The 57671-nt window shown below is 70.0% G+C and carries 43 protein-coding genes and 2 tRNA genes (2 of these 45 running past the window's edge); 22 read left to right on the forward strand and 23 right to left on the reverse strand.

All coding sequences use genetic code 11. The features are described 5' to 3' along the window. Window positions 1–3881 carry the 3' portion of a metallophosphoesterase gene (locus QHF85_RS14600; RefSeq protein ID WP_281327777.1) on the forward strand. It extends 1123 nt beyond the left edge of the window, so 3881 of the gene's 5004 nt are visible here — the last part of the coding sequence; the start codon falls outside the window, past its left edge; the stop codon is at window positions 3879–3881. Here QHF85_RS14600 and QHF85_RS14605 read toward each other — a convergent pair whose 3' ends face one another. Continuing rightward, window positions 3882–5456, reverse strand: coding sequence for a DUF1565 domain-containing protein (locus tag QHF85_RS14605; RefSeq protein WP_281327778.1), 1575 nt, complete (start codon window positions 5454–5456; stop codon window positions 3882–3884). Window positions 5457–5611: 155 nt separating this feature from the next. Between QHF85_RS14605 and QHF85_RS14610 the strand changes: the two genes are divergently transcribed. Continuing rightward, window positions 5612–6877: a cytochrome P450 gene (locus QHF85_RS14610; RefSeq protein WP_281327779.1), complete on the forward strand. Its 1266-nt coding sequence runs from the start codon at window positions 5612–5614 to the stop codon at window positions 6875–6877. Between the two features lie 9 nt (window positions 6878–6886). On the opposite strand, the gene QHF85_RS14615 is transcribed toward QHF85_RS14610, so the two are convergent. Further along, window positions 6887–7786, reverse strand: coding sequence for a penicillin-binding transpeptidase domain-containing protein (locus tag QHF85_RS14615; RefSeq protein WP_281327780.1), 900 nt, complete (start codon window positions 7784–7786; stop codon window positions 6887–6889). Between the two features lie 105 nt (window positions 7787–7891). Between QHF85_RS14615 and QHF85_RS14620 the strand changes: the two genes are divergently transcribed. The 6 genes from QHF85_RS14620 to QHF85_RS14645 all read left to right on the forward strand — a co-directional run bounded on the left by QHF85_RS14620 (window position 7892) and on the right by QHF85_RS14645 (window position 13739). Beyond that, window positions 7892–8923, forward strand: a complete 1032-nt coding sequence (locus QHF85_RS14620) for an FAD-dependent oxidoreductase (protein ID WP_281327781.1) — start codon at window positions 7892–7894, stop codon at window positions 8921–8923. Further along, window positions 8901–9098: a sulfur carrier protein ThiS gene (gene thiS, locus QHF85_RS14625; protein ID WP_281327782.1), complete on the forward strand. Its 198-nt coding sequence runs from the start codon at window positions 8901–8903 to the stop codon at window positions 9096–9098. Before QHF85_RS14620 ends, thiS begins: the two co-directional genes overlap by 23 nt. Window positions 9099–9100: 2 nt before the next feature. Further along, a complete protein-coding gene (locus QHF85_RS14630; RefSeq protein WP_281327783.1) occupies window positions 9101–9886 on the forward strand; it encodes a thiazole synthase in 786 nt (261 codons plus the stop codon). A gap of 15 nt (window positions 9887–9901) precedes the next feature. Beyond that, window positions 9902–10519: a thiamine phosphate synthase gene (locus tag QHF85_RS14635; RefSeq protein ID WP_281327784.1), complete on the forward strand. Its 618-nt coding sequence runs from the start codon at window positions 9902–9904 to the stop codon at window positions 10517–10519. Window positions 10520–10573: 54 nt separating this feature from the next. Continuing rightward, complete coding sequence (locus tag QHF85_RS14640) at window positions 10574–11017, forward strand: AtaL-like protein (protein ID WP_281327785.1); 444 nt, start codon at window positions 10574–10576, stop codon at window positions 11015–11017. A 181-nt stretch (window positions 11018–11198) separates the two neighbouring features. Further along, complete coding sequence (locus QHF85_RS14645; RefSeq protein WP_281327786.1) at window positions 11199–13739, forward strand: ATP-binding protein; 2541 nt, start codon at window positions 11199–11201, stop codon at window positions 13737–13739. A gap of 33 nt (window positions 13740–13772) precedes the next feature. Here QHF85_RS14645 and QHF85_RS14650 read toward each other — a convergent pair whose 3' ends face one another. Then, the gene (locus QHF85_RS14650; RefSeq protein WP_281327787.1) at window positions 13773–14702 is read right to left on the reverse strand and encodes an MBL fold metallo-hydrolase; all 930 of its coding nucleotides are present in this window, start codon (window positions 14700–14702) and stop codon (window positions 13773–13775) included. 224 nt (window positions 14703–14926) lie between these two features. On the opposite strand from QHF85_RS14650, the gene QHF85_RS14655 reads away from it, so the two are divergent. Then, window positions 14927–15718: a VOC family protein gene (locus QHF85_RS14655; protein ID WP_281327788.1), complete on the forward strand. Its 792-nt coding sequence runs from the start codon at window positions 14927–14929 to the stop codon at window positions 15716–15718. A gap of 59 nt (window positions 15719–15777) precedes the next feature. On the opposite strand, the gene QHF85_RS14660 is transcribed toward QHF85_RS14655, so the two are convergent. Next, window positions 15778–17223: a serine/threonine-protein kinase gene (locus tag QHF85_RS14660; RefSeq protein ID WP_281327789.1), complete on the reverse strand. Its 1446-nt coding sequence runs from the start codon at window positions 17221–17223 to the stop codon at window positions 15778–15780. A 138-nt stretch (window positions 17224–17361) separates the two neighbouring features. Here QHF85_RS14660 and QHF85_RS14665 point away from each other — a divergent pair, with 138 nt between their 5' ends. Further along, on the forward strand, window positions 17362–18219 hold the full coding sequence (locus QHF85_RS14665) for a hypothetical protein (protein ID WP_281327790.1): 858 nt from the start codon (window positions 17362–17364) through the stop codon (window positions 18217–18219). 329 nt (window positions 18220–18548) lie between these two features. Here the strand turns inward: QHF85_RS14665 and QHF85_RS14670 are convergent, their stop codons facing one another. From QHF85_RS14670 to QHF85_RS14690, 5 genes are all read right to left on the reverse strand, one after another. Continuing rightward, entirely contained in the window at window positions 18549–19394 is an 846-nt protein-coding gene (locus QHF85_RS14670; RefSeq protein WP_281327791.1) for an alpha/beta hydrolase, read from the reverse strand. Window positions 19395–19627: 233 nt separating this feature from the next. Then, on the reverse strand, window positions 19628–21799 hold the full coding sequence (locus QHF85_RS14675) for a molybdopterin-dependent oxidoreductase (RefSeq protein WP_281327792.1): 2172 nt from the start codon (window positions 21797–21799) through the stop codon (window positions 19628–19630). 735 nt (window positions 21800–22534) lie between these two features. Further along, window positions 22535–24535 (reverse strand): transketolase, encoded by a 2001-nt coding sequence (gene tkt, locus QHF85_RS14680; protein ID WP_281327793.1) that lies wholly within the window; start codon window positions 24533–24535, stop codon window positions 22535–22537. A gap of 439 nt (window positions 24536–24974) precedes the next feature. Next, window positions 24975–25922, reverse strand: coding sequence for a hypothetical protein (locus QHF85_RS14685; RefSeq protein ID WP_281327794.1), 948 nt, complete (start codon window positions 25920–25922; stop codon window positions 24975–24977). Between the two features lie 123 nt (window positions 25923–26045). Beyond that, window positions 26046–27800, reverse strand: a complete 1755-nt coding sequence (locus tag QHF85_RS14690) for a hypothetical protein (protein WP_281327795.1) — start codon at window positions 27798–27800, stop codon at window positions 26046–26048. Between the two features lie 42 nt (window positions 27801–27842). Between QHF85_RS14690 and murJ the strand changes: the two genes are divergently transcribed. The 4 genes from murJ to QHF85_RS14710 all read left to right on the forward strand — a co-directional run bounded on the left by murJ (window position 27843) and on the right by QHF85_RS14710 (window position 32371). Next, entirely contained in the window at window positions 27843–29447 is a 1605-nt protein-coding gene (gene murJ, locus QHF85_RS14695; RefSeq protein WP_281327796.1) for a murein biosynthesis integral membrane protein MurJ, read from the forward strand. Window positions 29448–29570: 123 nt separating this feature from the next. Further along, complete coding sequence (locus QHF85_RS14700; RefSeq protein WP_281327797.1) at window positions 29571–30173, forward strand: dual specificity protein phosphatase family protein; 603 nt, start codon at window positions 29571–29573, stop codon at window positions 30171–30173. 125 nt (window positions 30174–30298) lie between these two features. Further along, complete coding sequence (locus QHF85_RS14705) at window positions 30299–30721, forward strand: DUF2231 domain-containing protein (protein ID WP_281327798.1); 423 nt, start codon at window positions 30299–30301, stop codon at window positions 30719–30721. Between the two features lie 60 nt (window positions 30722–30781). Next, on the forward strand, window positions 30782–32371 hold the full coding sequence (locus QHF85_RS14710) for a L,D-transpeptidase (RefSeq protein WP_281327799.1): 1590 nt from the start codon (window positions 30782–30784) through the stop codon (window positions 32369–32371). An 881-nt stretch (window positions 32372–33252) separates the two neighbouring features. On the opposite strand, the gene QHF85_RS14715 is transcribed toward QHF85_RS14710, so the two are convergent. From QHF85_RS14715 to QHF85_RS14760, 10 genes are all read right to left on the reverse strand, one after another. Beyond that, window positions 33253–33329: transfer RNA gene (locus tag QHF85_RS14715), tRNA-Met, on the reverse strand. A gap of 188 nt (window positions 33330–33517) precedes the next feature. Then, complete coding sequence (locus QHF85_RS14720; RefSeq protein ID WP_281327800.1) at window positions 33518–34840, reverse strand: energy transducer TonB; 1323 nt, start codon at window positions 34838–34840, stop codon at window positions 33518–33520. A 37-nt stretch (window positions 34841–34877) separates the two neighbouring features. After that, window positions 34878–35651: a TatD family hydrolase gene (locus tag QHF85_RS14725; RefSeq protein WP_281327801.1), complete on the reverse strand. Its 774-nt coding sequence runs from the start codon at window positions 35649–35651 to the stop codon at window positions 34878–34880. A 26-nt stretch (window positions 35652–35677) separates the two neighbouring features. Continuing rightward, a complete protein-coding gene (locus QHF85_RS14730) occupies window positions 35678–38032 on the reverse strand; it encodes a serine protein kinase PrkA (protein WP_281327802.1) in 2355 nt (784 codons plus the stop codon). Window positions 38033–38053: 21 nt separating this feature from the next. Further along, a complete protein-coding gene (locus QHF85_RS14735; RefSeq protein ID WP_281327803.1) occupies window positions 38054–38569 on the reverse strand; it encodes a hypothetical protein in 516 nt (171 codons plus the stop codon). 115 nt (window positions 38570–38684) lie between these two features. After that, window positions 38685–39929 carry a serine/threonine-protein kinase gene (locus QHF85_RS14740; RefSeq protein WP_281327804.1) on the reverse strand — a complete coding sequence of 415 codons (1245 nt, stop codon included), beginning with the start codon at window positions 39927–39929 and terminating at the stop codon, window positions 38685–38687. A gap of 34 nt (window positions 39930–39963) precedes the next feature. Beyond that, window positions 39964–40731, reverse strand: a complete 768-nt coding sequence (locus QHF85_RS14745) for a C4-type zinc ribbon domain-containing protein (RefSeq protein ID WP_281327805.1) — start codon at window positions 40729–40731, stop codon at window positions 39964–39966. Between the two features lie 29 nt (window positions 40732–40760). After that, a tRNA-Ile gene (locus QHF85_RS14750) sits at window positions 40761–40834 on the reverse strand. Between the two features lie 165 nt (window positions 40835–40999). Continuing rightward, entirely contained in the window at window positions 41000–42010 is a 1011-nt protein-coding gene (locus tag QHF85_RS14755; protein ID WP_281327806.1) for an SUMF1/EgtB/PvdO family nonheme iron enzyme, read from the reverse strand. Beyond that, window positions 42007–43011 (reverse strand): SUMF1/EgtB/PvdO family nonheme iron enzyme, encoded by a 1005-nt coding sequence (locus QHF85_RS14760; protein WP_281327807.1) that lies wholly within the window; start codon window positions 43009–43011, stop codon window positions 42007–42009. Before QHF85_RS14760 ends, QHF85_RS14755 begins: the two co-directional genes overlap by 4 nt. 224 nt (window positions 43012–43235) lie before the next feature. On the opposite strand from QHF85_RS14760, the gene uvrA reads away from it, so the two are divergent. Next, complete coding sequence (uvrA, locus tag QHF85_RS14765; protein ID WP_281327808.1) at window positions 43236–46124, forward strand: excinuclease ABC subunit UvrA; 2889 nt, start codon at window positions 43236–43238, stop codon at window positions 46122–46124. 137 nt (window positions 46125–46261) lie between these two features. On the opposite strand, the gene QHF85_RS14770 is transcribed toward uvrA, so the two are convergent. Continuing rightward, on the reverse strand, window positions 46262–46624 hold the full coding sequence (locus QHF85_RS14770; RefSeq protein WP_136929978.1) for a TraR/DksA C4-type zinc finger protein: 363 nt from the start codon (window positions 46622–46624) through the stop codon (window positions 46262–46264). Window positions 46625–46950: 326 nt separating this feature from the next. Here QHF85_RS14770 and QHF85_RS14775 point away from each other — a divergent pair, with 326 nt between their 5' ends. Both QHF85_RS14775 and QHF85_RS14780 read left to right on the forward strand, forming a co-directional pair. Continuing rightward, complete coding sequence (locus QHF85_RS14775) at window positions 46951–47802, forward strand: hypothetical protein (RefSeq protein WP_281327809.1); 852 nt, start codon at window positions 46951–46953, stop codon at window positions 47800–47802. 61 nt (window positions 47803–47863) lie between these two features. Further along, window positions 47864–48472, forward strand: a complete 609-nt coding sequence (locus tag QHF85_RS14780; RefSeq protein WP_272427004.1) for a response regulator — start codon at window positions 47864–47866, stop codon at window positions 48470–48472. 10 nt (window positions 48473–48482) lie between these two features. Here QHF85_RS14780 and QHF85_RS14785 read toward each other — a convergent pair whose 3' ends face one another. Then, window positions 48483–50423: an N-acetylmuramoyl-L-alanine amidase gene (locus QHF85_RS14785; RefSeq protein ID WP_281327810.1), complete on the reverse strand. Its 1941-nt coding sequence runs from the start codon at window positions 50421–50423 to the stop codon at window positions 48483–48485. On the opposite strand from QHF85_RS14785, the gene QHF85_RS14790 reads away from it, so the two are divergent. From QHF85_RS14790 to QHF85_RS14800, 3 genes are all read left to right on the forward strand, one after another. Beyond that, window positions 50410–50925, forward strand: coding sequence for a YbjN domain-containing protein (locus QHF85_RS14790; protein ID WP_281327811.1), 516 nt, complete (start codon window positions 50410–50412; stop codon window positions 50923–50925). The two genes, QHF85_RS14785 and QHF85_RS14790, sit on opposite strands and share 14 nt — an antisense overlap. 78 nt (window positions 50926–51003) lie before the next feature. Continuing rightward, window positions 51004–52203, forward strand: coding sequence for a hypothetical protein (locus QHF85_RS14795; RefSeq protein WP_281327812.1), 1200 nt, complete (start codon window positions 51004–51006; stop codon window positions 52201–52203). A gap of 95 nt (window positions 52204–52298) precedes the next feature. Further along, a complete protein-coding gene (locus tag QHF85_RS14800) occupies window positions 52299–53630 on the forward strand; it encodes a PEGA domain-containing protein (RefSeq protein WP_281327813.1) in 1332 nt (443 codons plus the stop codon). On the opposite strand, the gene QHF85_RS14805 is transcribed toward QHF85_RS14800, so the two are convergent. Next, window positions 53600–54904 (reverse strand): sigma 54-interacting transcriptional regulator, encoded by a 1305-nt coding sequence (locus QHF85_RS14805; RefSeq protein ID WP_281327814.1) that lies wholly within the window; start codon window positions 54902–54904, stop codon window positions 53600–53602. The genes QHF85_RS14800 and QHF85_RS14805 overlap by 31 nt on opposite strands. A gap of 54 nt (window positions 54905–54958) precedes the next feature. Then, the gene (locus QHF85_RS14810; RefSeq protein WP_281327815.1) at window positions 54959–55711 is read right to left on the reverse strand and encodes a hypothetical protein; all 753 of its coding nucleotides are present in this window, start codon (window positions 55709–55711) and stop codon (window positions 54959–54961) included. Window positions 55712–55906: 195 nt separating this feature from the next. Here QHF85_RS14810 and QHF85_RS14815 point away from each other — a divergent pair, with 195 nt between their 5' ends. Together QHF85_RS14815 and QHF85_RS14820 are read left to right on the forward strand one after the other, a co-directional pair. Beyond that, window positions 55907–57070 (forward strand): Stp1/IreP family PP2C-type Ser/Thr phosphatase, encoded by a 1164-nt coding sequence (locus QHF85_RS14815; protein ID WP_281327816.1) that lies wholly within the window; start codon window positions 55907–55909, stop codon window positions 57068–57070. Beyond that, on the forward strand, window positions 57070–57671 hold the 5' portion of the coding sequence (locus tag QHF85_RS14820; protein WP_281327841.1) for a S8 family serine peptidase. 538 nt of this gene lie beyond the right edge of the window; the window shows 602 of its 1140 coding nt (coding positions 1–602); it begins with the start codon at window positions 57070–57072; the stop codon falls past the right edge of the window. The genes QHF85_RS14815 and QHF85_RS14820 overlap by 1 nt, the downstream gene beginning before the upstream one ends.

The following is a 57671-nucleotide window of genomic DNA, read 5'->3' on the forward strand; positions in this document are numbered from 1 at the left end:
CAAAGCCGATCGCGCAGCCCCCGGCCAAGCCACTCCCTTCCCGAAAGGAAGCTGGTCCCCCGGCCCCGCCTCCCCCGCCGTCGATCGCCCCCTCCGTCGCCGCATTCGCCCCCTCCCCCGTCCCCGCACGCGCCCCCGGAGCCACACGCGGTCTCGCTCTCGGTCCCGCCTCCGCGCCTGGCTCCGCTCCCTCGCGCGTTGCCGCTCCCGCTCCCGCCTCCGCCGACGTCCCCTCCGAATTCAGCCTCCTGCGTTCCCTGCCCATCGAGCGCGGCCCCCTCGCCCGGGTCCGGTTCTCGCCCGCCGGCGGCACCTTCGCCGCCCTTTCATTCTGGGGCAAGATCCACGTCTGGGACGCCGACACGCAATCGAACCGCTGGGTCGCGCGCGCCGGCTCCGACGCGATGGACCTCTGCTACGCCCCCGACGGGCGCCGCATGGCCACGCGTGCCGGGACGAACCTATCCATCTGGGACATCTCGAACGGCGAATGCCTCCGCACGTTGCACGAGGTCTCCGGCACGAGCCTCGCGTGGTCCCCCGAAAACATCCTCGCCGTGGGCCAGCCCGACGGAAAGGTCCTCTTCCTCGACGCCGACGAGCTCTCCGCCCTCGGCCACCTCGATCACGGCTTTTGCCCCGAAGGCATCTTCGCCCTCGCTTTCTCGCCCGACGGCGAATTCCTCGTCTCCGGCGGCAAGGGCGACGGATTCGTCGCCATCTCCACGATCCCGGCCGGCACCTTGCCGCAAAATGGCTTTACCCGCGCCGCCCATTTCCACCGCGGCTCCGTCCTCGATTTCGCGTTCCGGCCCGGCGCGCCGCACGTCGCCTCCGCCGCCGACGACGGCACCATCGCGGTCTGGAGCCTTCATGACGGCGCCTTCCTCGCCAAGCTCGAAGGCCATACCACCGCCGTCACGACCCTCTCTTTCTCGCACGACGGCCGCCTCCTCGCCTCCCGCTCCCGCGACGGCCTCGTCCTGCTCTGGCGCACGGACACCTGGGAGCCCGCCGCTCGATTGCGATCCGCCACGAATTACCTCGCGGGCGCCGCCTTCTCCCCCGCCGGGCCTGTCCTCGCCATTCCCTCGCCAACCGGCAACCTCGCGCTCTTCTCCGTCGACATCGACGCCCTCCGCGGACGCGGCCCCTCCTCCACCACGCTCCACACCACGACGGCCAAGGTCGTCCTCCTCGGCGAGGGCCGCGCCGGAAAGAGCTGCCTCGCCCTCCGCCTCGCCGAGGATCGTTACGAGGAGCAACCTTCCACCCACGGAATGCGCTTCTGGCCCATTGCCGAGGCGCGCCTGCCGCGCGGCGCGCCCGTCCCGAGGACCCACCGCCGCGAGCTCGTCGTCTGGGATCTCGGCGGCCAGGACGAATATCGCCTCGTCCATCCCCTCTTCTTGCGGGACACCTCCATCGCCCTGCTCGTCTTCGAGCCCGGCCGCGGCAAGGCCGCCGAACACGAAATCGTCTCCTGGAACGATCACCTCGGCGACGGAGGCGAGCACGAGGGCGCCCCCCGCCGATTGCTCGTCGGAACCAAGCTCGACGATCCCGAGCGCGCCCCCGAGGATCGCGCCGCGAGCGATCGCCTCCGCGCGCGCACCGGCGCCCTCGCGTACGTGCCCACGAGCGCCCGCACGGGCCGCGGTGTCTCCGAATTGAAGAATGCGATCCTCGGCGCGATCGATTGGTCCTCGCTCGGCCCGACGAGCCGCCCCGTCCTCTTCGAGCGCATTCGCACGCACGTCGAGCGCGCCCGCAAGGCCGGCCGCGCCGTGCTCACGCTCCTCGAGCTCGAGGCCAGCGTCGCCCAGGACGAGACCGACGCCGAGCTCCAGGTGGCGATCCCCGCCGTCGCCTCCCAGCTCGCCCGCCAGGGCCTCGTCGCCGACATTCGTTTGTCCGATGGAACGCGCGCGCTCGTCCTCGAAGTCGAGCAAATTTCCCGATATGCCGGCTCCTTGATCCTCCTCGCCCGCGACAATCCGCACGGCGTCCCCGCGCTCGACATCGCCACGCTGCTCGGCCCCGCCGCGCGATTCCCGCGTATCCCGCCCGGCGAGCGCCTGCGCAAGGACCAGGAGCTCGGCGTCCTCGACGGCGTCATTGCGCTCCTCCTCGAACAGGGCACGTGTTTCCTCCACGAGGGATTGCTCGTCTTCCCCGCCCTCTTCCCGGCCCCTGCGCCCGCCGCGGATCCGGCCGATCCCGCCGCCCTGCCGCTGTTCGACGATGGGGGCTCCGCCCGGACGAGCCGAGCTGCGCCCCCAAACCCCCCGGCCGCCATTCGGTACGAAATGAGCCGCCCCGCCTCGGAGGTCTACGCCTCCGCCGTCACGGCGCTCGCCCTCGGCCGCCGCTTCGGCCCCGCGCGCCTCGGCCCCGGCCGCGCCGATTTCGGCCTCCCGGGCGAGGGTCTGTCCCGGCTATCCATCGCGCAGGCCGGCGGAAAGGCGCGTGGGGGCCTCGACGTCGCGTTCTCCCCGGACACACCCGACGAAGTCCGCCGCCTCTTCGCGGGCTTCCTGGAGGACCACCTGAAGCAGCGCGGCGTCCATTTCATCGAGCGCGCCTCCGTCCGCTGCGCGTGCGGGTACGTCCTGCCCGAGGACACCGTCAAGAGCCGCCTCGTCGGCGGTCATTCCGACATCGGCTGCCCCGAATGCGACGCCCGCACCCCGCTCGTCCCGCGGGCCGAAGGAAAGGACGCGCTCGCCGCGCCGATCTTCGCCCTCCGGCGCGAGGCCGAGCGCCGCCGCGAGGAGAGCGTCGAGGCCGCGCGAATGGCCATGGCCGTCGCGCGCGTCACCTCGGACAAACCTCCCGCGCCCATTCGAATCCTGCACCTCAGCGACCTGCACGTCCACGAGGGCGACGATCCCGAGGCCCTGCTCCAGCCCTTGCTCACGGATCTGCGCGACCGCGTGGAGGGGCTCGCCCTGGAAAAGCTCGATTTCGTGGTTATTTCCGGCGACCTCTCGAACCGCGCGAGCCCCGGCGAGCTCGAAGGCGCGCGCCATTTCCTCTCGCGCCTGGCCGAGGCCATGGGCCTCACCGCCGAGCGCTGCGTCGTCGTGCCCGGCAACCACGATCTCGACTGGGACACCGAGGTCTACGATTTCAAGAAGCGGCGCGCCGTCGATCCCAGGCGCCTTTCGCCCGGCAGCTTCGTCGAGCAGGCGAGCGGCTACCTCGTGCGGGACGACGCGCGTTACCCCGAGCGATTCCGCCATTTCTCGCGCCACCTCTACCACCCGCTCTGCCTGCGCGAGTACCCGATGGGCGCCGAGGATCAAGGGCTCGCGCTGCTCTTCCCCGCTGAGCGGATCCAGTTCCTCGCCCTGAACTCCGCTTTCGAGATCGACGAATACCACCGCGACCGCTCGGCCATTCACCCCGGCGCGCTCTCCCGCGCCCTCGCCGAGGCGGAGCGGCAGGTCGAGGAGGCGCGGCGGCGCGGGGATCTCGACGAACATGCCCACGTGCTGCGGCTCGCCGTCTTCCACCACCCAGTGACGGGCAATGAGAAGATGGAGGACGACGCCTTCCTCGAACGATTGCGCCGCGCCGACGTCCGTGCCGTCTTGCATGGGCACGTCCACGAGGATCGCGCCGATCTCGTGGGATACTTGCACCCGGCGCGACGCATCCACGTCGTCGGCGCGGGCAGCTTCGGCGCGCCCGCGGACCACCGCCCCGCGTCGGTGCCGCGGCTCTACAATTTGATCACGATCCCCCGGGATCTCGGGCGGATGCGCGTGGATACGCGCTCGTTACGCAAGGACAGCGGCATCTGGGAGCCCTGGTGCACCTGGCCCGGGGAGAGACCCGGCGAGAGGCGGGCCCATTACGAGGTGCGGTGGGGTTGATCAGAGCTCGTCCGCGCCGATGTCGACCGGACCGTTTTTCCTGCCATCCCCGTCGATGTCCACCTCGCCCACGTCGAGCGCGCCGCTCCCCTTGTCCTTCGCGGGTGATCCCGGCAAAAGGTGCAGATCGCCGTTCTCGGGATCCACGAGCTTCGGGTCCGCGGTGAGCGAATTCGCGCCGCCCGAGGCCCCGTCGAGGTCCCCGCCGAAGTAGACGTTGAAATCGAACACGTTTCCCGTGTTACCGCTCCCCGCGACGACCACCACGCTCGTGCCCATCGTCGCCACCACGACGTTGTTCTGGTACACGTTGCCCACATTGCGGTTCTGCAAGAGGATCGCCGCGTCGGCCCAGCCGTCGCGCGAGCAATTGAACAGCGTGTTGTTGACGATCACGTTGTTCTTCGCGGCCCCGCCCCCGCCGCCGTTGCCGCTGCTGTACCCGCCGGTCGCGATGCACGTGACGTCGTTCGCGTGGAGGAAATTGTTCCGCACGACGATCCCCTGCGTCGACTTGCCGAACCACTCGCTCGCGAGCTCCACGCCGAGATCACAATCGTGCGCGGTGTTCCGTTCGAGGACCAGATCCGCCCCGCCGTCCACGTAAAAGCATCCCGCGGCCTTCTCGTTGCCATAGGCGGGATTGCCGAAGCTCGTGACGTCGTGCGCGAGGTTGCCCACGATGCGCCCTTTGCGGACGCGGTTCACGTCGTCCGCGTCGATCACGTCGTCCTGGGAGCAGGCGCCGCAGACGTCGCTCTCGAAGCCGATGAAATCGAACGCGATGTTGTTCACGTGGTGCACGTGGTTGTCGCGCACCTCGAAATCGCGCACGTTCCCGTTCACCACGAGCGCCTCGCTCCAGCCGAGGACGAGGTCGCGGAGCTCATTGCCGACGATCGAGATTCGCTCGGCCGGCGTGGTCTTCGTCCCGTACACCCCGATTCCGTGCGCGCCCGCGCCGTCGCCGCCGTTCTCGGCCTTGATGTCGTGAATGACGTTGTCGCGGATCAGGACGTCGTGCGAGGCGCCGCGCACCCAGATGCCCGCGGGGAAGCCGCCCTTTCCCGTGAGATTGCGCAGCTCGAACCCCTCGACCACGATGTGCCCCTGATCGACGATCGAAACAAGCGCCGGCTCGCCCGCGCCCCCGAGGCCCGTCCCGTCGAGGATCGGCCGCTCGCCGCAGGCCGCGCGTACCGTGATCGGAGCGCCGGGCGCGCCCGAGCGCGGGAACACGACGAGCTCGTCGTACGTGCCTTGACGGACGACCACGGTGTCCCCCGGCTGGGCGACGTCCACGGCGTGGCGGATGTGCTGGAAGGGTTTGTCCGATGTGCCGGCGTCCGCGTCGTTGCCCGTATTCGACACGAAATACGTCCCCGCCGCCGGATCACAGGCGCCGCCGCCGCCCCCACCTCCGCCGCCGCTTCCACCTCCGCCGCCGCTTCCGCCTCCGCCTCCGCTCCCGCCACCGCTTCCGCCTCCGCTTCCGCTTCCGCCTCCGCTTCCGCTCCCGCTCGCGCCCGTCTCATTCGACGAGCACGCCAGGAGCCCGATACCGAGGAGCGCCACCAAGAGACCTCGATGCATCACACCGCCCTTGCCTTTCCGCATTACGCAGGCCGGAGCATACCCATTTTCTGGACGGGCGTCGCTCCCTCGTGGTTCAGTGCCTCCGCATACAACGAGACCACGCGCGGCGATACGTCCGCGCCACGGAGGCATTCATGTCCGAATCCCGTGCAAAAGACCGCGGAGGATCCCCCTGCGGCAAGGAGCACTTCCCGCTCGCCTCGCCCATGCTCGACGATCCGCGGCCCTTTTATGCGCGCGCTCGCCGCGACGAGCCCGTCTTCTGGAGCGATCCGCTCGGCCTCTGGGTCGTGACCCGGTACGAGGACGTCTACGCCGTCGCGAAGGACGCCACCCGCTTCTCGTCCCTCGACTCGATCACGCCCAAGGCCGCGACGACGCCTCCCCCACCAGAGCTCCTCGCCGAGCTCGTGAAGGGGTTTCCCCTCCTCCCGAGCCTCGTCGACAGCGACCCCCCGATCCACACACGCGGGCGCGCCCTCGTCACGAAGGCCCTCTCCCTCCGCCGCCTCGCCGCATTCGAGCCCATCCTCCGCGACATCGCCGAGAGGCTCGTGGATGGATTCATCGCGAAGGGCCACGTCGAGCTCGTGCACGCATTCGCCATCGCATTGCCGGGCAACTTCATCGTCGACCTGCTCGGCCTGCCCCGCGAGCACCTCGATCAGGTCGATCGCTGGACCACGAACAGCACCGCGATCTTCGCCGGGCAAGACCCACTCCCGGTCCTCGTCGAGCACGCCCGTGGCTTCGTCGCCTTCCAGCATTACCTCGCCGACGCAATCGAGGACCGCCGGCAAAACCCCCGCGACGACGCCCTCTCCGACATCGTCACCGGCGCGGCGGCCCTGGATCCGCCCTTCGGCGTGGCCGAGCTCGTCAACATGCTCCTGCAAATCCTCTTCGCCGGCTACGAGACCACGGCCGGCCTCATCGCAGCCGCGGCCCTCGAGCTCGCCCGGGACCCCGCGCTCTTCACCGCCGCGCGAAACGACCCAGGAATCCTCCCCTCCATCGTCGAGGAGGTCCTGCGAACCGCTTCCCCCATTCACGCGATGTACCGCACGGCACTCGAGGACGTCGAGCTCGGCGGCGCCCACATCAAAAAGGGCGATCGTCTGCAAATCGCCTACATCTCGGCGAACCACGACGAGCACCGCTTCGAAGATCCGCTCCGGTTCGACATCCGCCGGACCGCGCCGCACCTCGCCTTCGGGCACGGAATCCATTATTGCATCGGCGCGCCGCTCGCGCGCCTGGAAGGCCGCATCGCGCTGGAGGTCCTGACCCAGCGCCTACCGGGCCTCCGCCTCGTCCCGGATCAGAAGCTCTCTTATTTCCCGAGCGCCACCGCCCGCCGCCTCGAATCGCTGGAGCTCGCCTGGGATCCGCCGGGATGAGTGCGTTCGTCAGAGCATCCCTTCGCCCTTCAGGATCTCGTAGGTGATCTTCGCGGCCTCCGGGCCGATCTTTTTCTCGTCGCTCGATCGAATGCGGCACGCGAAGACCCATGTGCGGCCTTCCTTCTCCAGTGCCCCGACGAACCAGCCGATTGCGCTGAGCGGCCCCGGCGGGCCGTCGTCGGGCACTGCGCTGCCCGTCTTCCCGCTGAATACCACGCTCGTAGGGATCTGGTCGATGAACGGAAGCCGGTCGCGCACGTTCTCCACGGCGTCGCCGCGCAGTTCGAGGGTCTTCTTGACGACGGTCGTTGCGCGCGGCGAGACCGGGAGCTTGTTGCCGTAGAGATCGGCGAGGAAACGACGCTCCTCGCGGGGCGAGATTTTGAGCGTGTCGTTCAGCCAGAACATCGTCACGTCGCCCGAGGGATCGGCGTTGCCGTATCGGAATGCCGAGAGATAGGCGCGATAACGAGGCTCGCCGACTTGCTCGGCGATGCGCTGAAAATACCAGACCGTCGAGTGCCACATCGCTGTGGCGAGCGAATGATCCCGGTTCCACGTCGCGCGCCATCGCTCCTTGCCGTCCCAGCGAAACACGGTGGTCTCGTCCTGCACCACGTCCGTGTCGACTGCGATGAGCGCGTTTGGGATCTTGAACGTCGAGGCGGGCGTGGTGCGCACGTCGCACTCGTCGCCGCCGTACTCGACCGTCTCGCCGGTGCCGAGCTCGACCATGGTGAAGCAGCCGACGAGCCCGGTGAAACGGGACGCGGCTCCCTTGGGCGTTCGGGGCACGCCCGGATCTGGCATCGTCGCCGCGCTGTGCGTGCAGCCGGCGGCGAGAAGGACGAGCGGCGCGGCGACGCGGCGCGCGGCCGCGACGAGGGAACGCAAACGTGCGGTCATGACGCTCGAACGCCGGCGCGGGTCGGCGCATTTCCAGTCAGGAACCTTTTTGCCTGGCGCGTCGATGGTTGACATGGAGCGACCGACGCGGCTAGGAGAAGCCCGATGGTCGATTCCGGACGGCTCGACGTCGCCGTGCTCGGCGCCGGCGTGATGGGGCTCGTCGCCGCCGTCACGCTCGTGCGCGCGGGGCTCCGGGTCGCGGTCCACGAGCGCGCTGCCGATATCACGGCGAGCGCCGCGTGGCGCTCCGGCGGCATGCTTGCGCCCGACTGTGAGGCCGAGATCGCCGAGCCGCTCGTCGTCGCCCTTGGCCGGCGGTCGCTCGCGCTCTGGCCGTCGCTCGTCCTGGGCGTCGAGACGAACGGGACCCTAGTCGTCGCTCCGCCGCGCGAGCCGGGCGTGCTCACCCGATTCGAGCGCCTGACCCACCATCACCAGAGCCTCGACGAAGGAGCCCTCGACGCGCTCGAGCCCGCCCTTGCCGGCCGCTACCGGCGTGGCCTCTTTTTCCCGAACGAGGGGCACCTCGACCCGCGCCGCACGCTGCGCGCGCTGCTCACGTGGCTGCGCGAGGCGGGCGTGCCCATCGAATTCGGGTTTTCCGGGGATCCCGCGTCTCTCCGGGCCGATCGTATCGTCGACGCGCGCGGGCTCGGCGCCCGGGATCGGTTTCCCACGTTGCGCGGGGTCAAAGGGGAAATGGCCCTCGTCCGGAGCCGGGACGTCTCGCTCGCGCGGCCCGTGCGCCTGCTCCACCACCGCCATCCGCTCTATGTGGTCCCGCGCGAAGGCGGCGTCTTCATGATCGGCGCGACGACCATCGAATCGGCGCCGCTCGATCCGGACGAGGAGACGCGCGTCACGTTGCGCTCGGCCGGCGAGCTCCTCACGCAGGCGTATGCGCTCCACCCCGCGTTCGCCGAGGCGGAGATCCTGGAGCTCAATGCGGGGCTCCGGCCCGCCTTCCCCGACAACGCGCCGCGGATCGAGGTCTCCGGGCGCACGATCGCCGTGAATGGATTGTATCGCCACGGCTGGCTCGTCGCGCCGGCGCTCGCCGCGCGGATCGTCGACGTTCTTCGCGGTAAGGTCCCCCCGAACGAGGTCATGCATGCGGATCCGGCTCAATGGTGAAATGATCGATACGGCGGCAAGCGATCTCGCCGCGCTGGTCGAGGACCGAGGGTTCGACGTCTCGGTGGTCGCGACCGCGCTCAATGGCGAGTTCGTGCCGCGGGCCCTCCGCGCCGAGACGAAGCTCGCCGACGGCGACGCGGTCGAGGTGCTGCGGCCCATGCAGGGAGGATGAGCATGGTTGATTTTTATGGGCGCACGTTCGAGAGCCGGCTCCTCCTCGGGACGGCGCGGTATCCCTCGCCCGAGGCGCTCGGGGAGGCCGTGGCGCGCTCGGGCGCGCAGATCGTGACCGTGTCGCTCCGGCGTGAATCCGCGTCCGGCGCGAAGGCGGGGCAGGCGTTCTGGGAGCTCGTGAAGGCGCTCGGCGTCGCGATTCTGCCGAACACGGCCGGCTGCCATTCCGTGCGGGAGGCCGTGACGACGGCGCGCATGGCACGCGAGGTCTTCGGGACGCCGTGGATCAAGCTCGAGGTGATTGGCGACGACGTGACGCTCCAGCCCGATCCGTTCGCGCTCGTGGACGCGACGCGCGCGCTCGTCGCGGAAGGATTCGAGGTTTTTCCTTACATGACGGAGGATCTCGTGCTCGCCGAGAAGCTCGTCGAGGCCGGCTGCCGCGTGCTCATGCCGTGGGGCGCGCCGATCGGGACGGGCCGCGGGCTCAACAATCCGTATGCGCTGCGCCTTTTGCGAAGACATTTCCCCGGGATCACGCTGGTCGTGGACGCCGGGATCGGCGCGCCGAGCCACGCGGCGGCGGCGATGGAGATGGGGTACGACGCCATTCTGATCAACACGGCCGTCGCGACCGCGGGGAATCCGCCGGCCATGGCGGAGGCGTTCGCCGAGGCCATCCGCGCGGGGCGGCGCGCGCACGAGGCGGGGCTCATGGAGCCGACGGACCTCGCGACCGCGTCGACGCCGACGTTCGGCGCGCCTTTTTCGCCGTTCGCGGGCTGATCCGAGGAGATGCCGATGCTCGTGCTGGATCGTTTTTACCTGATCGTCGACAGCGCCCGGTGGCTCGATCGCCTGCTGCCGCTGGGCTTGCAATTCGTACAGCTCCGCGTGAAGGGGCAAGACGCGGCCGCGCGGAGGGCGGAGATCGCGGCGTCCATCGAAACATGCCGGGCGCGCGGGGCGACGCTCGTCGTGAACGATTTCTGGCAAGACGCGATCGACCTCGGCGCGGAATGGGTGCACCTCGGCCAGGAGGATCTCGCGGGGGCCGATGTGGCGGCGATCCGGCGGGCCGGCCTCAAGCTCGGCGTCTCGACGCACAGCCACGAGGAGCTCGACGCGGCGCTCACGGTCGATCCGGCGTACGTGGCGCTCGGCCCGGTGTATCCGACGACGCTCAAGGTCATGCCGTGGGCGCCGCAGGGGCTCGATCGGATCGGCGAATGGAAGCGAATCGCGCGGCGGCCGCTCGTCGCGATCGGGGGCATCACGCTGGAGCGCGCCGAGGGCGTGGCGCGCGCCGGGGCGGATTCCATTGCGGTCATCTCGGACGTCCTCTCGAATCCCGATCCCGAGGCCCGCTGCAAGGCCTGGCTCGACGCGCGGGCGACGTGGCCAGCTTCCTCCGAATGACGGAGGTTTGCAAGGCACCGATCCGCGCTACGCTCGTCGCGAGAGGAGCGGATCATGAAAGAGATCAGGTACGAGGTCCCGGTGAACGCGCCGGGCGAGCCGACGCTCTCGCGGGCCGAGCTGTGGCGGGGGCTCGAATTGAAGGCGGAGAACGCGCTGCCGTTCATCCCGGCCATGCAGCGATGTGAGGTCCTCGCGAGAGGCGACGGCTGGCTTTTGCGCGAGATCGAGCTCGAAGGCGAGTCGATCCGGGAGCGGGTCACGTTCGAGCCCGAGAGACGCGTGCATTTCGAGCGGATCGCCGGCGCGCCGGGGTGGGTCGACAACGTGATCGACCAGCGGCCCGACGGAACCCTGGTGCTCCGCTTCGTGTTCGGCACGCCGGACGAGGACGAGGCGAAGGCGCGGGCCTTCGAATCCCTGCTCCCGAAAGCCGTGGCCTCGACGCTCGCGGCGGTGCGGCGGATGGTCGCCGACGGTACGATTCGAATGAGCTGACGGCGAACCGCGCACGCGCTCGCGACGCGTGCCGGAGCGAGGGCTCGCGCCGAAGCGCGGACCCCCCATGGTGCGCTCGTCGCGGCGACCGCCCGAGGGCGGCGCCGTGGCGCGCCGGATGCGCCTGGCGGATCGGCGCTGGTTAGCCCCCCCTGCCGCATGCGCTACATAGAGTCGTATCATGCGCGCGATGGATGCGCGGACCAGGATAAAGGGTTGGGTCCGCTCCCTCGGCCCTGCGATCGCCCTGTCCGCGAGCTATTGCGTGCTCGCCGATCTAGGGCTGCGCTGGGCGACGATCCGCGGCGCCGCCTCCCCGGTCTTCCCGGCCGCAGGTGTCGCGCTTGCCGGGCTCGTGCTCGGCGGGACGCGGCTGTGGCCGGCGGTGTTCATCGGGAGGCTCGCCGCAGCCTTCCTCCATCGGTCCTCCTTGCCCCTGTGGGTCGAGGTCGCGATTGCCGCCGGGAACAGCCTTGCCTCCGTCGCCGGTGCGAAGGTATTCCGCTGGACTCGGTCGGACCCCTCGCTGACCCACCTGCGCGACGTGCTGACCTTCCTCGCCGCCGCCCTCACGAGCGCTGCCGTGGCCGCCGTCGTGCTTACCCTTTCGATCGGATCGGCGCTGGACTCCGGCCCCGGGCAATCGCTGATTCTTTGGCTGAATGTCTCCATGGGCGGCCTCTCCGGTATCCTCGTGATGGCGCCGCTGGTCCTGACCTGGGCGCGGGGCGAGCCGATCCCGCACGAACGCGCCTGGTGGCTGCATCTCGTGCTGAGCACGGCCGGCGCCAGCGGGGCCGCCTGGCTGATTTTTGGTCCCACCGACTCGCCGCTGTTATGGCCCTCCCTCATTTTCTGTGGGCTCGTGTGGTCGGCCTTGGCGTGTGGGGTGCGGGGCGCGGCCACGACGATGGTGCCGATCGCCGCCATCGCCGTGTGGGGCACGACGATGGGCTACGGCTCCTTCGTGGCCACCGCGACGAAGCACGGGGGGCCGGGGCCGTCGATTGCGTTCATCCTCCTCCAGCAGTTCCTCGGGGGCATCGCCATTACCATGCAGATCCTGGCCGTGATCGCGAACGAGCGGCGGGGGCGGGAGGCGCTGCGCGAGAGGGAAGAGCGCCTGCGGCTGGCGGGCGACGCTGCAGGCGTGGGCTTCTGGACGTGGGACATCCGGCACGACACGGTGATCCTCGACGAGACCTGCGCGGCTTTCTACGGGATGCGACCTTCCGTGCCCATTCCCGCCTCGACCATGTTCGCCGCGGTTTGCCCCGAGGACCGCGCGCGCATCCATGAATCGGCGAGCCGGGCGGTGAGAATGGAGGGCCGGTACGAGGTCGAGTTCCGCCTGACCCGCCCCGACGGCACGTCGCGATGGATCGCGGCGGCCGGAAATGTCATTTGCGAGCACGGCGAGGCCGTGCGCCTGGCGGGCGTGAACCTGGACGTCACCGCGCGGAAAATGGCCGACAGCGAGCGGGAGCACCTCCTTTCGAGTGAGCGGATCGCGCGCGCGGAGGCGGAGCGGGCGAGCCGCCTCAAAGATGAATTCCTTTCCACGGTCAGCCACGAGTTACGCACGCCGCTCACCGCCATCCTCGGATGGTCACAGATTCTCCGCAGGCGGATCTCCGATTCCGACATGGACGAGAGCCTCCGCAAGGGACTCGCGATCATCGACCGCAGCGCCCACGCGCAGGTGCAGCTCATCGAGGACCTGCTCGACATGAGCCGGATCATCACCGGAAACGTCCGGCTGGACGTGCAGCCGGTGGACCTCGGCGAGGTGATCGGCGCCGCCGCCGCCACGGTCGCCCCCTCGGCGGAGGCGAAGGGCATTCGTGTCGAGAAGATCCTGAGCCCCCTCGCGGGCGTGGTGCGCGGCGACCCGAATCGGCTGCAGCAGGTGGTGTGGAACCTCCTCAGCAATGCCATCAAGTTCACCCCCAGGGGTGGAAAGGTGCGGGTGACGCTCTCCAGCAGCGGCGATCACGTGCAAATCACGGTCTCCGACACCGGACAGGGCATCCCCGCCGAGTTCTTACCGTACGTCTTCGAGCGATTTCGTCAGGCCGACGCATCCACGACGCGGCGGCACGGCGGGCTCGGCCTCGGGCTGTCCATCGTGAAGAACCTGGTCGAGCTCCACGGGGGCACGGTGCAGGCGGCGAGCCCCGGCGAGGGGAAAGGCGCGACGTTCACCGTGGAGATGCCGCTCCACGTCACGCGCGCCCCGGAGGAAGACAGCGGCGACCGCCGTCAGGAACCGTCTTCGGCGAGCGGCGAGGCGCGCTGCCACGTCTCCGATCTTCGCGGTATTTCGGTGCTCTTCGTGGACGACACCGCGGACGCCCGGGACCTCGTCGCGACGCTGCTCGCAAACCACAACGCGCGCGTCACGACCGCGGCGTCGGGAGAGGAAGCGCTGAGGCTTCTGGAACAGGAGCCGATCGATGTGCTCGTGAGCGATATCGGGATGCCGGGAATGGATGGTTACGAGCTCATCCGCCGGGTGCGGGCATTGCCGCCCGAGCGCGGCGGGCACGTGCCGGCGGTCGCGCTCACCGCGCTCGCCCGGGACGACGACCGCGTGAAGGCGCGGCGCGCCGGGTTCCAGACGCACGTCGCGAAGCCGATCCAGGTGATGGAGCTCCTCACCGCCATCGGATGCCTGGCAGGCCGCGATGGGCAGGACCGGGCCGCGGCGGCGAACGGGTGAAGCCATCCCGCCGCGCCGCCCCTCGATCGGCGGCTATGCGCGTTTCTTCGACGCCACGTACGCGAGCCCTTGCGCATTGAGCGCGAGATCGAGCTCCAGGAGTTCGTGATCCTTCGCGTCGAGCGAGATCCCCGCCTCTTCGGCCGCGCGCTTCATCTCCTTTTCGAGCGCCTGCCGGATCATGGCCTCCGCCTCGGCCGGGGCGAGCGGCACGGCCGCTTCGACGAGCGACGCCGAGAGGTCGATCCATCGATGAAGCTGCGTGGCCACGACGTCGAGATCCTCGATCTCGCCGAAATGCGTGAGCGCCGCGCGCCGCGCTCCCGACGTTCGCACCACCTCGATGCTCGCGTGCGCCGCCTCCGCGTCGAAATCGGTCGGGCTCGTGGAGGGGAATGCGAGGCGGCGGCCGCGCTGGAGGTGCGGATACACGAGGCCGAACGTATCGCCGGTGAACACGGCCTCCCGGGCGGGATCGAGCACGATGAAATGGTGGTTCGCGTGTCCGCGCGTATGCACGAACGTGAGCGTCGCGCCGCCGAGCGAGACGCTCTCTCGATCTTCGAGCGACCGCACGCGGGCCGCGTCGATCGGCAGGATGGTGCCGTAGAGCTCGGCGAATCGCGCGGCGCCGTAGACGGCCTCGGCGCTCTTGACGAGCTTCGACGGGTCGACGAGGTGGCGCGCCGCGCGCGGATGCGCGAGCACCGTCGCGTTCGGGAGCGCCGCGAGCAGCGCCGACGCGCCGCCGGCGTGATCGAGGTGGACGTGCGTGACGATGACCCACCGCACCGCTTCCCGCGAGATCCCCTCGCGATCGAGCGCCGCGAGCAGCCGGGGGACCGCGTGCGTGGTGTTCGTCTCCACGAATGCCGCTTCGTCGCCCTCCACGCGGAGATACGCAGCGGCGACGCCGGGCCCGAGGTAATCGCAGTCGATCGTGACGAGGCGCGAGGAGCTCATGCCTGGTAGCTTAGCAGACCGCCGGGCGTCCGGCTTCCGCTCCGTCATGGAGGCTGGCCCACTGGCACAGTGCCAGCGCAATGACTCCGACAAACCCTCGGACAAACGCGCGCCGCTTTCCCGTTGACGCGCCCCGAGAGGTGCGTGTAAGCCATGCCCTCATGCGCGCGGGGGTGGTTCGTCCGTCCTCGAACACGAAAACGCGATAGGGAGGAAAAAGACCGATGAGCAACGTCGACCAGCACGACGCCGGGACACCCACGTGGTTCGACCTCATGACGCCGGACCTCGAGGGGGCGCAGACGTTTTACGGGGAGCTGTTCGGCTGGACCTTCATCAAAGGCACCGCCGAGACGATGTACTACACGATGTGCCAGAAGAACGGCCGAAACGCCGCTGGCATGGGCAAGCGCCCCGAAGACGCGCCCTACCCGACGTCGTGGAGCGTCTATTTCGATACCAGGGACGCCGACGCCAGCGCCACCAAGGTCCGGGAGTTCGGCGGCCAGGTGATGATGGGGCCGATGGACGTGATGGAAGCCGGCCGGATGCTCGTCTGCGTCGACCCGACGGGCGCCGTCTTCGGCTTCTGGCAGGGCCGCAATCACAAAGGCGCGCAGGTCGTGGACGAGCACGGCGCGATGACGTGGTGCGAGGTCGCCACGCGGGAGAGCGAGAAAGCCGCGGCGTTCTACAGCAAGGCGCTCGACGTCGAGGCCCGGAAGATGGCGATGGAGATGCCCGGCATGACGTACTACACGCTCCACAAGGGCGAAAAGGCCGTCTCCGGCATCATGCAAATGAACGAGCAGTGGGATGCCTCGATCCCGCCGCACTGGATGCCATACTTCGCCGTCGACAGCGCCGAGGGCGCGTGTGAGAAGATCAAGGCGCTCGGCGGGAAGGTGATGCACGGGCCGTTCGATACGACGTACGGCCGCATTGCCGTGGTCGCCGATCCCTACGGCGCGCCCTTCTCCATCATCAAGCTCTCCGACGCCGCAATGGCCGCCTGATTCGCTTCCCCCGTCGCTCTCCCGAAAGGGAGAGCGGCCGGGGTGAGGGAATCGTCTTCCTACCGCGCCTGTCCCGTTTTCTGATTCGATGCCCCATCCGCGGCGCCAGCGGCGCACACGCACGTCAGGCATCCGCCGAACGTCACGACAATCAGCCCCAGCACGGCGATGAGCGCGATCGTCGAGGGGTGCATCTTGCCCTTGTTCGGATCCGCGGGCGCCATCGGCTGCGCGCCATACGCCGTCCCATAAGGCTGCTGCGGCGCCTGCTGGCCATACCCCATCGGCGTCGCCCCCTGCGGGCCATACCCTTGTTGCGGCGGGGCATGGTATCCCTGCGGCGTCGCCCCCTGCGGGCCATACCCTTGCAACGACGGGGAAGAATATCCCCGCGGCGTCGCCCCCTGCGGGCCATACCCCGGCGGCGTCGGCCCTTGCACGCCATATCCAGCATGCCCCGGCCCCACCGTCGGGCCCGTCGCATACCCCGTCCCCGCGATCGTCGGCGCGACGCCGCCCTGCATCGAAGGACCAGGGCCCGGCGGCGCGACCGAGCCGCCCGGCTGGGGCGGCGCCGCCCCGGCCGGCGGGAGCGCGACGCCCGTGATCCGACCAATACGCTCGGCGGACAAACGCGCCCGCGGCGGCGCAAACGGCACGAGCGCCGCCGCGAGCTCGCCGACGCTCGCGAACCTCCGCGCAGCGTCCTTTTCGAGGCAACGCAGGATGACCGCTTCGAGCGCGGGCGGCGCATCCGGGCGCAAGGTTCGCAAGGGATCCGGGGGGCTGCCGAGAATGGCGGCGTAGACCTCGGGCACCGTCGTGCCCTGGAATGCGAGCTTGCCCGTCAAGAGCTCCTGCAAGATGACCCCGAGCGCCCAGATGTCGGTGCGCGGATCGACGTGCTTCGCCGAACGAAGCTGCTCCGGCGCCATGTACCCAGGCGTGCCAAGGACGCTCTGCGTCTGCGTCATGTGCTGCGCCTCGGGCGACGAGCCGACGAGCGCCGCCTTGGAGATGCCAAAATCGAGCACCTTCACGCAGGCCGAGCCGTCCGCTCGCCGGGTCAAATACAGGTTCGCGGGCTTCAGGTCGCGGTGCACGATCCCCGCGACATGCGCCTCGGCGAGCGCCTCGCACGCCTGCAGCAGATACTCGACGGCGTCCTCGACCGCGAGCGGGCCGCCTCGCCTCACGAGCTTCGAGAGGTCCGACCCCTCGAGATACTCCATCACCATGTACGGCTCGCCCGTGTCGAGCGTGCCGACGTCGAGCACACGCGCGACGTGCTCGCTCTGGATGCGGCTCGCGCTCCGCGCCTCGTTGGCGAAGCGAGCGACGATCTCCTGGTGCTTCAGGGCCTCGGGCTGCAAGAGCTTGATGGCCACGGTGCGGCCAAGGTGGAGGTGGTGCGCGGCAAGCACGACGCCCATGCCACCCTCCCCGAGCACCCGCTCGATCCGAAATTTTCCCGAGAGGACATCCCCGGGGCTCGGCGTACTCATCAGGCCTCAAACCCGCGATAGGTGCAAACAGTCGCGATCATCGGCGCGCATTCTTCCATGCGTCGGGCCCCTTCGCCAAGCGACTTCGCGCGCCTCGGGGCTTGTACCGCGCCGAGGCCCCATGCGATCCTCGCTTCCATGATCTTCCAAAGGCCCATCTCCCAACTTCTCTTGACGCTCCCCACCCTCGCCGCAACGCTCCTCCTCGGCCTCGCCGCATGCAGCGACGATACCGGCGAAACACCGCCACCGCCGAAGTACACGCTCGACAACGTGTGCGCGAAAATCGCACCGCAACTCTGCGAGGTGCGCAAGCCGTGCTGCGAGAAAGGCGACGGCTACGACGAGGCCGCGTGCATCACGTACGAGACCGAAGTTTGCGAGAAGAACGTCGCCGACGTCGAAGCAGGCCTCATGACCTTCGACGCAAACAGCATCGACGCCTGCGTCGCAGCGATGAAGCCCTACGCAGACAAGTGCTTCCTGACGATCCCCGACTACTACAACGCGCCGGAGGACCTCGAGCCGTGTTCGAAGGTCTTCGCAGGCAAGCTGACGGAAGGCTCGAACTGCGAGCGCGACGCGCAATGCGCCTCCTCGGTCGAAAAGCGGGAAATCGTCGCCTGCGACGACGATACGAAAAAATGCTCGGCAACGCGATTCTTGCCGCTCGACGCAGTCTGCAAGGTCGGGGGAGACACAAAGGAAGTCTGCGACCAGGGTCTCTACTGCGATTACGACATCCTGGCGCAGGAGGGCCTGTGCAAAACGGCAAGGAAGCTCGGCGACGCCTGCACGCCGAGCCCGATCCAGCTCTCCTGCGGCCTCAACGCCTATTGCGACGCAACCACGAAGGTCTGCACCGAGGCAAAAGTCGAAGGCTCCGCCTGCCAGAGCCCACTCGAGTGCCAGTCGCTGAAATGCGAGCTGATGGCCTGCGGCCCGATCGATCCGCTCTTCGACGGCGAGCAATGCAAGGGAACCGCGATGCCCTGAGGAGGCGCCGCGCCGGGGCGCTGCCCCGGACCCCGCGGGGGCTATCCGCCCCTCGACCCGGACCAGGGCCAGCCCTGGACCATTTGGGGAAGAACTGCGCGATGCGCAGTTCTTCCCACAGGCCGGTGAGACGGCGTTGCCGGTAGAGCCGTCAGCGCGGCTGTCTTGGTTGGCAGGGTCGTTGCGGGTCTTTGACCCGGCTGTTCGATGAACTGCGCGAAGCGCAGTTCATCGACCCTCCGTCCAGCGCGGGCGCTGGTCCGGGTCCCGGGGCGGACAGCCCCGGGTGGGGCCTGGGGCAACGCCCCAGCGAAGCGCCCCCAGATACGTCACTTCGCTTCGAGCCAGTCGAACACGTCGGAGAAGATTTCGTTGCCCTCGGCGATGTTTCCGTGCGTGCAGCCCGGCATCTCGAAGTACCTCGCCGGGATGCTCGCGCCCTCGAACATGCGGGCGGCGGCCTTCATCCGCCCAGGCACGTCGAGCGAGCACGACATCGTCGCGACCCTGCGTATGCCCTTCAGCCGGTCGAGGCGAGGAGCGTGTGACGCTCCGATCAAGACGACGTGGGGCCAGCGTTCGGGAGACTCCTTCACCAGGTTCTCGATGAGCGTGACCCCGAGGGAATAACCGACGAGCACCACGTCCGCCGAATCCGGGGACGTGTGGCCCGCGGCCGCGAGGGCTGCGCGGATGCGAGGGCCTTCGTGTTTCGGGTCGCTGGTGATGCTGTGGAAGTCACGCGAATTGCCGCACGGCCGGTCGCCGTCGATCGCGATTGCGCCGCCGTGTGCGCGTGCGGCTTCGGCGAAGCCCCACAGGTAGGCGCCTGCGTTCGAGCAGATGCCTGGCAAGAAGACGATTCGCGGTGGCTTGCCGTCCGCGCTTTTCACGAGCGCGATCGGCAGGTCGTCCGGCATGGGCAGCGCTTCGACCATGGCCGGGCCGGACGGAGGCGGCGGCGGCGGCGGGACCGCGCTCGCCGCCTCTGGCGACACGCTGGCGGAAGGCGCTACCGCCGCGGGCGCGGTCGCCGCGGGCGCAGACGAGCCTTTGGCGGAGGGCGCATGCTCCACGGGTGCGCCTGCGCGAGCGGCGTCGGACCGGGCCGCGTCGCACGCCGACGAGACGAGCAGCAGCACACACACGAAGGGGGCGGACGATCGAAACATCATGCCTTCTTCGCGCGAGGGACGCGGATCGTGACGCCGACGCCGGCGATCCCCTCGACCGCCTTGGTCGGCAGAGGCGCCCCCGGTCTTGACCTGGCCCGTTCGATGAACTGCGCATTGCGCAGTTCATCGACCCCGAGTCCAGCGCTTGCGCTGGTCCGGGTGCAGGGACGGATAGCCCCTGCTGGGGCCTGGGGCAACGCCCCAGCGAAGCGCCCCCCAGCGAAAACCGACGCTCAGGATTCGACGGGAGATAGCGCCTCCACCGTCACGGGCACTCCATTCAGAATGGCGGTCCCCGTCAGCGGCTCGACGTACAGATCATCCGTGATTGCGTTCGCGTTTGCGCCTGGAACGCTGCCTGCGATGCGCATCGTATCGGCTGCGGCGGCGTGGCCGTGGCCGTGGGGCAGGCTCACGACGCCGGGCATCACATCCTCCGTCACGGTCATTGCGACGACGACCTCGCCCACGCGGCTCCGGACGCGGACGCGTGCGCCCGAGGCGAGGCCGAGCCGCGCGGCGTCCGTGGGGTGCACGAGGAGCATCGAGCGATCGGGGCCCTTCACGAGGGACGGGACGTTGTGCATCCACGAGTTGTTCGTCCGCATGTGCCGCCGGCCGATGAGCACGAGGCTCGCGGCGGTCGCTTCGTCCAGGAATCGTTCGAGGCGCGGGATGTCGGCGAGGATCTCCGGCGGCGCGAGGCGCACTTTTCCGGTTTTCGTGCGCACGCGCTCGCGGAACATCGGCCGGAGCGGGCCGAGGTCGACGCCGTGTTCGGCTTTCTTCAGTTTTTCGAGGTTGAGGCCCTTCGAGAACGGGAGGAATCGATCCCCATAGGGGCCCACGCGGAGCAGGAGGTCGATCAGGCCGTCGGCGCCGAGCTTGTTCAGGAGGCCGACGAGGCGCTCGGCCGCGGCGCCGAGGGGCGACGGGGTGATTCGTTTCCCGAGGAGGCGGGCCGCGAGGTCCACGAGGATCTCCACGTCGTCCTTCGTGTCCGGCGGGGGTTCGATCACCGGCGCGGACCATTTCGCCGTGTTGCGGACCGCGAGCGTGTGGAAGAGCAGATCGTAATGGGTGCGCTCGAGCGCGTAGCGCGGCGGCAGGAGGAGGTGCGCGTGGCGCGTCGTCTCGTTGCGGTAGATGTCGACCGCGACCATGAAATCGAGGTTCGACAGGGCTTTTCCGATGCGCTCGCCATTCGGGACCGAGAGGACGGGGTTGCCTGCGATGACGACGAGGCCGCGAATCTGGCCCGTGCCGGGCGTCTCCATTTCCTCGGCCATCGTGGTGGCCGGGAGGTTTCCGCCGACCTCGGGCAAGCCCCGGACCCGTGAGCGGAATCGGCCGTGACCACCCAGGCCGATCATCCGCGCGACCCGCGAGACGTCCACGGCGGGCGTCGTGAACATGGCGCCGCCCGGGCGATCGAAATGGCCCGTGACGACATTCAGCGCGTCGACGAGGAAGCTCGACAGCGGGCCAAAGGCGCTCGTGGTGAGGCCCATGCGGCCATAAGCGACGGCGCGCGGGGTCCGGGCGAATTCACGGGCGACGCGGCGCACGACGTGGGCCGGGACGCCCGTGGGCCCCTCGATCCGCTCGGGGGAGAAGCGCGCAGCGATCGCCCGAAGCTCGGAGGCGCCGTCGGCGATGTCGGCGAGGGCGCCGCCATCGTAAAGCTTTTCCTCGAAGATGACGTGGAGCATTCCGAGGAGGAGGGCCGCATCGGAGCCGGGGCGAATGAAATGGTGCTCGTCGGCGTACGCGGCCGTCTCGGTCTTGCGCGGGTCGAAGAGGATGAACTTGCCGCCGCGCTCGCGGACGCCAGAGAGGCGGCCCCGAACGTCCCCGAGGGTCATGATGCTGCCACCCGAGGCCGCCGGATTCGCACCGAAGACGAGGAAATAATCGGTGCGGTCAATGTCCGGAATGGTCAAGCTCGTGGCGTCGCCGAACATCTGGAGCGCGGCGTAAATGCGAGGATTGGCGTCCTGGCTGTTCGAATCGAATCGGTTCTTCGTGCCGAGGGCCATTCCGAGCAAGCTCGCGCCGAGAATCGCGCCATGCCCATGCGCCGCAGGATTGCCAAGGTACACGCCCACGGAATCGGGGCCATGCTCGCGCTGGAGGGCGGCCAGGCGCTCGCCCGCCTCGGCAAGCGCCTCGTCCCAGCTCACGCGGACGAAGCCCGCGTCCGTGCGCCGCATAGGGAAGCGGAGGCGATCCGGGTCCTCCTGGAGCTCCCGCATGGCCGGGCCCTTGGGGCAGATATGGCCACGCGAGAAGACGTCGTCCCGATCGCCACGAATGTCGACGACGCGGTTGTCCTCGACAGCGACACGCATGCCACACATGGCCTCGCAGACGTTGCACGTGCGAAAATGAACCGTCGCCCCCATGGTGCACTCCTTGGTCCGGGTCCGTCCGGATGGGGAGGCATCCTACCAAAAAAGGGCGAAAAAGCGGCAAAGGAGGTCGGCACGTCCAGGGACGCGCATGGCGCAGCGCCAACGAGGGCTCCGCACGCCCCAGTCACGCCCGGCGCAGCGCCAACGAGGGGTCAGCGCACACCAGGTCCAGCCCGGCGCAGCGCCAACGAGAGGTCGGCACATCCAGGAGGACACTTGGCGCAGCGCCAACGAGGGCTCGGCGCGTCCAGGGTGACGCCTGGCGCAGCGCCAACGAGGGCTCGGCGCGTCCAGGGTGACGCCTGGCGCAGCGCCAACGGGGGGTCGGCGCAGGTCGGAAGGTGCTCGGCGAGGCGCCAAGCAGGCGCCAGGCTGCCAGGAGGGTCTTTGGGCGATGCGCCAACGCGGCGGGGCGTTGCCCCGCACCCCAGAAGGGGGCTATCCGCCCCCTTCACCCCGGACCAGCGCAAGCGCTGGACTCGGGGTCGATGAACTGCGCTCCGCGCAGTTCATCGAACAGGCCCGTGGCAAGACCTGCCACCGGCTTGCCAACCGAGACAGCCGCGCTGACGGTTCAAGTGGCGACGCGGTACCAGCGACGGCCTGTGGGAAGAACTGCGCATCGCGCAGTTCTTCCCCCTGAGGTCCAGGGCTGGCCCTGGTTCGGGTCGAGGGGCGAACAGCCCCCGCGGGGTTCGGGGCAGAGCCCCGGCGCGGCGGCTCAGCTCAGCCCCGCCGCAGCGCCCGGATCTTGCCGGCGACGACGTCGGGCACGAAGCCAAACGCCTTGGCGAGGTCTTTGTCGGGGGCGGAGGCGCCGAAGTCGTCGCGGCCGATGACGAGACCGCGTTCGCCGACGAGGGCGCGCCAGGGCATGGTCGAGCCTGCTTCGATGACCACGCGCGGCGTGCCCGGGGGCAGGACTTCCTCGCGGTAGGCCTGATCTTGCCGCAGGAATTGTTCGAGACAGGGCATCGAGACGACGCGTACGCGGTCGCCTTCGGCTTCGAGGATCTTCTTCGCCTCCATTGCGAGCGAGACCTCCGAGCCCGTGGCGATGACCACGACGGCCGGCGGGTTCGTGGCGGCGTCGGCGAGCACGTACCCGCCCCGGAGCATGATCTTCGGGTCGAAGCCTTCGGGGCGCGGCAGCTCGGGGACCTTCTGGCGCGTGAGGGCGAGTGCGGTGGGGCCCGAGCGGCGAAGGAGCGCGTGGGCCCAGGCGGCTGCGCATTCGAGGCTGTCTGCGGGACGCACGACGTCGAGGTTTGGGATGAGACGGAGCGACCAGAGGGTCTCGATCGGCTGGTGCGTTGGGCCGTCTTCGCCGAGGAAGATGCTGTCGTGCGTGAAGACGGTGATGCTGTGCAGCTCGGAGAGGGCGGCCATCCGGATCGCCGGACGCATGTAGTCGGCGAAGACGAGGAAGGTCGAGCCGAAGGGGATGAAGCCGCCGGCGAGGGCGCAGCCGTTGACGAAGGCGCCCATCGCGTGCTCGCGGACGCCGAAGTGGATGTTGCGACCGGAGAAGTCGCCCTTCTTGATGGCGGGCGAGCCCTCGATGTAGGTCTTCGTGGAGGGGTTCAGGTCGGCTGAGCCGCCGATGAGCGAGGGCACGAGGGCGGCGGCGCGCTGCTCGATGATGCCGGCGCTCTGGCGCGTGGCGGCGTCCTTGCGCGGAGCTGCCTTGACGAGCTCGTCGAAGAGGTTCTCGGGGACCTCGCGCGCGAGGAGGCGGCGGTAGAGGGCTGCGGTTTCGGCGTCCTTCTGCTCCATCGCGCGCACGGCCTCCTTCCAGGCCTCGTGCGCCTTGCGGCCTTCGGCGGCGCGCGCTGCGAAGATCGCGCGGATGTCGTCCGGGATGAGGAAGGTCGGCTCCGTGGGCCAGCCGATCGCCTTCTTGGTGGCCTCGACTTCCTTGGCGCCGAGGGGCTCGCCGTGGGCCTTGGAGCTGTTCGCTTTGCCCGGCGAGCCGTACGCGATGATCGTGCGCGCGACGATGAGCGAGGGGCGCGCGGGCTCGGCGACGGCGGCGTCGAGGGCCGCGCGGATCTGCGCGTGGTCGTGGCCGTCGATCCGCTGGACGAACCAGCCATACGCCTCGTACCGCAGGCCCACGTCTTCGCTGAAGGCGAGGTCGGTCTTGCCGTCGATGGTGATGTGGTTGTCGTCGTAGAAGAAGACGAGGTTCGAGAGGCCGAGGTGGCCTGCGAGGCTCGACGCCTCGCCGGAGACGCCCTCCATGAGGTCGCCGTCGGAGGCGATGCCGAAGACGCGCGCCGTGGCGACGTTTTCGTTCGAGCCGAAGCGCGCCTCCATCATCTTGAGCGCGGCGGCCATGCCGACGGCGGTCGAGATGCCCTGGCCGAGGGGACCGGTGGTGACCTCGACGCCGGGCGTCAGGTGCACCTCGGGATGGCCGGGCGTGCGCGAACCGAGCTGGCGGAAGTGCTTCAGCTCGTCGAGGGAGAGGTCGTAGCCCGCGAGGTGGAGCAGGCCGTAGAGGAGCATCGACGCATGCCCCGCCGAAAGGACGAACCGGTCGCGATCGGGCCAGCTCGGGTCCTTGGGGTCGTAGCGCAGGTGCCGCGTGAAGACCTCGAACGCGATCGAGGCGAGGCCCATCGGCGCGCCGGGGTGGCCCGAGTTCGCTTTCTCGACGGCGTCGACCGCGAGCATCTGGATCGTGTGGACGGCCTTCTTCACTGTCGACTCGTCGATGTGCATCGGTTCCTCCGCGCGCGTCTCTAGGCGAGATCAGGCCGGAAGGAAAGCAGACGAGCGGGTGGAACGCCGCGCGAGGGCGCGATGTCGACCACGACGTAGCGCCGGGGTTTCACCCCGAACCCCGACCAGGGGTTGTCCACCCCTGGACCCGGACCAGGCGCGGCCTGGACCGAACGTCGATGAACTGCGCAACGCGCAGTTCATCGAACGGGCCCGTTCAAGACCACAACGGGCTGGCCAGCCAAGACCGCAGGGTCGACGTGTCTGCTGAGGGGGGCAGCGCTGCTGGAGACGCCGCTCGTGGTCTTGCCACAGGCCCGTCCGAGAAACCGCGCATCGCGCGGTTTCTCGGCCCTCGGTCCAGGCCGCGCTTGGTCCGGGGTGAAGGGGGCGGACAGCCCCCTTCTGGGGTTTGGGGCAACGCCCCAATCTCCTCCCCTCAGGCCGACGCGGCTTGCGCGGGACGGTCCTGGATGGGCGGGGATGCGAAGATGTCGGCCTGGCTCTCGCTGGGCGGGGGGAGCTCCACGTAGCCGCGGAATTGCGCGAGCATGTTGAAGCGGCGGGACATCCAGCCGGGGATCACGAGCGCGTAGGTGCGCGCGAGACGGCGTGGGTCGTCGAGCGTGCGTAGCATTGCCTGGTAGGTGACTTCGCCGTAGGCGGCTTTGAAGGCGGCGGCTTGTTCGGGGCGTGAGACCCAGTTCATGACGCCGGGACGGTCGGCCTCGGGGTGGAACTGGACGGACTCCACGCCTGCGGTGACGTCGAGGCCGAGGATGGCGCGGCCTTTGGACATGCCGTCGCGGCTCTCGCGTGCGAGGAGGGAGCCGCCGAGGGATTCGAGCAGGCGCTCGTCGAGGTCGACGGCTTCCCAGCTTCGGTGCTCGAAGGCGAAGAGACGGTCGCCGAAGGGGCGCAGGAGCGGGTGGGCTTGGCCTTCTGGCGTCGTGTAGATGGGCATCACGCCGAACTTGCGCTCGGTGCGGGGCACGACCGCGGCCAGGCGGAAGTGCCGGACGACCATCTCGAACGAGTAACAGATCGCGAAGAGCGCGCTCTGTTGCTCGCCGCCGCGGATGGCCGAGTCGACCACGTGATCCAGGAAGCCTGAATAGTCCGTGACCCACGGCATGCCGTCGCCGTCGTAGGGGGAGCCTGGACCGCCGGTCGAGATGTACAGGTCGTAGTCGCGCGGGACGGGGTTTTGTGTGTCGCGCGGGGAGACCTCGCCGAGCACGCACTCGAGGCCTGGGTTGTGGCGGCGGACGCGGTCGAAGAAGGTCGACACGATGCCGCGCAGGCAGCGCATCGCCTGGTTGACATGCCCGTTGTTCATGTCGACCAGGCAGATCCGCAAGGGGAGCAGCTGCGGCTCTCCGCTCACTTGGACCAACCTCCATCCGAGGGAACTGCGAAACCACTCATCACGCGCGTGACCTCTGCATCTTCCCCCGACGCCGTGATTGTCGTAGCACGAAGCCCGAGCGCCGAAAAGACAGCATCTCTGTCACTTTCCACGCAGACTCCAAGCGACCGACCGGACGACCGGATCTCCGGATTGCGCTGTCGTTGCAGCGGATCGGCGTGCTGCCGAGGGGGCGAACCGAGCGAGCGAGCGGAGCGCGGAGACGCGTAGATCGGTGCTCGCGTTTTCCCGGGTCGCCAGGGTCTCTGCGAGTGTGAGGGCGCGGGCGCGCTCGTCGCCTTGCGAGATGCGGACGTAGGCGCCGAGCGCGCGGGCGCGGATCAGCTCGGAGGCCTTGTCGTCGATGACGAGCGCGCGCAGCGTGCTGGGTGCGGCGCGGCCTGCGACGCGGATCGCGAGGGCCTCGTAGTCGGCTTTGCCGTGTGCGCACCAGACGGCGCCGAGGACGCGCTCGAGGGTCGTGGGCTTCGCCGGGAGGGGCTTGTTCGGGCGGCGCGTGGCGGCGAGGGCGAAGGGGGGCTCGGGCGCGAGGGGCGGGAGCGGCGCGGTGAACTTGCCGCCGGTGGGCGCCGGCTCCGGGGGCGCAGGCTGGCCGCCTTCTTCGAGGATGCCGCGGTAGAGGGCGCTGCCGTGGAGGACGCGCTTTTGCGCCTCGGTCAGCTCGAGCGCGCCGTAGGCGATCGGGAACATCGTGTTCGTCACGTCCGGGCAGGTGTCGGGGTTCGATTGCATGACGGACGTCGGGCACTCGACGGTGTCGCTCAGCGGATCGGTCTCCTCGATGGAGTACTCGGTCGTGTGGAAGAGGCCCGAGAGGTGGCCGACCTCGTGGCGGAGGACGGTCGCGTCGTACTGGGGGTTGCCCGAGGGCATGTACGCGACGCCGCTCATGGTGGTGCCGTGGAGGGCGGGGCTGCCGGGAATGCCGCCTGCGACGCCGATGGCCTGGCCGAACTCGGAGCCGAAGCTGCCGATGACGAAGAGGTTCAAGGCCGGCGTGCCGCCGACGCCCGCCGAGGAGGCGAGGAGGTCTCGGTACTCGCCGTAGTCGTCGACGGTCGTGAAGCTCGCGGCGAGCGGGAGGAAGGTGACCTTGCCGAGGCCGAGGCCGGCGTAGTCGACGAACATCTCCGCGAGGACCTCGTTCACGTAGTTCTGCGTGGTCGCGTTCGGCGCGAGGAAGACGTTCACGTCGACGACGCCGCCGTGGAAGAGGCCGTCCTTCGTGCGGCGGATCCACACGTCGACGTGCGCGCTCGTGACCGAGCCGTCGTCGTCGCCGAGCGCGATGCGCCACTGGCCTTGCTGCATGGGCCACGCGTTCGCGGCGTCGGACTGCGGGTTCGCGCCGCCGACCCAGCCGTAGCTCGCGAACGCGAGGTTGTTCTTGCCGGGCATCGCGTAGTTGAAGATGACCGGCTCGCCCGAGGGAGGACGGAGGCGGCTGATGCCCACGACGTCGTTCACGTCGGCCGCGCCGACCGCGACCGTGAGGCCGAGCGCACGGTCGGGGACCTCGAAGGGCTGGAGCGAGTTCAGCGCGATGTCGCCGAGGTCGATGTGCTCGAGGGACTGGAGGTCGTTCGGCCCCGCGCCCACGCCCGATCCGCCTGCGCCCGCGCCCGCGCCGCCCGCGCCTGCGCCGCCCACGCCGGGGCCCTGGCCCCAGGTGTCGCCGCCTTCTCCGCCGGTGCCGGTGTTCTCGGTGCGGGTCGTCGCGCCGCAGGCGGCGAGCGTGACGAGCGCGATCGCGCCGAACGAGGAGGACCGGAGAAGTCCGGCGGACGAGGCTCGAAGGCTGGCGAAAAACCCACGGAAGACGGGAGGTGCAAGCATCTTGCGATTCTAGCTTGCGCCTCCTTGGGGTAGAAGCGGCCCGTGCAGAGCGTCGATCCGGCGACGACGGGGACGAAAGGCCGCGAGGAAGCTCCTCCGAGAGCAGGAGGCGGCGCGCGCTCGGCGGCGCTCGTGACCGCGGGCATCGTGCTGTCGCGGCTCGTGGGGCTCGTGCGGCAGCGCGTCATGGCCCACTACTTCGGGACATCGGCCTGGGCGGACATGCTCGCGGCCGCGTTCCGCGTCGGAAACATCACGCAGAACCTGATGGGCGAAGGGACGCTCTCCGCGACGTTCATCCCGCTCTACGCGCGGCTGCGCGGCGAAGGGAAGAGCGAGGAGGCAGCGCGGTTCGCGCGGTCGGCGCTCGGCCTCTTGCTCGTCGTGGTGGTGGCGGCGTCGGCGCTCGGCGTGCTGTTCGCGCCGTGGCTGTCGTGGCTCGTAGCCGCGGGGTTCGACGAGGAGAAGCTCGCGGGGACGGCGACGATCGTGCGCATCGTCTTCCCGATGACGGGCCTGCTCGTGCTGTCGGCGTGGGGGCTCGGCGTGCTGAACGCGCACCGGCGCTTCTTCTTGCCGTACGCGGCGCCCGTGGTCTGGAGCCTCGCGCAGATCGCGGCGCTCGTGCTCGCAGGGACGTGGCTCGGGCAGCGGGGCGGCGCGCTCGCGACGTCGCTCGCGTGGGGCGCGTTCGCGGGAGCGCTCTTGCAGCTCGTGGTGCTCTTGCCGGCGGCGCGGAAGCTGCTCGGCAGCATCACGCCGAGCTTCGACGCGAAGGATCCGCACGTGCGCGAGGCCGCGGCGCGGCTGCCCGGCGCGCTCGTGGGTCGAGGGATCATCCAGATCTCGGGCCTCGTCGACACGCTGCTCGTGAGCTTTCTGGGCACGGGCGCGAACGCGACGTTCGGCTACGCGCAGACGATCTACCTGCTGCCGATGAGCGTGCTCGGGACGGGCGAGGCCGCGGCAGCGCTGCCCGAGCTCTCCCGCGATACGGCCGAGCAGGACGTCGAGAAGAGGAACGCAGCCGTGCGCGCGCGGCTCGGCGCGTCCCTCGCCCGGATCGCCGTGCTGACCGTGCCGGCGACGCTCGTGTTCGTGCTGCTCGGCGGCGACCTCGTGGCGCTGCTGCTCCAGACGGGAACGTTCGATCAAGAAGCAACGGCGCGGGTCAAGCCGCTGCTCGCAGCGTACGGGTTCGCGCTGCTCGGAAACGCGGCGGGGCGCGTGCTCACGACGACGGCGTACGCGCTCGGCGACACGCGGACGCCGGCGCGGTTCGCGGTGCTGCGGGTCGTCGTGAGCACAGCGCTCGCGCTCGTCTTGATGCGCCCGTTCGGCGTGCTCGGCGTGGTGCTCGGCGCGGTGATCGCAGGCTGGGTGGAGACGTGCGCGATGGGGATCCGGCTGTCCCGGTCGATCGGAGGGCTCGGGCTCGGCGCGATTCGCGCAGGGCGGATCGCGCTGCTCGGCGGGCTCTCGGTGGGCGGAGGTGTCCTCGTACGCTCGATTCTGCCCGCGTCGCTCCAGGGCACGACGATCGGCGCAATGCTCTCGCTCGGGACGTTCGGCGCGGCGTTCGTGGTGCTCTGCCCGGTGCTCGGGCTCTTCGACGTGCGCTCGCTTTTGCGGCGAGCTCGACGCTGAGGGGTCTCGCCGGGGTTTCACCCCGGACCCGACCAGGGGCTCTTCGCCCCTGGACCCGAACCAGGGCACAGCCCTGGACCTCTGGTGCATCGACCGCGATGCGGTCGATGCAAGGAAGAGCCGATGGCGGAGAGGCGCTGGACGCTGCAAGAACGTGGGGTGACGCCTGGTAAGACTCTGCACCCTGCGCTCTTCCACCCTTATCGCGCCGCGTTTTACGTCTTCCTGGCTGCGCGCCGCACCCTGACGGAGCTGTCGCCGGATCGAGCCTGGCGGACGTGGGTCACGCCGGAGATCCTGCTCGGCGGCTTTCTCGTGCCGAGTGACGTCGCCGAGCTCGAGCGGCTGGGCGTGCGCGCGGTGGTGAACGCGACGAGCGAGCTCGTCGAGCCGCTCGGTACGCTGCGCGCCGCGGGCATGGACTACCTGCAGATCCCCTGCTGGGACATGAACGCGCCGAGCCCCGAAGACGCCGACCGCGCGATCACGTTCCTCGCCGCGCACATCGCCGCCGGGCACCGGGTGTACGTGCACTGCGCAAGCGGCGTCGGCCGGAGCGTCGCGCTCGTCGTATGTTACCTGGCGCTTCACAAGGGCATGAGCGTCGAGCAGGCGATCGCGTGGATCCGCGCGCGGAGGCGCGTCGCGCTGCGCGAGGGGCAGCGGCGCTTCGTGGACGCGTACGTGTCGGCACGCGGGGGCCGGGTGAGCGCGGAGAACGCGTAGTCCGAAGAACACGTAGACCAAGGAACACGGAGATCACGGGCGCAGCGCGCGCGAGCACCACGCGCTGGCACGGGCCTTCCAATCGAGGGCTCTGGGAGGCGCGAGCGCCCCCGCCCGGAGACCTCATGAGAACGATCGCGCACGCTGGCCGCGGGGACGTGCACACGCTGCTCATCGTCCTCCCGCTCGTCTTCTTCGCGATCTCCCTCGGCTTCGACGTCGTCGCGATGCTCTCCGGCGCACACGTCTGGGGCGTCGCGGCCGCCGTGAACCTCGCGGGAGGACTCGTGAGCGGCTCCCTGTCGTCCGCGTATTTCGCGCGGGAGCACGACCGGTATCGGCCGGGATCCCGGGCGCGTGATCTGAGCTTTTTGTTTCTGTGGCTCTCGATCTGCGCGCTGCTCCCGTTCGCAGTGAGCCTCGTCCTGCGCGCCGTGCGCCCCGAAGGGCCGACGCCGCCGGCGAGCGTGGCGCTCTCGATCATGGCGCTCGGCGTCGCCACGCTGGCAGGTTGGCTCGGCGACGAAGCGGCCCGCGAGCGCGGGTAGCCCGAACGCCTTCGCCCGCAAGTTGGCCCATCGGCGCGACCTTTGGCATGCGTCGCCTCGATGCATGACGATCGCCCCGGCTCGAACCGGTCCACGCGCCTCGGGCTCCCGCTCCTCACCGCGCTCGCGCTCGTGTCCCTCGGCTGCAAGGGCGGAGGCGCCCCCGCGCTCGCGAAGGGCGAGCCGACGGAGGAGCCCCCGCCCGAAGTGCCGTCGCCGCCGGCCGATGGGCCGAAGCTCGTCGTCCTGCAGAGCGGCACGGTGGTGTACGACCGGCCCTCGACGAAGGGCAAGCCGCTCGGGGAGCTCCGCGCAGGGGCCGTGATCGCGCGCTCCTCGGAGGCGTTCACGCGCAGGGAATGCCCAGCTGGCTGGTTCGTCGTCCGCCCGCGCGGCTTCGTGTGCGCAGGCGAGGCCGCGACGACGGATCCGTCCCTCGCCGCGGCGCTGCCGCCCGGCCCGGATCTCTCGCGCCCCCTGCCCTACCGCTACGGCCGCGCGCGGACCGAGGGCGTGCCGCTCTACACGCGCCTGCCGATGCCGGCCGAGCAGACCACCGAGGAGCCCGATCTGAAGCGCTACCTCACGAAGCGCGGCTCGCTCGACGCCGAGGTGCTCGGCGCGGCCGCGAACGACGTGCCCCTGGATCCGCGAGGCGTGCCCGCAGGCCCGCCCGTGCTGATGCCGGGCGTCGACGGCGCGGACGCGGCCGGCAAGCGCACGGTGGGCTCGTTCTTCGCGTTCCCCGCGCCCGCGGTGGCGCCGCTCGCGCCGCTCGCGTCACGCGTCGCGGACCTCCGGGGCGGCGTGCTGCGCAAGGGCAGCGGCGTGGCGCTCGCGGGGTCGTTCGTCGCGCCCGTGGCGCCGAACCCGGGCGAAGGCCGGCGCTTCGGCGTGACGCCGTCGGGGCAGGTGGTCGCGATCGACAGGCTGAAGCCCGCCCTCGGGACGACGTGGCACGGGCTCGACGTGGAGAAGCTCGGGCTGCCCGTGGCCTTCGTGCACAAGGCCGGCGTGACGGCCTGGAACCTCAAGAAGGGCGAGGCCGAGCCGGACGAGGACGAGGAGCTCGAGCGGCGCACGGCCGTGCCGCTCAGCGGGAAGTTCCGGACGGTGAACGGCGTGCGCTTCGAACAGTCGCGCGACGGCTACTGGCTGCGGGCGCAGGACCTCGTGGTGATCGTCCGCAGGACGAAGTTTCCGGATTTCGCGAAGGGCGACCAGAAGTGGCTGGACGTGAGCCTGGCCAACCAGACGCTCACGGCCTACGAGGGGCAGAAGCCGGTCTACGCCACGCTGATCTCGTCGGGACGCGACGTGCTGAAAGAAGCGGCCGAGAGCGCGTCGACCGCGCGCGGGACGTTCCGGATTCGTAAAAAACTGGTGACCGCGGCGCTCGACAGCCGCGAGGTGCACGGCGACTTCGACGTCGCCGACGCGCCCTGGGTGATGGAGTTCGAGCCGGGGTACGCGCTCGCGGGCACGTACTGGGGCGATGGGCTGGGGGAGGCGCAGACTTTCCATGCTGTCGCGCTCTCGCCCGTCGACGCGCGCAGGCTCTTTCACTGGTCCGGGCCGGAGCTGCCAGAGGGCTGGCACGGCGTGACCGACGCGATGGGCGAAGGGACGATGGTCGTGGTTCGGCCTTAGCGCTCGGGCGCTACGCTCGGACAAGCCGAGCCTCGTCGCCGCCCCGCTCCCGCACGACTGTCCCGCGGCGTGACAGGCCACCGAGCAGGCTGTGCGTTCCCTGCTCGCACGCTGTCCGCGCGGATCGCGATTGCCCCCGGCCGTGACACCGGACCCCGCGCGCCGCGCTGCGTCTCGCGTCGCCCCGTGCGTCTCTGCGACGCTCCCGACGAAGCCACCCCGAAGGCTCGATTCTCCCGAACAACACGCGCGAAACGCGCATTCTGGCGCGCAAAGAAGCTCGCTTCACGCCGAGGCCGAGCGAGCGCGCGCGGGCCTCGACGAGCTCGGCACGACCCTTGCCGACGAGCACGCACGTCACCGCGCCCTTCGCTCGCAAGAGAGGCGACGGCGGAGGAAACGCGTGGTCCGACGACCGGATCGCGTTCAATCCCGCGGCGGCAGAGGGACGAACCATGGCTTCCAAGACGACGACGACGCGCACGAAGAGCGCAGCCAAGCGCGGAGCGACAACGGCACGCAAGGCCTCCGAGACGGCAAAGGGCACGGCGAAGCGGGCGAAGACCGCCGGCAAGCGCGCCGCTGCGACGAAGGCAGGAGCCCGAACGGAATCGGCCGCGCGTACCACGACGCGCAAGGCTGCCGCGACGAAGCGCTCGTCCGCGAAGAAGGCGACGACGCGCAGCGCCGCCGGACAGCGCACGACGGCGTCCAAGGCGGCCCCGGCGCGGGCGCCCCGGAAGAGCGCCTCGACGTCGCGGAAGTCGGCGGCGGGAAGCCGGACCCGCACGAGCAGCGCCCGCGCAACGGGCGCTCGCTCGGGTGCGAGTCAAGCTCGACGCGGGAGCACGGCGTCTCCCGTGTCGTCGAGCGGTTGAAGCTGGTGCCGAAGGAGGGAATCGAACCCCCGACCCGGCGCGTATGAAACGCCTGCTCTAGCCAACTGAGCTACTTCGGCGGAAGCGGCGCGCACTATGTCGACGGCCGACGGACCTGTCAAGCGGGCAATCCGTCGAGGGGGCTTTCTCGCGAAGAGCGTGGGCAAACCCACGCGAAAGGCCGGTGAGGAGGAGGCCGAAGGCGCTGTCCTTCGGCCCGCCGGTCCGACCCGCGAAGCGTCCTGAAAGCTTCACATTTCTCCGCGCGTCAGGGGCGCGCAGGATCCGGGGGACGCACCGCGGGGTTCTTCGCGACGAACGGCATCGACCAGGCGAACGTGGGCCCGAGCTCGCGCGGGAGCGGCTCGAAGGGAGCGCCGCGCAAGACCGCCTGCCGGCAGTTCTCGTCGAACTCGGGGATGCCGCTCGGCCGCGCCACGCGCGCGCTCGCGATGCTGCCGTCGGCGCGGATGACGAACGCCACGACGACCGTGCCGCCGCGCCCCTCCGCGATCGCCCAGCGCGGGAACGCGTCCTTCCAGAGCGGATGAATCCGCGCGAGCACGCGACGCACGTAGTCCATGCGCCGCTTGTCGAGCGCACTCGCGTCGAGGCCCGCGCCGCGGCCCGTGCCGAGCGGATCGGCGACGGAGCCGGGGCCTGCGCTGCCGCCCGAGCCCGGCGCCGTGGGCCCGTTTTGCCCACCAACCCCGCCGCCCGGCGCGCCGCCCGCGGTGCTCGCGTGCACGATCGACTGGAGCGCGAGCGCGACCTCTTGCTCGCTGTCGACCTTGTCCGTGGGTCGCCCCTCGTGATCCGCGGGCACGGACGGCGTACCTGCCGTCACCCAGGGGCGCGCGAGCGGCACCTCGGCGCTCGCGCGCGCATCCTTCCCAGCCGCCCCGTCCCGCGCGCCGATGCCCTCGGAAGGCGCCGTCACGCCCTCCTCCGCGCCACCCACGGGCCGCGCGGCTTCCACGCCGTCCGGCGGGAGCGCGGCGGCGCCGAGCGCCCCTCCACGCCGCGTGGCGCGCCCGGCGCGAAGACCACCCGAGGACGGATCGTGCACGGCGTACGTGCGGCGCTCGGGTCGACTGCCAGAGCGACCACTCGCGAGGAAGGTAAGCTCCATCGGATCACGGCTCGCGCGTCGATCCTCGCGGGAAGCACGTGCCTCACCCGCGTCGATGCGCTGCACCTGCGTGCGATCGATCCGCGAGGGCACCTCCGTCACGAGCGCGCGATCGTCCTGCCGATCGGCGAGGTTCGTCGCGCGCGCCGCGGCCGTGTCCGTGCCGCCGAGACCGCGCTCGCCCGTATCGGGGCGCGGCTCGGCCTCCCCTCCCCCGCGCGGAACGAGGACCGCCGGCAGCTCGATGAGCTCACCCGCGATCGATCCTTCGCTCAGCGTGGGCAGCTCGATCTCCACGACCTCGTCGCGGAGCGGCGCGCGCAGGCCTCGAAGCGCGAGGCCTGACTCCACGCGTGAAGCGCGCGCGAGCAGAGCGCCGCCGGTCGCGAGCAGGGCGAGGTGCACCGCGAGCGAGAAGAAACTCGCGGAGACGAGCCTCTGTCCGTCGATGCCCCGCACGCCTCCAGTATGCCTCGTCTCGGCGCCCTTGCGTGCGCTACGCGAGGCCGAAGCGCCGGCGCGCGTTCTCCGTCGTGCGCGCTGCGACTTCGTCGAAACTCTCGCCGCGGAGCTCCGCGACGCGCCGCGCCGTGTACACGACATACGCGGGCTCGCAGCGCTTGCCGCGCATCGGGATGGGCGCGAGGTACGGGCTGTCCGTCTCGACGAGGATCCGATCGGACGGCGCCCACGCGGCGACCTCGTGGATGGCGCGCGCGTTCTTGAACGTCACGATCCCCGAGAACGAGAGATCGAAGCCGAGCGCGAGCGCCCGCTCGGCGAAGGGTCGATCCTCGGAGAAGCAGTGGATGATGCCGCCGACCTCACGCGCGCCTTCCTCTTCGAGGACGGTGATCGTGTCCTCAGCCGCCTCGCGCGTGTGCACGACGATGGGCTTCTGGACACGCCGCGCGAGCGCGATCATCCGGCGGAAGACCTCCTTCTGCGCCTCGCGCGGCGAGTGCATGTAGTGGTAGTCGAGCCCGATCTCGCCGACGGCCCGGACACGCGGCTCGCGGGCGAGGCGCTCGAGCTCGTCCTCCATCGCGCCGTCGAGGACACGCGCGTCGTGCGGGTGCAGGCCGACCGACGCCCACACGTCGGGCCGCCGCGCGGCGAGGCCCGCGGCGAAGCGCGCCGGACCGAGGTCCTCGCCGACGCCGATCACGACGAACGCCTCGACGCCGGCCTCGCGCGCTCGCTCGAGGACGGCGTCTTCACCTTCGGGAAAGTAGTTGGGATCGAGGTGGCAGTGGGTGTCGATCAACATCGTTCGTGGACCAACGACGCGCGCTGTCAGGTGACGAGCTCGGCGAACCGCGCGCGGAGGAGCGCGCTGCCTGCGTCGAGGGCGCAGCTCTCGCAATACCCCATCGCGACGAGCCGATCGAGCGCAGCGAGCGCGTTCTTGCGTTGCTCGTCGCGCAGGCCGCCGAAGAGGGGCTCTTCGCGCACGCCCTCGGCGGCGTGGTTCGCGCGGTCGCGCAGGATGGACACGAGATCCCGGCAGAGCAGCGCCACGGCCTTGCGCCGCTCGGTGAACACGGCCTCGCGCAGCTTGCGGATCTGCTGCGGGAAGACGACCGCGTTGACGACCCTCTCCCCGGGATGATCGATCGCCCAGGCCGCGATCATCGCGATGAGGCCGCGGCGGTGATCGTCGTGCTTGCCGCGCACGCCGAGCAGGCCCTCGATCTCGCGCATCATGCGCTCGTCGGCTCCCTCGAAATCCCCGGTGTGCGGGTTCCGGATCTTCTCGCCCTTCACCCACGCGCCGACGTGCTGCACGTACCGGTCGAAGAGCTCGCCGTAGCGCGTCTCGTCGACGAGCCCGCTCGCCGAGCGCATCTCCTCCTCGAGCGTGTCGAGCAGCCGCGCGCGCACGACGTCGCGGAAGAGCTTGTGGTCGTGGTAGCCGCCCGCGAGCGGGCGCTCCTTGAGCCAGTCGTACTCCGAGGTCCGCTTGCAGAGCTCGTCGAGCTCGGTGAGGACGGCGAACGGCGACAGGCAGGCGTGGTCGCGGTTCTGCGCGGCGTCGAGCAAGAGCGAGCGGATCTCGCGCGGCGAGACGCCCGAGCGCCCTTCGAAGTCGACCGTCGCGTCGGTCTCCTGGTAGAGCGCGCGGATGTTCGCGCGGAGCAGCTTCTGCGAGTCGCCGTCGAGCCGCTCCGGCGGCGTCCCCGTCGCGTACGCTTCCATCTTCTCGGCCGCCGTCAGCGACGAGACGATCGGCGCGAGCGCCTCGGGGTAACGCTTCGCCTCCGGCTGCCGCATGCGCGTGAGCACGGCAAACTGCGCCGCCACGCGCGTCGCGTGCGGCGCGACGTGACGCGTGACGAACGGCGCGATCTGCGCGTCGTAGATGCGCTGCTCGTCGAGGTAGCTCCGGAGGTACGGCGCGCGGAGCAACTCGAAGCGACCGCGGAAGCTCGGGAACTCGGGGTGCTCGCGGAAGGCGTTCAGGTGAATGTCGTTCGCGCTGCCGATCATCACGACGTTCGTCTGAATCGTCTGCTGCGGCAGGCTCACCTCGCCCGTCTCGAGCGTGAGCTGCAGGTAGCGGAACGCGTCGAGTGGCCTCTTCAGCAGATCGCTGAACTCGAGCACGCCGCCCGAGGCCTCGACGAGATCGCCGTGCGCCTCGAAGAGCGTGCGCGCCTGGAGCGCCGTGGGCAGCGCGGCGAGCGAACGATCGGCCGTGATCTGCCGTTCGCCCGCGTCGACGCTGAGCTCGGGCCCGATCGTGACCGCGCCCGTGCGATACCGACGCGAGATGAACCAGCGCTCGACCTGCACGTGCCGCAGCACGTCGGCGAGCGAGCCTTCGTAGGAGACGAGCAGCGCCTCGATGATCTGCTGGTTCTTGTGCGAGAGCTTTCCGCTCATGAGCCAGTCGGGCGGCGCGTCGGCGATGCCGGCTTCTTCGTAGAGCTTCTTCAGGAGCTCGCGCCGCTCCGGCACCGGGATCAAGAAGAGCGGATGATCCCTGAGCTCGCTCACGAGGCGCGCGTCGATCTGCGTGTCCTCGAGGTGCGCGAAGCTGCCGCCGATCGGCGCCGCGGCCCCCTCGCCGCCGAAGCCGATCGCCCCGCGCGTCGTCTTGCGGCTCGGGAACACCCAGTGAAACCGGTAGAGCGCGCCCTCGTCGAGCGACGAGTAATGCTCGAGCGCGCGCAGGATGCAGCCGGCGATCGTGCTCTTGGCCGAGCCATTCGGCCCATGCATCAGGACGAGCCGATTCGCGCGCCCCTCCTGCACGAAGTTCGAGAGCGCGCGGTAAATCTCGCCCTGCAGCTCCTCGTGTCCGATGAGCGCCGCGTCGCGCCCGTGGTAGGGCGCCCGCCGCGCGCTCATTCCCGATGCCCGGAGCGGCTCGGGCTCCCAGGGCAGATCGAAGAGGCGGTAGCGCGAGCACTCGCCCCAGGGACGTTTGACCGGGTACGTCCCGAAGTGGTCGAACATGTCGCGCACGTAGCGTGCGGCGTCACGCCCGTGGCGCGCAGGATCGGATGCGAAGAGCTCCAGGTACTCCTGGAACGAGAGCAAACGCCGCCCCGTCTGGAAGCGGCGCTGCATCGAGGTGACCAGGTTGGAAAGCTCGGCCAGCGCGAGCTCGGACCGTCGGGTTGCCCGGGCGTCTGACTCTTTCACCCCGGGAGTTTAGCCCCCGGCTTACTTCACGTCGACGTCGACCTCGAGGTCCACCTTCTCCATCACGCAGTTCGCGGCGCTGCAAACGCTCATCGAGAGCGTGCCGCCGATCTTCGCCTTGCCCGCCCTGGACGCCACGAACGGCACCTTGAACGATCCCTTCTTCTCGTTGAACGTCCCGTCCTCGCGCTTGAGCAAGGGCTTCGGATACGTGACGCCCTCGGGCGCAGGATCGACGAGCTTGAACTTGTACGGGTACTGATCGTTCATGTGATACGCGCCCTTCGGCACGATCGTGATCTCGAGCGATCCTTCCTTGCCGGCCGCGTACGGGCCCGTCGCCTTCATCTCGACCGCGTACGTGTCGCTCTCGGCCTTGGGGCCCTTGGCGACGGCCGCGACGTTCGTCTCGTCGCCGCGCTGCGTGGCGGCTTCGCTCCGGCCACATCCGGAGGCCAGCACGAACGTCAGGCCCGAGAGGGCCACGAGGCACGCGAGGGTGGAGGCAGGACGGCGGCGCATCGAAGGCTTGTTCATGAGGGCTCGAAATACCACGGCGGTTTGCTCCTGACCACGGGCGGAGGGTCGACGAAACACGCGAACAGCACGGGTTCGACGGAACGGCCTCCCAAGCCATGCACGAGCTCGGTGTTCAGCGCGCGCCGAGCACCACGATCACGAGCGCGGCGAGGACGACGAACACGATGGCGGGAAAAAGCCAGCGTGGTCGTGCGGTCGGGACCGAAGCGGCGTCGTCCTCGGAGAGCGCGCCTTGCCCCGAGGCCGCGCCCGCGCCCGCGAACACCGCGTCCATCGCGCTCAGATCCCCGGCCGCGCCCTGCTCCTCTTCGAGCCGCGCGAGCATGCCGGGGAGGCCCGCGCGGATGCGCTCGGCGAGCTCGGCCTGCGTCATCCGCGCCCACGCCGCGTGGCTCCCGTCGAGCCCGTACGCATGGCCGATCTGATCCGCAAGCGCGCCGACCGTGGGGATGCGGCCTTCAGGCTCCTTCGTGAACGCGTGATCCATCACCGCGTCGAGCGTGCGCGGGACGCCGTGCGCGCGGCCGACCTCGCTCGGCGGGCGGTGCGGGCGCGTCATGATGCTGAGCAGGATCTGCGGGCCGGATTTGCCCTCGTACGGGACCTTGCCCGTGAGGCACTCGTACGTGATCGCCGCGAGCGACCAGACGTCGGCGCGATGATCGAGCGAGGCGAGCCCCTGCGCTTGCTCGGGCGACATGTAGAAGGGCGAGCCGATCGTCGTGCCGATCGCCGTGATCTTCTTCGCGCCCACGGAGTTGTCGCGGACGCTGCCGAAATCGAGGAGTTTGACCTCGTCACCGCCGCAGAGAAAAACGTTGTCCGGTTTGAGATCGCGGTGGACGATCTTGCGCTCGTGCGCGCCTGCGAGGCCAAGCGCGACCTGCGAGACGAACCGCACGACGCGTTCGGGCGGCAGCACGTTTTCGCGGCGCATGAGCACGCGGAGCTCCTCGCCTTCGAGGTACTCCATCACGAGCACGTAATTGTTCTCGGCGTCGTGCTCGAACGCGTGGACACGCACGACGTGCTCGTGCGGCAACACCGCGCTCACCTCGAACTCACGCTTGAACCGCTCGATCGACACCGGATCCTGCGCGACCTCTTCGTGCAGGATCTTCAGCGCGACCGAGCGCTTCTCCGCGCGGTCGAGCGCCTGGTAGACGCGGCCCATGCCGCCCTCGGCGATGACGCGCCAGATCTGGTAGCGCCCGCCGCACACCGCCCCGCCGACGCGCGGATCGTTCGGATCCGGCTTCGGCGAGACCTCGTCGGTCCCCGCGAGCTTCTGCCCTTCGAGCGGGCAGAAGTCCGCGTCGTCTTCGTAGAGGCGATGGCAGGTGATGCAGGCTTTCACGCGCCGCGATGGGATCGGACGAGACCGATACGAATCAGGCGCGTGAAGACGTCGAGCTGCCCTCGGCGGCGTCGCCCTCCGGGGCCCTCACCGGCGCAGGCGTGTAGTAGAGGATGCGCCGGCAGTGCGGGCACTGCTCGAACTCGGCCTGGCGCAGCATCTTCTGGAACATCATCGGCGGGATGGTCAGGTGGCAGCCGAGGCACGTGCCGTCGTGCGTGGCTGCGATCGGGTGCGGGCGCCGCGTACGTACGGACTCGTAACGACGGTAGAGCGTCGTCGGCAGCTTCTTCACCGCGAGCTCGCGCTCCTTCACGCGCGCCGCTCGTTGCGTCTCAGCCGCGTCGAGCTGCCGCGTCGTGCCCTCGGCCGTGCCCTCGATCTGCTGCGTGATGTTCCGGTACTTGCCGTCGGTCACGTCGATCGACTTCTTCGCCGCTTCGGTCGCGGTGTTGAGGCGCTCGATCTCTTCCTCGCGGTCGCGGTGCAGCTTGCGCAGCTCCTCGATCTCGCGTTGCGCCGCGTTGCTCTCGCGCTCGTTCCGGGAGCGCGCGAGCTTCTCGCGGGAGCGCTCGATCTGCTGCGTCATCTGGCGCAGCTCGATCTGGAGCTCGCTCCGCGTCTTCTCCATCTGCGAGAGCATCTCGCGGTCCGCCTTGAGGCGCGCCTCGAGACCTCCCGCCTCCGTCCGCATCCCCTCCAAACTTCCCCGCTGCTTGCCGATCTGCTCCTCGAGCCTCCGCAGATCGTCGTCGATGGTCGCGAGCTCTTCGAGGGGTGCGATCTGGTCGCGGATACTCACGTGGATGCTCTGCTCCTTGCGAAAAGGGATAGGCCCACCTGGACTCGAACCAGGAACAGCCCGGTTATGAGCCGGGGGCTCTGACCGATTGAGCTATGGGCCCGTGGTCGCGTAGCCGCCCTTGGGCGACCGGGGGACAAGCTAGTCCAACATCGGGGCCGTTGGAAGGGGAGCGCCGCGTCATCGTTCACTTTGGGCTTGCTCCCCGGAAAGAGCCGTGCGGGCCCCACGCGTGCGCCGCGGGAAAAAACCTCGAAGCATCGAACTTTCAAGGACTTTCCGGCGCAGGCTTCGAACGCTCGGGCCCGTCCCGCGGCGGAAGGTTCATCCGGCCGAGCCGCGGCCGCTTGGCAGCGGGCGCGGGGCCCGCCCGCCCCCCGTCCTTCGGGTCACCGCAGCAGCGGAATCCAACCTGGTAGAAGCTGAACCACTCGTTGTGCGTCGAGGTGATCGGCCGGCAGCGCGCGCGGATCGGCCCCCAGTAGCCGCCCTTCAAGGACGAGCGGTACGGCGCTTCGAGGCGCTTGCCCTGGGGGTTGTCGACCCACTCGTCGACGTTGCCCGTCATGTCGTGGACGCCGAAGGGGCTGACGCAGCGGTGCATCTCGCCCGACGCGACGCGGGCGTCGAGCCTGTCGACCTCGGCCGAGACGCGCGCCGGATCCGAGAAGGCGTCGAAGTCCGGCGGCTCGACGCGTTTGTCGATGTTGCAGGCCTCGGCGTCGCGCTCGGCACCGTACGGGTAGGGCCACATGCCCGGGCCCTCGCAGGCGAACTCCCACTCCTCGACCGTGCAGAGGCGCTTGTCCTCGACCTCGCACGCGCGCCGCGCCTCGTTCCAGTCGGCCATGACCGCTGGCTTGACGCCTTCCATGTTGGGGTACTCGTAGACGTCGATGCAGAAGCGCCGGCGTTCGAGCCTGCCCTCGCAGAGGACCTCGGGGCCGAAGCGCTCGCACACGTCCTTCACGTCCTCGCGATACTTCAGGCATCGATGCCCGACGAACGGGCAGTAGATGCCGTCGACGAGCACCATGCCCGGTCCACACGCCGTCGCGCTCTCCGGGCTCACCTGCACGTACGAAGGCGGCGGCGGTTTTTCCTTGGGCGCGGGCGCGGGCGGCGGAGGCGGCGGCGGCGCTTCGATCGAGGTCGCGGTGGACGCAGAGGCCTCTTGCGCTTCACGACGCTCGGCCGCGCGCGGCGAGAGGAGGAGCGCCGCGAGCCCGAGCGAACCCGCGAGCACGAGCGGAAAGACGACGGCCTCGCGGGATCTCACCCGTCCTCGTGCGCCGCGTGATCGCCGGGCGAGGCTTGGTCGCGCTCGCGATCGATGAAGGGCTTCGGAGGCGGGCTTTCGATGCCGTCGATCGTGTCCGCGCAGCAGCGGAAGCCCACCTGGTAGAACGCGAACTTCGGGCCGTGCGTCTTCGTCGTGAGGCGACAGGTGTTGCGCACCGGACCCCAGTAGCCGCCGTTCAACGTCGAGGGCTGGTTCGTCTCGGGATCGTCGGCGAGGTTGTCGGTCCACTCGTCGACGTTGCCGGACATGTCGTACGCGCCGAACGCGCTGATGCACGCGGGGTGCGAGCCGATCGGATCAGCCTGCCAGAGCCGCGCGATCTCGGCCTCGCGCGTGCGCTCGTCGACCATCGCGTTCACGTCGAAGGGGATGGACGCGCGATCGACGTTGCACGGGCTCGGCTGGCGCACGAAGCCCCACGGGTACGGCAGCCGCTTCGGCCCTTCGCAAGCGAGGGTCCACTCGGAGCGGCGGCACAGGCGCTTGCCCACCGACTGACAAAGTTCTTTGGCCTCAAACCAATTCACGTAGACGCGCGGGCTCTCGCCGACGCGGTTCGGCCACTCGTGATGATCGATGCAATACCGGCGCGGATCGGGCTCGCCGCGGCACGGCACCCCGCGGACGTACTCGGCGCAGCCATGACCGAGCTCGCTCGATCGACGACCGCAGCGGTACTCGAGCTTGGGGCAGAAGTCGCCCTCGACGAGCGCCATGTCGGCCGGACAAGCGGCGCGCACGGCCAGGTCCGTGGAGAAACGATCGGCCGGCGTGAATGCGGGCTCCGCGGGATCCACGGACCCGCGCTCGTCGGGCGCGCGGGGGAGCGGCGCTTCGGGGGACGGCGGCGCGGGCTCGGATGCTGCGCGCGCGACCGATCGAACGGACACGACCGAGCGCTCCGCGAACAAAGCGAGGCCGCCGACCGCAAGGCCGACGCCCACCGAGATGATCACGCTCCTCGTCGTCGTACCCACGAGCTCCGCAGGGCTTCTCGATCGTTGCCCGTCATGCAAGTAGAACCGAGGAACCGCGAGGGGGAAAAATTTCGAGCGAGCAGGCGCGGCGCGGTCATCGCGTGTCGCTGAAAGAAGAGGGCGCCCGCGGAAGCGGTTGGTCCTCGCGCGCCAATCGGAGAGCCGGGAAGCCGTGGACAACACGGGAGCCGCAGCACGATGAGCGTGCTAGGTGTCGCCCGTCCATGGATCGCCTGGTCATTCGCGGCGCTCGCCAGCACAACCTCAAGGACGTCAGCCTCTCCCTCCCGCGGGATCGCTTGGTCGTCATCACCGGCCCGAGCGGCTCGGGGAAGTCGTCGCTCGCGTTCGACACGATCTACGCCGAGGGACAACGACGGTACGTTGAGTCGCTCTCGGCGTACGCGCGCCAGTTCCTCGAACAGCTCGCCAAGCCAGACGTCGAGTCGATCGAGGGGCTCTCGCCCGCGATCGCCATCGAGCAACGCGCGCTCGCGAAGAGCCCGCGATCCACGGTCGGGACCGTCACGGAGATCTCGGACTACCTGCGCCTGCTCTTCGCGCGCGTGGGCACGCCGCACTGCCCGAGCTGCGGCGCGCGGATCGAGGCGCAGACCGTGCAGCAGATCGTCGACCGGATCCTCGGCCTCGGCGAGGGTGCGCGCGTCACCGTGCTCGCCCCGATCGCCCGCGCGCGCCGCGGCGAGCTCAAGCTGGAGCTCGATCGCCTCCGCCGCGAAGGGTTTGTTCGCGCGCGGATCGACGGAGAAGTCGTGGATCTCGGCGACGAGATCGTCCTCGATCGGACGAAGGCGCACGACCTCGACGTGGTGATCGATCGCATCGTGGTGAAGGAGGGCGTCAAGGGTCGGGTCACGGACTCGGTCGAGCTCGCGCTGAAGCTCGGCGAGGGCCGTCTGCTCGCGGATCCGTCGACCGAGCGAGAGCGCGCGGAGCCGATCTGGATGAGCGAGCGCTTCGCCTGCATCGCCTGCGGCATCTCCCTGCCGCCGATCGAGCCACGGATGTTCTCGTTCAACGGGCCGCACGGCGCCTGCCCCGCGTGCGACGGCATCGGGTTCCGCACGCGGATCGATCCGGAACGCGTCGTACCGGATCCGAAGCGTACGCTGCGCGAGGGCGCGATCGTCGCGTGGGGTCGGCGCGGCTCGCTCGCGCTCTCGACGGAGACCGAGCGGGCGGTGACCTCGCTCGGCGTGAACCCGGACGTGCCGTTCCGTGATCTCTCGGAGGCCGATCGCAAGGCGCTGCTCTTCGGCGCGGAGGCGACCGCGGCGAAGGGGCGGAAGAAGGCGAAGGAGGGCTACGAGGGGATCGTGCCGCGGCTCGAGCGGCAGCTCGAACAAGGCGAGGGCGTGCTCTCCGGCGAGGACGATGACGATCTCGACGACGACGTCGCGGGGTCCGAGGACATCGGCCGGTACGCCGTCACGCGCGTGTGCGACGTCTGCAAGGGCAAGCGCCTGCGGGCCGAGGCGCTCGCGGTGAAGATCGCGGACAAGAACATCGCGGACATCGGCACGATGGCCCTGCGCACGGTGCGCGCGTTCCTCGAGACGATCGCGCACAAGGACGGGCCGCTTCAGCCGCGGGAGCGGGCGATCGCCGAGCCGCTCCTCCGCGCGGTGATCGCGCGGCTCGGCTTCCTCATCGACGTGGGCATCGACTACCTCACGCTCGATCGTTCCGCGCAGACGCTCTCCGGCGGCGAGGGGCAACGCATCCGGCTGGCGACGCAGATCGGCGCGGCGCTCGTGGGCGTGCTGTACGTGCTCGACGAGCCGAGCGTGGGCCTGCACGCGCGGGACAACGCGCGGCTGCTCGAAGCGCTGCGCAGGCTCGTGGATCTCGGCAACAGCGTGGTCGTGGTCGAGCACGACCGGGACGCGATCCTCGCGGCCGATCACGTGGTCGACATGGGGCCGGGGGCCGGCGTGCACGGCGGCAAGGTCGTGGCCGAGGGGACGCCGGCGGAGATCGCGAAGAACCCGCTGTCGGTCACCGGGCCCTGGCTCTCGGGCGACAAACACCTGCCGATCCCGACGAAGCGACGCAAGGGCGACGGGCGCGTGATCAAGCTCGTCGGCGCGCGCGCGCACAACCTCACCGGCGTTACCGTGGAGATCCCCGTCGGCGTGCTCTGCGCCGTCACGGGCGTCTCTGGCTCGGGCAAGTCGAGCCTCATCGTCGACACGCTCCTGCCCGCGGCGCGTTCCGCGCTCTACCGCACGAGCGCGCCGATCGGCGAGTGCGACGGCATCGAGGGCCTCTCGCACATCGACAAGGTCATCTCCATCGACCAGGCGCCCATCGGGCGGACGCCGCGTTCGAACCCGGCCACGTACACCGGCGTCTTCAGCTTGCTGCGCGAGATCTACGCGGGTTTGCCCGAGTCACGCGCGCGCGGCTACAAGGCGGGGCGCTTCTCGTTCAACGTGAAGGGCGGCCGCTGCGAGGCTTGCCAGGGCGACGGCGTGCTCCGCGTCGAGATGCACTTCCTGCCGGACGTGTTCGTCACGTGCGAGACGTGCGGCGGCAAGCGGTACAACCGCGAGACGCTGGAGGTGCTTTACCGCGGCATGTCGATCGCCGACGCGCTCGAGCTCACGGTCGATCAGGCGATCGAGCAGTTCGAGGCGATCCCGCGCGTCCGCGAGCGGCTCCTTGCCCTCGCGCGGGTGGGGCTCGGCTACATCCGGCTCGGACAACCGGCGACGACCATCTCCGGCGGCGAGGCGCAACGCGTCAAGCTCGCGCGCGAGCTGGCGCGCAAGGCCACGGGGCGCACGCTGTACGTCCTCGACGAACCCACGACGGGCCTGCATTTCTCGGACATCGAGGTGCTGATCGGGGCGCTGTCGAGCTTGCGGGACGCGGGGAACACGGTCGTGGTGATCGAGCACAACCTCGACGTGGTCGCGTGCAGCGACTGGGTGATCGACATGGGGCCGGAGGGGGGCGAGCGCGGCGGGTTCGTCGTGGCGTGCGGACCGCCGGAGCACGTGGCCTCCGTCCCGGAATCGCATACCGGGCGGTACCTGCGCGAGGTCCTCGAATCCGGCCGCAAGCGGCCCGGAAAACGCGCCAAGTAGCCCAAGACGCCCCTACGAGAGACAGCAGGGACGAACCCCGGGTAGCGCCCCGCCCGCGCGGGGCGCTTAGGGGGTTGGCGTAGGCCAACCCCCTGTCACAAAAGGGTTGGCCTAAGCCAACCCCCTGCCACCAAAGATCAGCCGAAGTCTTTTTCGGCGCGCTCCTGATCCTCTTTGCAGCGGATGCAGAGGCTCGTCTCGGGGCGGGCTTCGAGGCGCTTTTGCGCGATCTCTTCCTCGCACTCCTCGCACTGACCGAACGTTCCGTCCTCGATCTTGATCAGCGCCTTCTCGATCTTGTCGAGGAACGACTTCTCCCGGCCGCGAAGCCGGAACGTGAAGGATTGCAGATACTCGCTCGATGCGAGGTCCATCTCATCGGGGAGATCGCTCGCGTCGAGGGCCATGTCCTCACTCAGGGTCTGCTTTGCTTTCTTGACGATTTCGTCTCGCTTCGCCTCGAGCAAAGCCTTGAACTTCTTGAGCTGGGCCTTGTTCATTTTGCAATTCCCTCGACGTGTCGCCCTTTGGGTGCCCCCCGCTTCATGCAATCCGGGCACCTCGACGAAGTACGGCCAGAGACGGACGAATGCCGTCCATTTCCGGCCCTCCCTTGCAGGAGGGCGCGGAAGGCTAGGCGACGGATTCCCTGACGTCAACCACGGTCGAGACCGGCCGAGATGCAGGTTTGACGACTTCCTCTCGACGTGGGACAAAACCTTCCACCTTGCTGGAATTCGACATCAACCGAAAAACAAGCGAACCCCGCGATGCCGCCACCGTCATTGTCGTGCGCGATGGCTCGCAAGGACTCGAGGTCTTCTGTGTGCGCCGTCACGCGAAGTCCGCGTTCATGGGCGGGGCGCTCGTCTTTCCGGGCGGCAAGGTCGATCCGTCGGACCTCGATCCGGCCTGGGAAACCGCGGCAAACGCCGCGGACGCGCGGGTTCTGGCGATGGCCGAGCGGACGAGCGCGCTCGGGCTTTGCGTCGCGGCTTGCCGGGAGACGCTCGAAGAGGGGCGGATCCTGCCGGTCACGCCCGGGGCGGCGGGCGCGGAGCTCGACGCCATCGCGGCCGAGCTCGTCGCGGGGACGCCGCTGCTGGACGCGCTCGCCCGGCGCGGCAGGCGCCTCGCGCTGGACAGGCTCGCTCCGTTCGCGCGGTGGGTCACGCCCGTGGCCGAGTCCCGTCGGTTTGATGCTCGGTTCTTCCTGCTCCCTTTGCCCGAGGGACAGGAGGGACGGCACGACGAGCACGAGACCACGATGAGCCTCTGGGCGCGGCCCGCCGATGTCCTCGACGCCGCGGCGGAAGGGCGTTTCTTTCTCGCGCCGCCGACGTCGCGCACCCTGGAATTGCTCGCGGGCGAGCGAGACGTGCACGGTGCGCTCGCCCTCGCCAGGCGGCAGACGCTCCTGCCGATCTGCCCGGAGTTCGTCCCGGGCGAGGGCGACGCTCCGCCTTTCATCGCTTTGCCCGGTGATCCTGCACACTCTGTGAGGGAGCGACGGGTCGACGGGCCCAGCCGCTACGTCCTGCGCGATGGCCGTTTTGCTGCCGAGGACGCGCCTGAGTTCGGCAAAGGATTCGCTTCTCCCGATGTGCCGGGGGTCGAGACGAGCCTCGACGAGCGGGACGTTGCGACTTCGGTGGACGATGGGGGTTCGGGGACTTAGCTCCCTTTTGTCGGAGCTAGAGCCCCCGAGAGAGTGGACTGGGCCGAGGAGGCCGGAAGTCATGGAAGCCAAAGAAAACACGACGCCGACCACGACCACGACGACGACGAACCAGCCGGAGCTGTTCACCGCGAGCGACGTGGCGCGGTTTTGCCAAGTGGATCTGAAGACCATCCACAACTGGGCGGACAAGGGGGAGATCCGGCATTTCCGGACGCCGGGCAGGCACCTCCGCTTCCGGAGGCTCGACGTCCTCGATTTCCTGCGGAAATACGGCTACCCGATCCCCGAGGTGTTGCGCCTCGGCAAACCCAAGGTCGTCGCCGTCGATGACGATCCGGTCGTGCTCGCCTCGCTGCGCAAGGCGCTGAGCAAGCGCTTCGAGCTGACGACGTTCCAGGATCCGTTCGACGCGCTCGTGGCCGTCGGCAGCATCCAGCCCGACGCCATGGTCTTCGACGTGCGGATGCCCGGGCTCGACGGCGTGAAGTGCCTCGAACGGCTCCGGTCGATCGACACGACCTCCCACATTCGCTGCATCGTCTACTCGGACGCCGAGGAGATGAAGAAAAACGCGACGGAGGCCGGGGCCTACGACTTCATCAAGAAGGGCGAGGCGGCGGAGCTGCGCGACTCGCTGGAGCGGCTGATGGGCCTCGAGCGGGAGTGACCCGGACGGGTCATTTGCCTTCGCGGTAGGCGCGGATCGCGTTCGCCACGGCGTCGGCGAGCTTCTGCCGATAGTCGGCCGTGGCGAGGCGGGCCTCGTCGTCCGGGTTCGAGATGAACGACGTCTCGAACAGGACGGCGGGCATGTCCGCGCCGACGAGCACGAAGAAGCCCGCGGTCTTCGTGCCCTGATCCTTCGTGTCGGGCCAGCGCACGCCGAGCGACGCGAGCGCGGAGCGCTGGACCAGATCGGCGACGTGGCGCGACCGGGCCATGAGGTCGCCGACGTCGAGGTTCGACGCGATGAGCGCCATCTCCTCGTCGATGGAGCGCGCGTCGCCCTCGTCGCCGCTCTTGCGCGGGCGGGAGGCGTTCTCCCGGGCGGCCACGCGCATGGCGAGGCCCTCGGGATCCCGCACGCGGTCGAGCGAGAACGTCATGGGCCCGCGCGCCGTTCCGCTCTCGGACGCGTTGCAGTGGACGGAGACGAAGAGATCCGCGTGGAACGCATTGGCCCGCGCGGTGCGGAGGTCGAGCGGGACGTACGTGTCGTCGTCGCGCGTGAGCAAGGTCTCGATGCCGAGCTCACGCGAGACGATGGTCGCGGCGCGGTGCGCGATGTCCAGCGTGACGTCCTTCTCCTTGAGGCCCGTGGGCCCGACGGCGCCCGTGTCGTTGCCGCCGTGGCCGGGATCGAGGACGACGCGGCGCACCTCGCGTTTGCCCGAGGCGTCCTGTTCGTCCTTCCGAACCGGCGGGCGCGTGCTCACGTCGACGACGATGCGGAACGGGTCGGGTAGGTAAAAAACGCGGCGATAGAGCGAGGCGGCGAGGTCGAGGACGACGCGGGTGCCGCCGTCCTCCTGGGCGCCGAGGCGGACGCGACGCACGACGCCGCCGACCTCGGTCTCGCGCTTGACGCCCTTGGAGCTCGCGCGTGCGATGTCCACGAACACACGCGCATCCTTGCCCGCGGCGGCGTCGGCGCCGAGCGTCCCGACCTGGAAGGTGGTCGGGCCACTCAGGTGGATGACCACGCGGCCGCCCTTCTCGGAGCCGAAGGGTTCGATCGCGACGATCTTCACCGGCTCCTTCGCCGCGACCGCGTCCCGCGGGGTCACGACGACCTGGCCCTCGGAAGCGGCCTGGGCCGAGGAAGCGGGCGCCTCGGGCGCAGACTCGGGCGAGACGGCGCCCGAAGGCGGCGGGGAGGCGGCGAACGCCGAGGGGGAAGGCGCGCCGCGCGAGGCGGACTCCGAGGCGAGGTCGCCTTCCCGTTCGAGGGCGCGGAGCGCGTCGCCGCGGGGGCGATACGCGGACGACATGGCGAGAGCGCGCTCGAGGGCGGCGTGGCAAGGCGTGCGCGGGGCGAGGACGGCCTGGCGGCGCGAGGCGAGGTAGGTCTCGCGGTAGGAGACGGCGGCGTCGCGGGCGAGCTCGCCGGCGAGCAGGGCGCGGCGGCGATCGGCCTCGCAGCCCGGGAGGGAGCCGGCGGCGGCGCTCGCGGAGGCGGCGTAGAGCTCGAGGGCCTCGCGGGCGTCGGCCTCGGCCTGATCGACGCGGAAGGAGCGGGCGCGGAGGTCGCCGGCGAGCATGGCGAGGGCGGCGCCGCGCTCGGTACGTCCGGCGCGGGAGGAGGCGATGGCGACGGCGTCGGCGAGGGCGACGACCTCCGCGCGGGCAGGGAGCGCGGCGGCGGGGTCGAGCAGGGCCTGGGCGCGCTGTTCGTCGCTCGGGGGCGGCGCGGGTGGGCTCGACGCACCCGAATTACAGCCGAGCGTCGGCGTACCGAACGCAAAAAGGATCGCCGCGGCGCGGAGGGCAGAGATACCATGGCAGCGCTGCACCGCGGTACGCCGGTGGACCGCGAACGACGGGGCAGCGCCCGCGGCGACCCCACTCGCCGCGGGGCCCGAGCACATCTTCCGGAGGATCCCCGTGTCCGACTCCACGCCCACCTCGATCCCGATCTACGCCGACCGGCTCTCCGGCGAAAACTTTGCCGACGCGACTGCGATGGTCAACGCGTATCTCCGCCGCTACGTCGCGAAATACCTCCCGGCGAGCGACGCGGGTCACGAGGGGCATGTGCTCGACGACGGCGGATACGCCCACGTGCAACGCGGGGCGGTCACGATCGGGATCAACGTGCTCGAACGGCAGGGCGTCCTGATGATCTTCGCGCCCATCATGGCGGTGCCGCTCCGGGGGCGGGAGGGTTTTTACCGGAAGCTGCTCGAGCTGTCGTTCGTACGCACGAGCGACGCGGCGTTCGCGATCGACGCGGCGCGCGACGACGTGGTCGTGCGGTGCCTGCGGCGCCTATCCGCGCTCGATTACGAGGAGTTCGAGGACATCGTGACCACCGTGGGCGATGTGGCGGACGAGTGGCAGAACAAGCTCGTCGCCGAGTTCGGGGGAAACGAAAAGGTTGCCTCCGCGTTCGGCGACTGACGCCGCGCGGGCCGCCTCCACGATCGACGCCGCTGCGTTGCCGCTCGCACGCGACGGGTGATACGTTCTCGTCTGGTCATGACTGTCCAAGAACCCCAAGCGAAGCCGCGAGTCCCCACGCCGGACGAGCTGGATCGGCTCGCGTTGCAGTACAAGCCGTCCTGGGAGCAAGACGATCCGCCCGTGGCCCTCGCGCCCGAGGTCGCGGCGAGTCCGGTCGTGGCCGCTCCGCCCAAGCCGACGCGCGCCGAACCGCCTGCAAAGGCGATGGAGAACGGCGCCGCGAAGGCAAACGGTGCACCCGCGCCGCTCGTAAACGGCGCCGCGAAGGCGGCGGATGCGAAGGCCGCGGATGCGAAGGCCGACGCGCCGAAGGCCGACGCGCCGAAGGCCGACGCGCCGAAGGCCGAAGAAGCGAAGGCCGACGCACCGAAGGCTGAGGAAACCAAAGCTGACGATGCGAAGGTCGACGATGCGAAGGTCGACGCACCGAAGGCCGAGGAAGCGAAAGCCGACGAGGCTAAGGTCGACGAGGCTAAGGTCGACGAGGCTAAGGTCGACGAGGCTAAGGTCGACGAGGCTAAGGTCGACAAGGCTAAGGTCGACGCGCCGAAGGCCGAAGAAGCAAACGTCGACGATGCGAAGGCCGACGATGCGCAGCCGGTCGCGGAAAAGGTCGACGACGCGCCCGCGATCGCGGCAGCGCCTCCCGCTTCGCCTCCGGTGGACGACGTGAACCTCGCGCGCATGGACGCCGCGATGGCCGACGAGCCGCCCGAGATCCCCGTGAGCGGACCGCCGAAGGGGATCTTCGTGAAGGTCGCGGTCGCGCTCATCGGGCTCGGCGGGCTCGCGTTCGCCGCAAAGGGGCTCCTCGGCGACGCGGACAAACCCACGCCGCCGCCGGTCACGACAAACGCAGCCGAGGCGCCGAAGCCCGCGCCGAGCCCGACGCAGAACGCTGCTCCTGCACCTACGGAGGCGATGCAAGCGCCTCCCGCGGAGACCGCTGCCACGCCTCCCGCGCCGGAGCCCCCTCCCCCGACGCCCACGGCCACCGCGACGACGGCCCCCACGAGCGAGCCCACGGCCGCCGCGACGGCGCCGCAGGCCGAGCCGCCGAAGGTCGAACCGCCGAAGCCGATCGCGACGGCTACCGCCACCACGAAAAAACCCGCTGCGTCTGCACCAACGACGGCAAAAACTGCGGCGCCCAAGCCCACCGCGACGACCGCCCCGAAGCCCGGCGGCGGCATCATTCGCGAGACGCCGTTCTGAGCCCTCGCTAATCGCTTGCCCGTGCCCTCCTCGGGGTGCGAAGAATGCCGACAAGAAGACCGCATCGCCGGCCGTCGCGATGCACCGAGGGTTCGATGAAGACACGCGCTTGCGCCACCGCCTTGTTCCTTTCGCTCACGGTCCCTGCCCTCCTCGGCGAGGCGGGGATCGCTCCCGACCTCATGGAAGCTCGCGCCTTCGCGCAGGCCGACGCCGTGACCGAGGTCGCTCGACAACGCTACGAGGAGGGCGTGAAGGCGTTCGACGCCGGTCGCTTCGAGGACGCGCGCTCCGCGTTCCTGCAAGCCTACGCGCTGAAGCGTCACCCCGCCGTGCTGCTCAACCTCGGCCAGAGCGAGCTGCGCTCGAACCACCCCGAGGACGCAGGCATGCACCTGCAGCAGTTCCTCCGCGACATGCCCTCGGCCTCGCCCGATCAGAAGACCACCGCCGAGAAGGGCATCAACGAGGCGAAGAAGAAGACCGGGCACATCGTGGTGATCGTCGACGCGAACGGCGCCGACGTGTCCATCGATGGAACGAGCTACGGCAAGTCGCCGCTGCTCAACGTGATCTTCGTCAAGCCGGGCACGCACGCAGTCACGGCGACGTACGGCGGCAAGACCACCACCACGAAGGTCGACGCGAAGCAGGGCTCGGCCACCGCGGCGAACCTCGTGCTCGGCGTCGGTGGTGCCGCATCGCCTCCGCCTCCGCCGCCTCCGCCGCCTCCGCCGCCTCCGCCGCCGGCCGCTGCGCCGACGCCCACGCCGCCGCAGGCGTCGCCGACGCCCGCCGCGAACCCCTACGGCCCGCAAGCGAGCACGGGCACGCCGCCCGCGGGCTCTGCAACCGCGAGCTCGGGCCTTCCGCCGGTCGACGGGGGCGTGATCGCACCGCAGGGCCCGGACGGCAGCGCCGACACGACGACGGGCACGCGTGAGCCGTTCCTGAAGTGGTACACGCACAAGCCCATCGCGTGGGTCGGCTCGGGCGTCGCGGTGATCGGCCTCGGCCTCGGCATCGGCTTCTCGGTCGGCGCGAGCGTCGCGAGCGGAAAGGCCGACGAGCACGCCGCCGAGATCCGCACGTACGCGGCGAACGATCCGAGCACGAACTTCGGCAAGAACCCGCCCTGCGGATCGACCGAGTCGCCCGGCAGCGATCTGCCGAACTACGAGCAGGCCTGCGGCGTGCTCCGCAAGGATCTCTCCGACTACGACACGAACGTCGCCGTGGCCACGACCGGCTGGGTGCTCTTCGGCGTCGGCGCGATCGGCACGGGCGTCTACGCGTTGCTCGACTGGTACCTGCCGAAGAAGAACGCGACCTCGACGACCGCGTCGAACAGCGGCCCGCGTGTCCTCGCGGTCACGCCGAGCGTCTCGTCGACGTATCAAGGGCTCGGCGTCGTCGGCACGTTCTGAGACGACCTCCCCGTCGCTCCCGCGGCGCGCAGGAGATCCCGCATCGTCGATCGCGGGACCGACGCGCGCCGCGCCGCTTCACTCGCATTCCCACCCGTCTCCTCGAAGATCCGCCGCGCGTCGTCGGGGCGAAGTTTGACCCGGCGTCCGCTTCGCTCCGCGAGCACCGATGTGACGTGCTCGGCCTGGATCACGCCCGGCGCGCGTACGGCCGCCTGCACGATCACGTTTCGGAGCTCGCGCACGTTGCCCGGCCAACTCGAAGCGCGGAGGACCACGAGCGCGCCGGGCGAGAGCTCACGCGGGCCGATCTCCGAGGTCGCGAAGAGATGCGTGCAGAGCGCCGCGATGTCCTCGGTGCGCTCGCGCAGCGACGGCACACGCACGAAGCACACCGCGAGCCGCTCGTAGAGATCGGCCCGGAACCGACGCGCCGCCACCATCTGTTCGAGCGGCTCGCACGTCGCCACCACGAGCCGCACGTCGACGGGCACGGCCGTCTCCGATCCGAGCGGCCGCACGATCCCCCCTTCCACGACGCGCAGGAGCTTCGCCTGCACGTCGAGCGGGAGCGCCGCGATCTCGTCGAGGAAGAGCGTGCCTTGATGCGCCTCGCGGAACGCGCCGCGTCGATCGCGGAGCGCGCCCGTGAACGCGCCGCGCTGATGACCGAAGAGCTCCGACTCCGCGAGCTCGCGCGAGATCGTCGCCGCGTTGAGCGCCACGAACGGTCTGTCCTTGCGCAGACTCTCGTCGTGCAGCGCGCGCGCCACGAGGTCCTTGCCCGTCCCCGACTCGCCGCGGAGCATCACGGGCAGCTTGAGCGGCGCGAGCCTGCGCACCTCGCCGCCGAGACGACGCATCGGCGCGCTCCGGCCCACGAGGTGCGAGAGCAGCGCGCCCCGGTGTGGCTCGCTTGCGATCGTGCTGCCCTCGACGCGCACCACAGCGCGACCGAGCTCGACCGCGCTCCCCGTCGAGAGAAAGGCCCGCGCGACGCGCGTGCCCGCGACCCGCATCCCGTTGCGTGATCCGAGATCGACCGCCTCGATCACGCTGCCTCGGTGCACGAGCGCCGCGTGGCGCGCGCTCACCGTTCGATCGACGAGCCGCACGTCCACGCCCTCCCCCGAGCCGAGGACGATCTCCTCGCCGGGGCCGAGCCGCAAGGCGCGCTCATCGCCGCCATCGTCCACGCGGATCCACGCAGCGCCGAGCGCTGCGTCGCCTCCGCCGATCTCCACCGTCGCGTCCCGCGCACGTTCGTTCTTCACGAACGCTTCATCGACACGGCGCGGGGCGCGGTTGCGTGAAAAGTCGCGCCTCGTTCAGAACGACGAGGCGATCGTGGACTGCGCGCGCACCTTCCCGCCGCGGAGCGGATCGAACGTGACACGCAGGCCCACCTGGAAAAACCCGTAGACGCTCGGCGACGTCTCCGGATCGGGGCGCAGGCGGTACGAGCCGACCGTCCCTTCGAGGAACGGCCCGAAGCCGAAGACCGGGTGCGGGTAGAACGTGCCGCCGAGCGTGATCCGCGCGAAGTCGATGCCCTGCGAGCGCCCGATGCCGAGGTCCGGGGCGGCGCCGGTCTCGGGCGCCTCGACGAGCGAGGTGCGAAAGCCCACGCCGTAGCTCGCGTAAGGATCGAAGGCGATGCCCTGCGCGAGGTGGTAGACGAGGCGCATCCCGACGCCGAGCGTGCTGCCCGAGCACGCGGCGCAGTCCTCGCCGCCGCCGAGCATCCCGTAGTTCCCTTCGAGCTCGAAGGATACGTGCCGGCTCAGGCCGAATCCGAGCCCGACCGAGACCCCCGGCCCCCCGGACACGAGGTCGCCCACCGTGACGCCCGAGGCGATGCTGCCGAGGGGCACGACGTAGCCGCCCCCCACGGACAGGAGGAAGGCCCCTTTGCGCCAGTCGGGCGCGTACGCCCTCGGGGTCCCGGCGCCCGGCTCCGGCGGCTCCTCGGCCTGGGCGGCGTCGACCTGGGCCGGATCGGGCGTCTGCGCGAGGGCGGGCAAGGGTGCCACGACGAGCGCGGCGGCGACGAACGCGCGAAAGGAGCGGGGGAGCGTCACGGCAGGGCTCTAGAACGACCACGGCCCGCGCGCAAAGCGCAAAGCGCACGGCCCTCGGGAACCTTGTTCGGCCGCCGCGTATGAGCGCGCCCACGACGGAGGGGGGCCCGGGGGGGGACCGGGGAGGGCCCCTGCGGGAGACCCAACGAGGAACTAGCCGAGGACCAGGGATCGACCGCTATAATCGCGTGTCGCATGTCCAAGACCCAGCCGCGCCATGCCCTTCGCCTCGTGGCCGCGGGCATGACCGACGTAGGCCGCCAACGCAGGCACAACGAAGACAACGTGCTCGTGGCGCAGAGCCTCGACCTCTTCGTGGTGGCCGACGGCATGGGCGGACATTCCACGGGACACGTCGCCAGCGCGCTCACGGCGACCTCGATGCAGAACTTCTTCGAGGCCACGTCGCAAGGGGCACTGCCCTCGACCGCGCCGAACGACGAGGTCGATCTGCCGCCGCCCGCCGAGCGTCTCGCGCAAGCCGTGCGCAAGGCGAACCGCGACGTCTACGAGATCTCGTCGACGCACAAAGAGCACCGCGGCATGGGCTCGACGATCGTCGCGATCCACTACGACGGCGACGAGAGCCTGCACATCGCGCACGTCGGCGACAGCCGCTGCTACCGCATCCGCGACGGCGCGATCGAGCAGCTCACGCGCGACCACTCGCTCATCAACGACGCGCTCGCGCTGAAGCCCGATCTCACCGAAGAGGAGCTCGCGCGCCTGCCGAAGAACGTGATCACCCGCGCGCTCGGCATGAAGGACGCGGTGAAGGTCGACGTGCAGACCGTGAAGATCGAGCCGAACGACACGTTCCTGCTCTGCTCGGATGGCCTGAGTGGTATGATCTCCAACGATCAGATCCTCGAGGTCTTCGATCTGACGAGCGATCTGTCGGAGGCGTGCGAGCTGCTCATCGCGATGGCGAACGAGGCCGGCGGCGTCGACAACATCTCGGCGCTGCTCGTCCGCGCCGACGACGCCCCGCCGCCCTCGGAGGCGCACATCTCCGCGATGGAGGTCGACGCGCCCGAGCTCGCCGTCGAGGAGGTCGCCGCGTCGATCCCGTTCTCGCAGCGATACCGCGACATCCAGGACACGGACGGCGTGCGCTCGTACCGCCCGCCCCCCGGCGATCCGATCGAAGAGATGGTCGTCTCGACCCAGCTCGACAGTCTGCGCGAGGTGATGACCCCGGACGACCTCGCGATGCTCGCGGCCGGCGGCGACGTCGAGGTGGACGGCCCGCGCTCGATCGACGAGATCCGCGTGGCGCGCTGCAAGCGCTGCGATCACGAGCTCTACGTCGGCAACGCCTTCTGCACCGAGTGCGGCACGAAGATCGAAAGCGAGTGATGCCCGCGAGCGGCCCGTCCGACGCACGCACGCGCGTCCTGCCCATCGCCGAGCGCCTCGACGCGGACACGAAGTACGCGGGACGCGGCGTCACGATCGCATTCCTCGACTCGGGCTTCTACGCGCACCCCGATCTTACGACGCCGTACAATCGCATCGCCGCTTACCACGACCTCTTCGCGCCGCGCGCGGGGCTCGAAGCGCTCGAGCGCTCGGACGTCTCGTCGTGGCACGGCATGATGACGAGCGTCGTCGCCGCGGGGAACGGCGCGCTCTCGGCGGGGCAGTTCCGCGGCCTCGCCTGGGAAGCGAACGTCGTGCTCGTGAAGGTCGGCTCCGCGCACCGCATCGTGCACGACGACATCCGGCGCGGCCTCGACTGGGTGCTCGAGAACCGCGAGCGCTACGGCATCCGCGTCCTCAACATCTCGTGCGGCGGCGACTACGAGGAGTCATTCCTCACCGACCCGCTCTCACGCGCGGCCGACGAGGCCTCGCGGCAAGGCATCGTCGTGGTCGCCGCAGCCGGCAACGCGGGGCACCTCGCCGATCACCAGGTCTTACCGCCAGCCAGCGCGCCGAGCGTGCTCGCCGTCGGCGG

Origin of the sequence: Polyangium sp. 6x1, from assembly GCF_029946515.1 — a bacterium.
GTDB lineage: Bacteria > Myxococcota_A > Polyangia > Polyangiales > Polyangiaceae > Polyangium.

Excerpts from the sequence above, each read along its gene's own strand:
- QHF85_RS14610 (WP_281327779.1), top strand. The coding sequence starts at position 5,612 with ATGTCCGAATCCCGTGCAAAAGACCGCGGAGGATCCCCCTGCGGCAAG.
- QHF85_RS14615 (WP_281327780.1), bottom strand. The coding sequence starts at position 7,786 with ATGACCGCACGTTTGCGTTCCCTCGTCGCGGCCGCGCGCCGCGTCGCC.
- QHF85_RS14620 (WP_281327781.1), top strand. The coding sequence starts at position 7,892 with ATGGTCGATTCCGGACGGCTCGACGTCGCCGTGCTCGGCGCCGGCGTG.
- thiS (WP_281327782.1), top strand. The coding sequence starts at position 8,901 with ATGCGGATCCGGCTCAATGGTGAAATGATCGATACGGCGGCAAGCGAT.
- QHF85_RS14630 (WP_281327783.1), top strand. The coding sequence starts at position 9,101 with ATGGTTGATTTTTATGGGCGCACGTTCGAGAGCCGGCTCCTCCTCGGG.
- QHF85_RS14635 (WP_281327784.1), top strand. The coding sequence starts at position 9,902 with ATGCTCGTGCTGGATCGTTTTTACCTGATCGTCGACAGCGCCCGGTGG.
- QHF85_RS14640 (WP_281327785.1), top strand. The coding sequence starts at position 10,574 with ATGAAAGAGATCAGGTACGAGGTCCCGGTGAACGCGCCGGGCGAGCCG.
- QHF85_RS14645 (WP_281327786.1), top strand. The coding sequence starts at position 11,199 with ATGCGCGCGATGGATGCGCGGACCAGGATAAAGGGTTGGGTCCGCTCC.
- QHF85_RS14650 (WP_281327787.1), bottom strand. The coding sequence starts at position 14,702 with ATGAGCTCCTCGCGCCTCGTCACGATCGACTGCGATTACCTCGGGCCC.
- QHF85_RS14655 (WP_281327788.1), top strand. The coding sequence starts at position 14,927 with ATGAGCAACGTCGACCAGCACGACGCCGGGACACCCACGTGGTTCGAC.
- QHF85_RS14660 (WP_281327789.1), bottom strand. The coding sequence starts at position 17,223 with ATGAGTACGCCGAGCCCCGGGGATGTCCTCTCGGGAAAATTTCGGATC.
- QHF85_RS14665 (WP_281327790.1), top strand. The coding sequence starts at position 17,362 with ATGATCTTCCAAAGGCCCATCTCCCAACTTCTCTTGACGCTCCCCACC.
- QHF85_RS14670 (WP_281327791.1), bottom strand. The coding sequence starts at position 19,394 with ATGATGTTTCGATCGTCCGCCCCCTTCGTGTGTGTGCTGCTGCTCGTC.
- QHF85_RS14675 (WP_281327792.1), bottom strand. The coding sequence starts at position 21,799 with ATGGGGGCGACGGTTCATTTTCGCACGTGCAACGTCTGCGAGGCCATG.
- tkt (WP_281327793.1), bottom strand. The coding sequence starts at position 24,535 with ATGCACATCGACGAGTCGACAGTGAAGAAGGCCGTCCACACGATCCAG.
- QHF85_RS14690 (WP_281327795.1), bottom strand. The coding sequence starts at position 27,800 with ATGCTTGCACCTCCCGTCTTCCGTGGGTTTTTCGCCAGCCTTCGAGCC.
- QHF85_RS14700 (WP_281327797.1), top strand. The coding sequence starts at position 29,571 with ATGGCGGAGAGGCGCTGGACGCTGCAAGAACGTGGGGTGACGCCTGGT.
- QHF85_RS14705 (WP_281327798.1), top strand. The coding sequence starts at position 30,299 with ATGAGAACGATCGCGCACGCTGGCCGCGGGGACGTGCACACGCTGCTC.
- QHF85_RS14710 (WP_281327799.1), top strand. The coding sequence starts at position 30,782 with ATGCATGACGATCGCCCCGGCTCGAACCGGTCCACGCGCCTCGGGCTC.
- QHF85_RS14725 (WP_281327801.1), bottom strand. The coding sequence starts at position 35,651 with ATGTTGATCGACACCCACTGCCACCTCGATCCCAACTACTTTCCCGAA.
- QHF85_RS14735 (WP_281327803.1), bottom strand. The coding sequence starts at position 38,569 with ATGAACAAGCCTTCGATGCGCCGCCGTCCTGCCTCCACCCTCGCGTGC.
- uvrA (WP_281327808.1), top strand. The coding sequence starts at position 43,236 with ATGGATCGCCTGGTCATTCGCGGCGCTCGCCAGCACAACCTCAAGGAC.
- QHF85_RS14770 (WP_136929978.1), bottom strand. The coding sequence starts at position 46,624 with ATGAACAAGGCCCAGCTCAAGAAGTTCAAGGCTTTGCTCGAGGCGAAG.
- QHF85_RS14780 (WP_272427004.1), top strand. The coding sequence starts at position 47,864 with ATGGAAGCCAAAGAAAACACGACGCCGACCACGACCACGACGACGACG.
- QHF85_RS14795 (WP_281327812.1), top strand. The coding sequence starts at position 51,004 with ATGACTGTCCAAGAACCCCAAGCGAAGCCGCGAGTCCCCACGCCGGAC.
- QHF85_RS14800 (WP_281327813.1), top strand. The coding sequence starts at position 52,299 with ATGAAGACACGCGCTTGCGCCACCGCCTTGTTCCTTTCGCTCACGGTC.
- QHF85_RS14815 (WP_281327816.1), top strand. The coding sequence starts at position 55,907 with ATGTCCAAGACCCAGCCGCGCCATGCCCTTCGCCTCGTGGCCGCGGGC.